We start from the raw sequence: 51,927 nt of genomic DNA, 5'->3' as shown, positions 1-51,927 counted from the left end.
TTTAATATTGAGCGCAAATTTTATATGATGGTCTATAGGGTTCACGGTTTTCTCATATCCTTTTAAATGATACTGTTGTGGGTGGATTTTTTGGATGGGGGCTGTGGGCTCTTTTTTGCACAAAAAATCCTGTTAATAGCTTACCACTTTGTAAACGATCAACAGGAAAAAGTATAGAGCCATAATTATAGGTCTGCTGTGCTGAAGTACTAAAATTTGGTTCTACTGCCATTTATTAGTACTTTTTTTATTCACCAATAATAAACCAAATTTTACTTACGAAAACTATTTTTTTCTGCTAGAGTAATCTATTGTGTTTAGAAATCAGACTTGATTTACGGCATAATTTATGTAGAAGGGACGATTTTTCAGTATGAAAAATCTCACGGAGACTAAACGATTGCCGATCATGGCGGGCTTACTTATTGGTGGCTTTATCGGTATGTTTAGTGAAACAGCACTTAATATTGCTTTAGCACCATTGACCACTAAGTTAGGTGTCTCTACTGGTACCATTCAGTGGTTGGTTATTGGCTACTTATTGATGGTCGGTATTTTATTACCTTTATCAGGGTTATTGACCCGTTGGTTTACAACACGGCAATTATTGATTTTTGCTTTATGTGATTTCATTGTCGGGGCCTTGGTCGCTGCACTCTCGTCATCATTTCCGTTTTTGCTTATTGGGCGATTGATCCAAGGAATTGGCACCGGGATCTTGTTGCCCTTGATCTTTTTGGTGGCGTTGGCGATCTACCCGCTGGAAAAACGGGGCGCAGCAATGGGGCTGATCGGTCTAGTTATCATGTTTGCTCCGGCGATCGGACCGACTGTTGCAGGTTTGATTTTAGGGGCTTTAGCCTGGCAGTATATTTTTTGGGCAATGATTCCTTTTCTAGTGATCGCTTTGATCGCTGCGATCATCTTTTCGAAAAATGTGATGCCGATCACGCGGCCACACGTTGATGGGTTATCAATTTGTTTATCTACCATCGGCTTTGGTGGGATTGTTTTGGGTATCAGTTTAGCCAGTGATAAAGGTTGGACTTCGGTCATTGTTTTAGGGGCACTATTTATTGGGATCGGCGCGTTATTTTTCTACGTTCGGCGGCAGCTAAAATTGCCAGAACCAATTTTAAATGTCCGTGCTTTTAGTCACGGCGGCTTTTCATTGGGAACTAGTCTGGTGATGATCGATTTTATGATCATCATGACTTCAATGTACTTACTACCAATTTATTGGCAAAAAGGTTTATTGGTTCCCGTGGCTTTAACTGGGATCTTGATGTTGCCTGGTGGGGTGATCAACGCGGTAGTTTCATCAATTTCTGGCCGCTTATACGATAACTTAGGGGCACGGACTCCGGCAATGCTCGGTTTTTTAGTTTCGATCATAGGTGCCTTGATGTTATTCTTCGGCCAGGCTGATTCTAGTTATTTGTATGTTGTCTGTGCGCATGTGATCTTAATGATCGGCGCGCCATTAGCGATGTCGCCCGCCCAAACTCATGGGTTAAACGCGTTACCGCAACAATTATCCGCTGATGGTAGCAGTATCATGAATACATTACAGCAGATCTGTGGGGCAATTGCTACGGCTCTAGCAACTAGCTTATTAGGTGTTGGTGAGGCAACTAGTAACGCTAGCGGTGCGGTTAAAGTTGCCAATGGCACTCGTTTTGGCTTTGCTTTGACTGTTGGTTTAGCAGTGCTCGGCCTTATTCTGACCTTTGCGTTACCACGGAAACAAAAAGCTTGATTCAGCAGAATTCATAAAGTTGCCTGAATATTGTAAAAAGTGTGTGTGCAAAAATAGTTTTATAGAACTGCTTTTGACTATATTGTCTAAAAATGTGAAAAAGGGTAGTGCCATAAATTTACTTATGGCACTACCCTTTTTTATTTAGGCTCACTTCATTTGGCTTGCTGTCGTGCTAAAATATCGTCGGTGATCGCCTGCAACGTGATTTCCTTCATCCGTTGAAAAGCAGTTGCTTCAATATCTGCGTAATACATGTTTAATGTATCCTGAATATTGCCGCCAACGATACAGCGCGGATTGGTTTTAGGATCAATGTGTAACAAATTATGATCCATATTGATCGCCTGATAAACATCTAAGATCGTGATTTGATCGGGCTCGACACTAAGTGTGGTGCTAGCGATCCCCGGCTGGGTTTTGATCAGGCCTGCTCTGCGCAGATCAGACATGAGATTACGAACGACACTGGCATTGGCCTCGATGCTGGCAGCGATGGCTTTGCTAGAGAGATCATCATTTTTGTAAATAATTAGATACGCCAGAATATGGATCGCGTCACTTAACTTGTGGGAGTACTTCATTCATCACACCTAGTTTCGACTAAGAATTTCGTGGATCGCATCGGGAAGGGCAGTCAAATCATGACCGAGTACCGTTTGCAGGTCAGTGGTCTGTTCGTTTAACGAACCATCATTGATCGGCGCCTGGAAAGAAGTAAACAACGCCGCTGTGTTTGTATCCAGACCAGCGGCCTCCAAGCCGGCTTGGTATTCGGCGGCAGTAACTTGTTTGACGGTAAAATCATTACCGGTAGCCTGCTTTAAGGCAGCACCTAAGTCAGCATAAGTGTGAGCTGGACCGGCAAATTCATAGACTTCCTGCGGATCACTTAATGTTAACACTTTAGCGGCCGCTGCGGCAAATTCACGTTCCAGCGCCCAGCCGGCATTGCCACTGGCCCAGTAGGCGGCAACTTGATCAGCGGCACCATTTTGCAAAAAGCCAATTTCATTTTCCAAATACCAGTTGTTGCGTAAGAACGCGTGTGCTACGCCCGTATTTTTAATAGCGTTTTCTGTGATCTTGTGATCGCCAGCTAAAGCGCTAGTTGCGTTTTGAGCATTAGGAAAACTGGTGTAGGCGACAAACTTAACGTTGGCTGCCGCTAAGGCTTTAACGACATTTTGGTGCTGAACATCCCGGGCAACGGCGCCGCCTGGTTGGGATGAAATGAAAAGTAGGCGTTCAACACCTTGCAGTGCGGTTGTCATTGCGGTTGCGTCCGCATAATCAGCTTGGCGAATTTCAATTCCTTGCGGTAATAATTCCTTAGCCTTAGCCACATTGCGTGCGATCGCGATCACATTGTGCCGATCAGTTAGTTTTAAAAGTTCATTAACGGCGGTTTGACCAAAATGACCAGTTGCAGCAGTAATTGCGTATTTCATAAGTAGAAATTTCCTTTCAAGTTTGATGTTGTTTTATTAACAACAACTATATAATAGCACATGTTGATTTAAAGTCAACATGCAGTGTTCTTTTTTATTAATGCAGTAAGCATTTTAATAGCGCCCTCCCTTTGGGGAAATCAACTTGTTCCCAATGGTCCATTAAAAGTGCGGCGTGTTAGTTTGATAATAAAGACATCAAGTTATTTGAACTAAGACATAAAAGTAAAGCGAGGGCAAAATAATGGTACAAGCAGCATTAAAAGTAAAACATCTAACTAAAGATTTTGGCCATGGTCGCGGTATTTTTGACGTTAATTTTACAATTGAACCAGGTGAGGTCTTCGGTTTTTTAGGGCCAAATGGGGCAGGTAAAACGACGACAATCCGGCATATTATGGGGTTCACTAAGCCAGGCAAAGGTTCAGCCAGTGTATTAGGTCTGGACTGCACCACGCAGTACGATCAAGTAATGCAGCACGTTGGTTATTTACCTGGGGAGATTGCGTTACCTGAAGGTGTTAGTGGCTGGGAATTCATTCGAACAATGCAAAAAATGCGCCATGTAACGGATGATCGTTACTTGAATGAATTACTTGATTTTTTCGAGCTTGATCCCAGCGGCAGCACTAAACGGATGAGTTTAGGTACAAAGCGAAAATTAGCTGTTGTCACAGCCTTTTTAGCTGATCCCGAAATTTTGATCCTTGATGAACCGACAAGTGGGCTTGATCCAGCAATGCAAGATAAATTTATTCAATTTATGGTCAAGGAGAAGCGGCGGCATAAAACGATCCTACTTTCCAGCCATATTTTTCCTGAAGTAGAGGCCACTTGTGACCGTATTGCCATTATTAAAGATGGTCGAATTGTCTCCAGTGTTGATGCCAACAAGTTACAAAATAAAGGGGAAAAGACTTTTGAATTATTTTTTGCCAGTCAGGCCGACTTAAAGCAGGCCAAACACGATCTTACTGGTAAATGTGGGTCCAACAGTTTAACGGTCAAAATTAAATTAGCCGATTTAAACACTTTTTTTCGGCAGCAATTACAGGATCGCCATGTGACCAAATTAGTTGAACATAAATTCGATTTGGAACAATACTTCTTAGCTTTTTATCAAACGGATAAGGTTTTTAAAACTATTTAGCTGAATAGGAGGAAAAAATATGCAAGCAATGATCGAAATGACTAAGTTAACTAAAGCATATAAACAAGAGCGCGGTGTTTTCGGCATGAAGTTACAAATCAGGCCTGGCGAAATCGTTGGTATCGTTGGTCAAAATGGAGCCGGCAAAACGACCACGATGCGGATGTTAATGGGATTTATCAAACCGACTAGCGGGCATAGCGAGATCAGTGGTTTGGATACTTGGCAAAGTGCGGCTAAAACCAAAGCATTGATCGGTTATGTGCCTGGGGAGATTGCCTTTCCGGATACCAAATCTGGTGCAACCTTTCTAAAAATGCAACTGGAGTTATTACGTAGGTCGCAAGATGTCTACGTTAACGAATTAATTCAACGATTCAAAATTGATTTAACTGCTGACATTAAACGGATGAGTAAAGGCATGAAGCAAAAAACGGCGTTAGTGTGCGCCTTCATGACACAAGCACCACTATTATTGTTGGATGAACCGACAACCGGACTTGATCCAGTCATGCGGGAAACCTTTATTGACCTGCTTTTACAGGTCAAGACCAAGGGAACAACGGTATTTTTAAGTAGTCATATGTTTAATGAGTTGGAGCGAACCTGTGACCGTATTTTATTTCTAAAAAACGGTCAGGTCATTGATCAGTTGGATCAGAAAAAGGTGACCGCCTTGCATCAATATCAACGGGTTATGATTCAAGGTACCGATGAACAGGATTACAATCGATTGATGCAAACAAATTTTGAATTGGTCGACTCTGAACCAGAACGTTATACAGTCACTTTACTCGTTAACGAAAAACAAACGGCACCTTTATTGGACTTATTACAAACGATTGAGTTACAAAACATTAGTTTTAGTATTCAAAACTTGGATAATTACTTTGAAAAAGAACTTGCCACTCACTAATCAGGTGTGCGGCAAAAGTAAGTCATGTTTTACAGCTTACGTTAAAACAAAGCAGACATAGAAAGTAGGTAAATTAAAATGAGTTTTCCACTATTAAAACAAACCTTCAAAGCAAATTTTGCTGTTTGGAGCCTAGTCACACTGGTTATGAACGCTATCTTGGCCCAATTGATCTTAATGAAGCAAACGGCAACAATGGTTGGACCGATGTATTACGGCATGTTGGCTTCAACGATTATTGCGCTATTTGTCGTTATTTGTGGTGATAAAGTTTTGGTTGGTCAAGTTGATCAAGGTTCAATGGCGTATATTCTAACGGCGCCGATCAAACGGACTACTGTGGCCTTGACCCAGATGGGCTACCTGATCGGTTCATTGATCGTTACCTTTGGCCTGATGGTTGGAACCAGTTTATTGGCCAATAATATTGCTGACGCTGGGTTCAAAAGCCAAGTGTTGATCGATTTAAATTTAGGTGCCTTTATGGTTGCGCTAGCTTTTGCCGGTATTGTGTTTGCGGCGTCAGGTATTTTTAATTTATCAAAGTTTGCGCTGGGAACCGGTGGTTTATTGGTTATTTTATTCATCTTATTAGCGATTATCGGTTCATTTGCTGACTATGGCGTGAAAGCTTTAGATACCGTACAGGATCTTACTATTGTTTCGCTGTTTGACTACAAGAATATTATGATCGAAGGATCCCAGTGGTTACCTAAACTAGCGGTGCTTGGTGGGATCGCAGTGGCCACTTTTGGTGTCGGCACCGCCTTCTTTGCCAAAAAAGATCTACCGCTTTAATTTTTAAGCATTTACGCCGGTATGTGTAGGCAAAACCTGGTTGCTAAGTCTCATTGCTTGAGTCAAATGCTGTGTTAGCTATTGCGATCTTACTTGTCAGGCGGATCGGAGAAGGATTATGATACAAACAAAGCTAGTAGTGCAATCAACGTTTAACAAAGTACGCTTAATCTGCTTTTTTAAAACGAAAGGGTGAAAGTTGTGGATGCGGAAATAAAAGGTAAGATTCGCCGGCAATTTTTTAAGCATAGTCGGTATGCGATTCTACTGTGGCTGGTGATCGTCTATATGTTTTCGCTCTATCTTGCTGGGCCCAATATGAAAAAAATTGCACTTTCCAGTTTTATGGCCGGCTTTTTTATGTTCGGCCAGCTCTTCTTGTTGGTATTTGCTAACTGGTTGGTACGCATTAAGCAAGGAACCTTATTCTTTTCCCTACAGATACTGACTACGATCGTGATGGCGTTAATGATCACTGATCACACAGCAAGGTCTTCTTGGTTAGTTGGGTTTGTGCCCGTTTTGATCATTGAAGAAATGGCGTTAAGTGGTCAAATTGAACGCCATTTCTCGCCTTTATTTTTAATGTACACCACAGTGATACTGATTCTAGGAATCACTGACCATAGTCTCGGTCATCTGTTTTTATTACTGGAAGCAATCGTGGCGATCTGGTTTATTGCGCGTTATTATTACACCACAACGTACATGCGGATCTTTCAATCAATTCAGTTGAAGCAAGTCAACAATGAGTTGAATGAGGCTTATCATGAGGTGGCCCGGCTAACTGCTGAAGCGATTAGGCAAAAAATGGCGCGTGAACTTCACGATACGATCACACAAGATCTAGTGGGTATTAATTTACAACTTACTGCAGTGAAAATGTATCTCGACAGTAACCAATTGGCTCAGGCAACAACTAAGCTTGACCTAGTGCAAAAAATGACGCAAACGGCGATCACTGAATCACGGGAAACAATCACTAAATATCGGCAACTCCCGGATCAGCAAATGACGACAAGTCTTAAATATAAACTACTTGAGAAAACTCAGTTATTGCAGGCTAAATACAATTTACAAACGACATTAGTTGTACCTGAAGAAATCAAATTAGGTGGTGAACTTTTGATCGACGTTATTCGCATGGTGAATGAGGCCTTAATGAACGTAATCAAACATGCTGACACGGATCAGGCTAAGGTCAGTGCCCACATTGTTAATGATCGGTTGGTCATTGCGGTGTATAATAACGGTAAGGTTTTTGTTAATGCACCAAGTTATCGTCGTGGTCATTATGGTCTGATTGGGATGCGCGAGCGGGCCCAACAACATGGCGGTGACTTGAAAATATTGAGCACACCAGATGAAGGGACGACAGTGATGATCGAAGTTAAGATTTGTGGGCATGAAAATGATTGATGTCATGATCGTTGATGATCACCCGATCGTACGCGAGGGCTTAGAAATGGTGATCAATATTCAGCCGGAGTTGGCCGTCGTTGCTACAGCCGCCAATGGTGTTGAAGCGTTGGCCGCGCTAGAAAAATCACCACAGGCCCCTGATGTGATCTTGGTGGATATTCGAATGCCAAAAATGGATGGCACTGAGCTGATTAAACGACTTAAAGTGCCAGCAAAGATCATTATTCTTTCCACTGAACTGGATGTTACTGTTGCCGCTAATATGCTAGCGTTAGGCGTTCAAGGTTATATTTTAAAGGACGAACCGCCGACTAAGATCATTCAGTTTATCGAAAAAGTTGCCACCAATGATGATTATTTGGCGATGAGTGATGCGGTCGTGGCCCAAGTCATGCGGGCTAAAAGCGCGGGACAGGCAACGCAACGGCTAAGCGCTAAACAGATCGCCTTATTAAAAAAAGTTGCCCAAGGACTGACTAACAAGGAAATTGCGGCCGAAATTTTTGTAACGGATCGAACTGTCAAGGCCTATTTAACCGAGATCTATGAGATTCTGCAAGTTTCAAATCGGGCGCAGGCCATTGCGGTGGCCGCTAAACAACGGCTTATTTAAGGCTCGCTTTGAGGTAGATGCTAAATAGGTATAAAGCGCTGATTAGGTTCGTTTCAAGAATGATTTTAGCGTTGATCGGCATAATTTTATGCTGTTCAACGCTTTTTTTATGATTAAACATCATTTTTGTTGATTTTCTGCTATCATTAAGATTAAATCGGGTGAAAGAGGTTACCAGTTAATGGATAAGCGTAAGGCACTGAAGATATTACAAGATCTATTAAAAATTAAATCGGTGAACAACCACGAAGCCCAAGTGGCCGATTATATCAAGCTATTATTTGATGACTATCCTGCTGCTCAAGTGACCGTTGTTAATTATGCGCCGGGGCGGTCTAATTTGGTGATCACGATCCACGGTGACCAGTCAGGGAAAACGTTAGGCTTAGCCGGTCACTTAGATGTGGTGTCACCAGGTGATGTTAGTGCGTGGCGGCATCCACCGTTTGCAGGAGAAATGGATGCTGATAATGTTTATGGTCGGGGCGCCAGCGATATGAAGGGCGGTTTGGCAGCATTGATCTATGTGCTGCTGGATTTGTTGGCTGAAAAGCGTGTCTTTACTGGTTCGATTCGGTTATTTGCCACGATTGGTGAAGAAACCGGCAATTATGGGGCGGCTCAGTTGACCCGTCAAGGTTTTGCGGACGAATTGGATGCTTTGATCGTCGGTGAGCCCAGTCAACTACAAGTGGAATATACGCACCGTGGGGTGATCGATTATGAATTAGCTGCTGAAGGTAAGGCGGCTCATAGCGCCAATCCCGAGGCCGGCAATAACGCCATCGATCAATTATTCCGGTTTTATACGGCAATAACGCAATTGATGGCATCTAAAACTAAGATTGATCCAGTGTTGGGGAGTTTATTACATAATGTGACGCAAATTGTTGGGGGCGAGCAGATCAACTCAATTCCGGCACGAGCGCGGCTATACGGTAATATTCGGACAACGCCGTTATACCCCAACCAACCATTGATGGCGGAGGTGACTGACTTAGTTGCACAACTCAATCAGCAGCCAGAAAATAATTTAACTTTGACCTATCATTATCCGGAAAGTCCCCTACCTGGTAACGCGCAGGCACCATTTGTTCAGCTTTTCCGGCGGGTAGCTAGCCATACTTTAGGCCAGCAAGTTGCGGTAGTTGGCGATAGTGGCGCTACGGATGCTTCTGAATTTATTCGGGCAGCCCAGAAGTTCCCAGTAGTTATTTTTGGCCCGGGGAACAACAGCAGCCATCAAGTTGATGAATATGTGGCGATCAAAGATTATCTGGCGGCGATCACGATCTATCAACAAGTGATTTTACAATTTTTACGTTAAAAAAAGCAATTCCGTATTAACACGGAATTGCTTTTTTTAGTGTTCTTGTGGTGTTGGCCGTAATAGAATTTCGTTAATATTAACATTGGCTGGTTGATCGATCGCGTAAACTACGGCGTTAGCAACATCATTAGCTTTTAAACCCCAGGTACGCTGATTATGGTAAGTACTATCGCGGGTCTGCTGATCGGTGATCGTCGAATATAATTCAGTTTCGACAACGCCAGGAGAGACGATCATGGCGCGAATATTGTGCTTGCTTTCCTCTTGGCGTAAGCCCTCCATGATAGTGCGTACCGCAAATTTGGTTCCGGCGTATACTGCGGTGTTGGCGTGCACCACGTGGCCGGCGACAGAATCAGTGGTGATGATCTGGCCGCCACCTTGTTGGTGCATGATCGGTAGCGCGGCCGCAATACCGTACAAAACGCCTTTAATATTGACGTCGATCATTGTATCCCATTCGTTGACTTTTAATAAATGTAGTTCTGAAATCGGCATGACGCCAGCATTGTTATATAAAACATCTAGGCGACCAAAATGACTGACCGCCAAATCGACTAGCGCCTGAACTTGTTCCCGTTTAGTCACATCAGTGGGTAACGCGATCGCTTGCCCACCAGCCTGCTTAATTTCAGTCACAAGTTGATCTAAACGATCGCCACGCCGGGCACCGAGCACAACTTGGGCACCTTTTGCAGCTAATGCTTTGGCACTGGCCGCGCCAATTCCACTTGAAGCACCTGTAATTACAACTACCTTGTCTTTGATCATCATACCGCTTCCTTCAAGATTAATTACCACAATTAACCAGCCTTAATTTAAGCCGTTAAATAAATTTGGCGTAATTCCTTTAGATCATGGTCGCTAAGTTTCAGGCCTTCATGTAGATAATTATTTAAATCACCGGCTTCAGCCTTGATCTGTTGCAATGCCGTAGCCAAATATTCGGCGTGGACGCTGAGTAGCGAGCGAATGTTGGCGATCGTATTGGCCGAGGCCTGATTAGCTTTCAGCTCAGCTAAACGAGCATTAATATGGGGTGCGGCAATTGTATTGGTCAGTAAATAGTCGGTTTTGATCGTTTGTTGATCAATGCCTAATGCCGTCATGAAGAAAACGGCGGCCATTCCTGTGCGATCCTTACCAGCAGCACAATGAAACAAAGTTGCTTCGCCATCATTGGTGTTGGCCAGTAAAATCTCAAAGAACTGGTGATAGATCTGTTTTGCGTGTTGATCGGCGATCAGATTGTGATAAACCTTAAGCATGCGCTGATGACCACGTTGGGGATCGCCTTGGTATTCAGCTTCTAGCTGGTGAAGTGTTTCTGAGTTTTGGGTTTGATCGTAGTCAAATACCGGTAAATACTTATAAACAGTGTTAGTCGGTAATTTATCTGGCGATTTTTGCACTTCATCGGCGGAACGCAGATCCACATCGATCCGCATGCCGTACTGATCTAAATAAGTTAGGTCCGCCTGATTTAATGTGGCCAGCATACCAGAACGCAAGACCTTGTGATATTTAATGTGTTGGCCGGCCTTGTTTTGGTAACCGCCTAATTCGCGAAAGTTGCTGCCACTGGTGATCGGTAGTGCCTGTAAACTAGCTGTTTCTGTCGTCATCCAATTCCAATCCTTTCATTAAAGCCTTATGCTGATAGCTTATCACAAACCGACATTAAAAGCTGTATTGGCTGCTGACGAGCAGGCTAATCGTCAAGTACTTCGATGCCTAATACTGTTAAATGACCATTAGCAATCAATTGGATCACTAACTTAGCCATGTGTTCTGGAGAAAAGTCGCTATCGGAATGAACCCACCAATTAACGGTGCCAATAAAAATTGATGTCATATAGGAAATAATAAAATCAGTGGGGATCTTTTTTTTGTTGTGGGTGATCAATAAATTTCTGAAGATCTCTGCGTAGCGTTGGGTCAACAGATCGTGTAATAAATCGGATAAACGATTTGCGTTGGCACCATCCAAAGCCAATGCGTAAAATTGGCGGTTAGTTTTGATTTCAGTAAAAAGTTCAGTCAATAAATGGGTGACCGTTTTAAGCTTGATTTGGTTGCCGCTAATTTTGTCAGTATCGAGAATCTTTAAAAAGGGAACCATACTGGCAGTAAAAATTTGTTCATAGAGATCCTGCTTGTCCTTAAAATGTGCGTAAAAAGTAGTACGGTTGATCATAGCGGCGTCGGCGATCTCCTGAATAGTGACGGCATCAAAGCCTTCTTTCTCAACCAATTGCATAAAGGCGGTAAAAACCATTTTTTTAGTGCGTAATACCCGCAAATCGACTTTTTTAGCCATCTTTAAATTCCTCATTTCATCGAGCTAATTGATTATCATTCTCAATTGTGAAAAATATCGTTAGTTTAGTTTTGTAATCGGTCTATTTTTTTAAAAATTAGGCGACACTTTATTTTAATCCGTTGTTTAACACACAAAAACGCGAAAATTGCTGATTGAAATATTTTTGTGAAGTCGTAAACTAAACACGAATAGTATAACAGACAATCTGTTGGATATTCAACACGTGTTCGCTTTTTAAAGTGGACTGTATTGGGTTAATATAGATGGTTTTAGGCTGATTGAGCGTAAACGTGTTTGAAAAAGCAGATTTCTGTACCTAACTATGTAAGGCAAACGCATTATTGCGTGCTGCTTATTGTCTTACTGCTTCTTGCGACGCGAACTTTGCCACGAGAATGACCACGTCTGTAGTGTTAAAGCTTATTAGCTTTTTTTGCTCATAACCCGCTACTTTCGAGGAATAGTTAGGCTGGTGCTCAAAATCTGGGCGCTTTGTTCCAAATACGCTGAACGTAAACGTGTTAAAAAAGATAGCTTATTCCACATAACTACGCTTAACAAATGAGCCACTATGTGTCTTATTGCCAAGCTAGATTATGTTTCATGATCTAAGTGTCTTTTTTAGCATTCTGATTTTAAAGGGGGATTCGCGATGACGGAAAAACTTTATGGTGGCATCGATGTCGGTTCGACAACCGTCAAATTAGTCATTATGGATGCGGCGCGGCAGACAATCTTTGCCCGTTATGAGCGGCATTATTCGGATGTTAAGGCAGCGAGTAAGCGGATATTAGAGGAAGCGATCCAAGAGGTCGCGCCGACCACACCGATTGCTTTCACGATCACTGGTTCTGGCGGGATGGGCCTAGCTAACTTGTTGCAATTGGAATTTGTTCAGGAAGTTATTGCGTGTACGAAAACAGTGGAAACATTGATTCCGCAAACAGATGTCAGTATTGAACTCGGCGGTGAAGACGCGAAGATCACCTTCTTCGGGGCATCCTTGGAGCAACGAATGAACGGTAGTTGCGCTGGCGGAACCGGCGCTTTCATCGACCAAATGGCGACGTTGTTAAAAACCGATGCCAATGGTTTGAATAAAATGGCGAAGGATTACGAGACGATTTATCCGATCGCTTCGCGGTGCGGGGTTTTCGCTAAAACCGATGTGCAACCGCTGATCAATGACGGGGCTCGTAAGGCCGATATTGCGGCCAGTATTTTTCAAGCGGTGGTCAATCAGACGATCGCTGGTTTGGCGTCTGGTCATAAAATTAAAGGGAAAGTTGCCTTTTTAGGTGGGCCGCTGTACTTTATGGATCAGCTACGAGCGCGCTTTATTGATACCTTAAACTTAGCACCGGCAGATGTGGTTTTCCCTAGTGATCCGCAATTATTCGTGGCTAAAGGAGCGGCCTTGTACGCGGAAAAACAAACGCCGACTAATTTAGTGACTTTATTGGATCGTTTGGAAAACGGTGACGATAAAGTAATGCGGCCATCGCGCTCGTTAACACCGCTGTTCAAAGATGACGATGAATTACAAGAATTCCGGAAACGACACGCTGAGGCTAAGGTCGATACCCGTGATTTAGCTAGCTATCATGGCGTGGCTTTTCTCGGTATTGATGCTGGGTCAACAACGACTAAAGTCGCTTTGATGAGCACCGACCATAAGCTGTTATATACCTATTACGATAATAATGATGGGGCACCTCTAGAGAAAACCGAGGCCATTCTAACGGATCTATACGCTAAATTACCAGCAGATGTCACCATTGGTAAGGCCTGCGTTACTGGCTATGGTGAGCATTTGATCAAAAATGCGTTGAAAGTTGATCTAGGTGAAGTTGAGACGGTGGCGCATTATCGCGCCGCACATTTCTTCCAGCCTGATGTCGATTTTATTTTGGACATCGGTGGCCAGGATATGAAGGCCATGACGGTTAAAAATAATGCGTTGACCACCATTAAATTAAACGAAGCTTGTTCATCTGGTTGTGGTTCGTTTATTGAAACCTTTGCCACTTCATTAAAATATAGCGTTAAAGATTTTGCCCAAGCGGCCTTATTAGCGCAACATCCTGCTGATCTAGGCTCTCGTTGTACCGTCTTCATGAACTCAAAGGTGAAGCAGGTGCAAAAGGAAGGCGCCACGATCGGTGATATTTCAGCTGGTCTATCGATGTCCGTGATCAAAAACGCCTTGTTTAAAGTCATTAAATTGCGCCGCGCTGAAGATCTTGGTAAACACATTGTCTGCCAAGGTGGTACTTTCTATAATGAAGCCGTTTTGCGAGCATTTGAACAAATCTCTGGTCGCGAAGTGATCCGCCCGAATATTGCCGGCTTAATGGGTGCCTATGGTGCGGCTTTGATTGCCGAAACTGCTTACGCTACTGGTGATGAAACGACTTTGCTTGATACGCAAGCAATGCAAGATCTAACCTTCAAAAAAGAATTTATGCATTGTGGGTTGTGCGAGAATAACTGTGCCTTAACGGTCACAATCTGCAGTGATGGCCGCCGTTTTGTCACTGGTAATCGTTGTGAACGTGGTGAAGCACGTGGAATGAAGCAACGGGTGCCGAAGGACAACGGCAAAGTTAATTTAGTTCAAGAAAAATATAAGTTATTGTTCGGTTATCGGCCATTACGCAAAAAGGAAGCCCGCGGTGTGATCGGTATTCCCCGGGTACTGAATATGTACGAAGACTACCCATTATGGCAGACTTTTTTCACAAAATTAGGGATTCGTGCTGTGTTATCACCGCGCGGAAGTAAAAAACAATTTGAATCTGGGATCGAAACGATTCCTAGTGATACTGTTTGTTATCCGGCCAAACAGGTCCACGGCCACATTCAAGCATTGATCAACAAAGGCGTTAAAACCATTTTCTATCCGGGGATCGTTTATGAACGTGTAGAAAACAAAGATGCGCAAAATCATTTTAACTGTCCGATCGTGCAATCTTATCCTGATGTAATTCGCAACAATGTGGATGAGATCCGCGCCGGTCAAGTTGATTATCGTAATCCATTCTTAAACCTAGGTGACCGTGAATCCACTGCCCGTAATCTGTACGCGACTTTTAAAGATTTCGGTGTAACCGAGACTGAAGTGAAGGTTGCTTTGGATGCTGGGTACGCTGAGTTAGCTCATTTCAAACAAGAAATCCAAAATCGTGGTGAAGACACTTTACGGATGTTGAAACAAACTGGTGAACGGGGAATCGTCTTAGCCGGACGGCCCTATCACTTAGATCCTGAGATCAATCACGGGATCGCGCAGATCATCACTGCTGAAGGTTTTCATGTGCTGACTGAAGATTCGATCGCGCATTTAGGTGATGTTAAAGGCTTACGCGTGGTTAATCAATGGGTTTATCATTCCCGGCTGTACGCAGCTGCCCGGGTGGCCGCCCGGGATCCACAATTGGAATTTGTTCAACTGAATTCCTTTGGTTGCGGCCTAGATGCCATTGATACTGATCAGGTTGAGGAGATCATGACGCAATATAACCGACTGTACACATGCCTGAAGATTGATGAAGGCACGAATATGGGAGCAGTCCGGATCCGGCTACGGTCGCTAAAAGCAGCGGTGGCTGAACGCCGTCGGCGGGCGATCATGCCAGAAAAGCTACACGAAGATGACAAACCAGTGCAATTTACCAAAGATATGCGCAAAGATAAGTTCACGCTGTTGATGCCGATGATGTCGCCGATCCATCAGCAAGGTTTAGTTGATGTTGCCTTGCAGGCCTCCGGTTACAACGTTGTTAATTTACCTGTTGACGACCGGCACGCCATTGACGAAGGTCAAAAATTTGTTAATAATGATGCGTGTTTCCCGGCCATTATCTCCATTGGTCAAATGCTAGAAGCATTACAAAGTGGGCAGTATGATCTTGACCATACTGCCGTAATGATGACCCAAACCGGTGGTGGTTGTCGGGCAACTAACTATATTCCGTTGATCCGTAAGGCGTTGAAAGATGCCGGCTTTGCTCAGGTACCCGTTGTTTCTATGTCGCTGGGCAATCAAGGGGTCGAAGAAACACCAGGCTTTAAGCTCACGTTACCACTGGTTAAACGGGTCGCCTTAGCTTTCTTGTATGGAGATTTATTTGAACGTGTGGTTTACCGCACCCGGCCGTACGAAAAAACACCTGGTGAAATTGATAAAATGCATGCACAATGGTTGAAATTAGTCAAACCTAGTGTGATCAAAGGCAGTTTCCGCGACTTTAAACGTAACGTTCAACAGATCGTGCAAGATTTTGACACGGTACCGTTGCGGCAGATCAATAAGCCTAAGGTTGGAATCGTTGGCGAAATTTTAGTTAAATACTCACCGATCGCCAACAACAATATCGTGCGTTTACTGGAACAAGAAGGCGCTGAGGCCGTTGTACCTGATATTGTTGGCTTTATGAATTATTCATTATACAACCAAATTTATCGTTACCAGCAATTTGGTTTTGCTAAGAAATCTGAAGTTTTGGCCGAAATGGCCTTGAAGTTGATCAAATGGTGTGAAAAGCCATTGCAAAAAGCATTGACCGCTTCAGCCCGTTTTGAAGGTATCGCTGCTATTGAAAGCTTAGCGCACGATGCCAGCAAGGTGTTATCGTTAGGTAATCAAACGGGTGAAGGCTGGTTCTTGACTGGTGAAATGATCGAGCTACTTAAGAGTGGCGTGGATAACATTATCTGTATGCAACCATTTGGCTGCCTGCCTAATCACGTTGTTGGTAAAGGGGTCGTCAAGGAATTACGCCATGAGTATCCGCAAGCTAATATTGCGCCAATTGATTATGATCCAGGTGTTTCGATCGTTAATCAGTTGAACCGGATTCGTTTAATGTTAGCGACAGCCAATAAGAACTTGGCGACGCAGCAAACCGTTGTGACTACGGTCAATAGTGATCAAAACTTAACTGCGGTTAGTCCACAGGCTTGATTGTGTGATTTAGTGACGCTGCTGAGAAGTAAGTTATGTTTTGCAAATAAGGATCAGTGAGCAGTACTTCATAAAGTCGTTGTTAAGAACGAATAATAGGGTTATAGCAAACGTATTCTAGTTGTATTGTTCAGAAAAACGTAAGGGGCCGTGCCATCATACTAGTGATGGCACGGCCTTTTTGGGTGCAGTCAAGTTAAGGAGAATAACAATTGACAAATTAAAATTCGCGGTTATAATCATAATTGTAAGTAAGTAATCACTCACTTAATGGTTAATTATTTTATGGAGGTGTACTGATGGCAAGCGCAAGTATTACGTTAACTCATTTGGTTAAAAAATTTGGACCGCAAACGGTTCTGAAAGATATTAATTTAACTGTGCAACCAGGCGAAATCGTGGGTTTGATCGGCCCTTCAGGTTCTGGAAAGTCGACGGTGATCAAAACCGCTTTAGGTATGGAGCTAGCGGACGGTGGTCAGGCCACAGTTTTTGGACAACAAATGCCGCAGCGTCAGCTTTTAGCCCGGATTGGCTATATGGCCCAAACAGATGCTTTATATGAAGCGTTATCTGGCAAAGAAAATTTGGTGTTCTTTGCTAAAATGAAAGGCTTAACTAAAACAACGATTACTGCAGCGATCACGCATGTGGCCACAGTAGTGGATCTAACGGCAGATTTAAATAAACGGGTCAGTGGCTATTCTGGTGGGATGAAACGACGTCTGTCATTGGCGATCGCGTTATTAGGTAAGCCGGAATTACTGATATTAGATGAACCAACAGTGGGGATTGATCCGGCGTTACGGCGTCAAGTGTGGCGTGAATTGGATAAAGTTCGCGATGCTGGTAGCAGTATTTTAATTACCACGCACGTGATGGATGAAGCGGAGTTGACTGACCGTGTGGCGTTATTACTAGGTGGCGAGGTGATTGCCTTCGCCACGCCGGCACAGTTGAAGCAACAATATCAAGTTGCGACGATCGAAGACGTCTTTTTGAAGGCAGAAGGGGTAACATTATGAGAACATTTGCCATTATGACCCGGGTACTAAAAGAATTAGTTCGGGATAAGCGCACACTGACGTTAATGTTTTTAGCGCCGATCTTTATTTTGATCTTGTTGAATTTTGTTTTCTCAGTCAGTCAATCAACCAATGTTACCGTGGGGACGGTGACGGTCACGCAGTCACTGAATCGTGAACTTGGCCAGACTAAACACGTCACGGTTAAAACTTATGCCAATAAAACCGCCGCGAAAAAGGCGTTAAAAAATGATCACATAGATGCGATCATTCAACAAAAAAAGCAAAATTATAGTTTAACCTACGCTAATACAGACGCTAGTAAGACTACCGCAACTAAGTTGGCCTTTAAAAACGCTTTATCAGCCAACTCCTTAGCCCAAATGAAAGGGCGGCTGACCCTAGCAACAACAGCGTTAGCTAAATTGCGTCAACAGTTGCCGAATGCACCGGCCACGCAGCAGCAAACTAATCTGGCCGCGCCTAAGTTGACCAACCATTACGTTTATGGGGATGCAAATACTGGCTTTTTTGATAAGATCTTGCCAATTCTCATGGGTTTCTTCGTGTTCTTCTTTGTTTTTTTGATCTCAGGAATGGCCTTATTGGGGGAGCGAACCAGTGGAACCTTGGATCGACTGCTGGCTACACCGGTCAAACGTTACGAAATCGTGTTTGGCTATATGTTGAGTTACGGTATTTTAGCGATTTTCCAAACTATTTTGATCGTAATGGTCACGATTTTATTGCTTGGAGTTGAAGTCGTCGGTAGTATTGTTAACGTTGTGCTGATCAATTTACTATTGGCGCTGGTGGCATTGGCGTTTGGTATTTTGTTATCGACTTTCGCCAATTCAGAATTTCAAATGATGCAGTTTATTCCGATTCTAGTAATTCCCCAGATTTTCTTTTCTGGGATCATTCCGCTGGATTCAATGGCAAATTGGGTCAAAGCAATTTCATATGTGATCCCGATCAAGTATTCTGGCGATGCTGCTACCCAGATTATTACCCGAGGTGTTCCTTTAAGCAGCCTAGGTTTAGACATCGGAGTTTTGCTGATCTTCTTAGTCGGTTTAACTTGCTTAAATATCCTTGGCTTACGCCGTTACCGTAAAGTTTGATTGCTTATTTTTCTTAAAAATAATAGGCTTAACTAAGAAAAGTTCAACCACGAAAGAGGATTGATATGCAGACTAATATTTTTAATAATTATCGCCAGTGGGTACAGGAACAAAAAATGCCTAAAGGTAAGCGCGCCGTTTTATTAGCTGGTTTGGATCTATTTGCACAGCAAGGTTATAATGGGACTTCAACTGCGCAGATCGCCCAGCAAGCAGCAGTTAGTCAGGCCACGATTTTTAAATATTTTAAAACTAAGCAGGATCTATTGTTAGCGATCATTCAGCCCATTATCGAAAACTTATTTCCACTGTACCGCGATGATTTTTTACCGCAATTAGATCGATTTACGACAGTTACGGAAATGGTGCATTTTATTGTGATTAATCGCTATCAATTTATTAAGGAAAATGCCGATGCTTTTGTGATTGTATTGACCGAATTATTGACTAATGATACAGTGCGGCAATTGTTTTTCAAAGCGGTTCAGGCTTCGCAGCCGATGATCCTGCAACACTTTTCGATGGCGTGGGCGAAAGTCGGAATTCGCCCCGAACTGGATTTAATGACGGTGGCACGCACGCTGATCGGGCAGCTGCTGACTTATTTCTTCCAACAACAGTTGGTGCCGCAACTGCCGGTTGACGAAACCCGTGATCTACAATTGATCGAACAACAAATTATTCGTGCAATTCAAAAATAACGCCTTTACGAGGCGTTATTTTGTTGCGCTAAATATTCTTTTAAAACGACGGCCTGATTATGCTGCTCATCCTTAGCACCAAACAATAAAATAACTTGGGGGTGACTAGCCACTAACTTTACAAAGGCCGCAGCGGCTGGGTTAGCGTCTAATTCGGCTAAATAACGTTGCCGAAATTCTGGATATTTGGCGGGTTCGTGACCAAACCATTTACGCAGCTCGTTGGAGGGCGCAATTTCTTTGATCCATTCATCCAGCGCTGCATTTACTTTGCTGATTCCCCGCGGCCATAAGCGGTCAACAAGAATTCGGTAACCAGAGTGGTCAACAGGTTTTGTATAAATTCGTTCTAATTTAATCGTCAAAATAAAACATCCTTTCAAAAAATCGAACATATGTTCTTGATGCTATGGTATAATCAAATTATCAATTAAGTGAGGTGACAAGCAATGGCAAAATATGAATGGCGTAAACAAGAAAAGGCAATTTACCCTAATCGTAAACAACCAACGATCGTTACACTAGGGCCCCAGAATTTCATCACGTTAACCGGTCATGGTGATCCGAATCAACCGGAATTTTCCCGCCGCGTTGCTGCCTTATATGCAATCAGTTACACCATCAAAATGGCGCCTAAAAAAGGAGTCAAATTCAATGCCGCTTATGACTATACGGTTTTCCCGCTGGAAGCTTTTTGGACTTTACCGGCAGACTTTAGTGGGGATATACAAACACAAAAGCATTTATTGGTGTATAAAATTATGCTGAAGCAACCTAATTTTGTGACCCCAGAAGTTTTTGCCCAAGCACAGGCAATGGCGGCAGCCAAGCTTCCTGCCGACCTATTAACGGAGCTAAAGTTAGAAACTTTAACGGAAGGGCAAGTTGCCATGCAGCTTCATGTTGGGCCATTTGCCACAGAAGCAGAAAGTTTTGCTAAATTGGCCAGTTACTTAGCAAATGCGGGTTATCGCCGAACAAGCCAAGCACATAAAGAAATCTATTTGTCTGATTTTCGCCGTACGGCTCCAGAAAAACTGAAGACTATTTTACGAGTTGCAGTCGCTAGAATTTAATGGTCTAGCTGCGCAACTACTTGTGGCAAAGCTTGGGGCGCCACCACAAAGGCATTCGGCGCCGCGGCGGCTAATTCTGCTTGCGAACCGAAGCCATAAGTGACGGCAATGCTATGGAGACCATGGTCATGAGCACCATTAATATCGTTTTCCCGATCACCGACCATCAGTAGCTGCTCGCCTCTGGTCAAACCAGTATTAGCTTGAGCATAAGCAATGATCTCACTTTTTCCGGCGCGGGTCTCGTCCATACTAGCACCATAAATAGCGGTAAAGTATTGACTTAACGCGAAATGGTCACTGATCTGTTGCGCGTATTTTTCTGGCTTAGATGTGGTGATAAAGAGCCGATAATTTTGTTGTAGCTGCGCTAAGGCTGCCGGAATACCAGCATAAACCTGGTTTTCAAAAATACCGCGCTGCGTATAATAGTCACGATAAGCAAGTAATGCTTGTTGTGCAGCTACGGCGCTAAGCCCGCAATATTTTTGATAAGATGCCAGTAACGGTGGGCCAATAAATAATTTCAATGTGGCTTCATCTAAGGCCGGTAATTGTAGTTGTTGGAGTGAATGTTTGATTGAATTAACGATCCCGACTTGGGAATCAGTTAAGGTGCCATCGAGATCGAAGAAAAGTGCTTGTAACATGAAAGTCCCCCCCTAAAATAGTTCGTTTAGTCTTATTATACGAGTTTTTTCTGAAATTAGTGATAACGTGGTAAACTAGTAGCATAATGATGGTAAGGGGTGCGTTGGTCGAACCAAGACTGAAAATTAACCAGCTTGTGCCGCATGTTTGTGGCGGCAAGATGATTAGTACCTTGTATTGACGACCTATTATTTCACGAAGTAGCGGTTAACCGTTTTAACCCCATTAGTTAAGTAAATTTAGTAAGGAGTAGCATGCATGAGTTTACCAAGTAGAAATCAAGGACGACAGCAAAATGTAATTATTAATTCAACTAAGCGGCACGGTCCGCTGGCCGTTTTGTTGAGCATTATTGCTTGTTTAAGTATTTTATTGGCCGTGGGAACCGGCGTGATCCAGCACCGAGTTTTCAACGCTGATTATTTAGTCACTGAGTTGGATAAGACCGATGCGGCTAAGCAATTGGCGGATGTTGCTAACGCAGAATTGACCAACGTCGTTACTGATCGTGGTTTGACCAGTTCAGGTGTGACTGAGATCGTAACCACTAAAGCAGCACAGCAAGATCTTGACCAAACAGTTCGTAATTTATTAGCCGGGCAAAGTCAGCCGATCTCGGTTAACTATATTGTGGCTCACGCCAAGGCTCAACTCACCAGCAAATTAGGTCAGTCCAGTAGTATTGTTAATATTTTGACTGATACGTTAAAAACACGCTTAACTGCTGAACTTAATGTGAGTCAAGTCACGCAGGCCACTAAAGAAGTTAAAACCGTTAAGCAGTTGGTTACCGGTGTTTTCTGGGGCACGACCGTGTTAGCCTTAATTTGTTTGATCGCCTTGTTATGGTTGGATCATCAAGTATTTCGTTTTGCCAAACAATTTGGCTGGATCACTTTGATCAGCGGATTAATTATTTTTATCGGTTACTTTGGTGTATCGGCGGCAGGAATCGTCGAATTGGCCGCAGTTAGTGCTAAGTCCTTTGGTACTGCGGCGGCGGCCATAGGTAACGCAGTGTTAAACAGTTATGCGCTGCCAAGTTATATTTTAATGATCGTTGGGGTCATCAGCTTGATCTTGAGTTTGTTGGGTCGGCGACGGAAAAATTAAATAGTTTAGACGGTTGGAGCAGATGCTTTCAAGACAGTCCCTTCTAGGGTGAGGAGGGGTGACTTGGCATCTGCTTTTTTTATTGAGTAAGCAGTTGTTGTTTTTTTAGAAATGAGGCGGAGTTTAGATGGCGTTTTTAGGGATTTTGTGTTTGATCTTAGTGACAACACTTTTAGCAGGACATTTTAGTCGAAAGATTGGTGTGCCGGCGGTGATCGGCCAATTATTAGTTGGGATCATTTTAGGGCCGGCATTGTTAAACTGGATTCAACCCAGTTCTTTTATGCATGACTTTTCGGAAGTTGGTGTGATCCTGTTGATGTTTATGGCTGGTCTAGAAAGTGACATCAGTTTATTAAAACGCTACTTACGGCCAGGAATTTTAGTAGCCTTGGTCGGCGTTATCTTTCCGCTAGGACTAGTGACCTTAGTGAGTTTATGGTTTCATTTTTCTTTATTATTGGCCGTCTTTATGGGCGTCATTTTTACAGCAACATCGGTTTCGATCTCGGTGGAAGTGCTGCGTGAATTAAAGTTACTGGATAGTAAGGAAGGCACCACAATTCTGGCCGCCGCGGTGGTCGATGATGTATTAAGTGTGATCATCTTAAGTGTTTTCGTCAGTCTTAGCGGTGAAAATACTGGTGGCCATACCCCTAGCTTAATGATCGGTTTTATTGAACAGATCGGCTATTTTATCGGTATTTATTTTGTGGTCAAATGGATCGCCCCATTTTTAATGCGGGTATCTGAACGCTTCTTGATCGGGGCTTCTGTGACGATCATGTCCTTAGTGATCTGCTTGAGCATGGCTTATTTAGCCGATCTAGTCGGCTTATCTGCAGTGGTAGGCTCCTTCTTTGCGGGGATCGCAGTTGGACAAACACCGTATAAGGCCACTATTGACCACAATGTTGAGCCAATCGGGTATGCGGTTTTTATTCCGGTTTTCTTTGTGAGCATCGGTTTGGAGATGAGTTTTAAAGGAATGGGGGCTGCCTTGTGGTTTATCATTGTGCTGACGATCATGGCAGTGCTGACAAAACTAATTGGTGGCAGCTTAGGCGCACGAATTGCTGGGTTTAGTTGGGCCAGTGGCTATACGGTAGGTGCCGGGATGGTGTCACGTGGGGAAATGGCGTTGATCATCGCCCAGATCGGCTATCAGGCTAAACTGATCGATCCAGAATATTATTCGGCCACGATCATTGCCATCGTTTTAACCACGCTGGCGGCGCCGTTTTTACTGAAACATGCGGCGGCGCGGCAAATGCGTGCATAAAATTAAAAAGGCCTGTGACCAATTATTGGTCACAGGCCTTTATCCAATTATACTCAGCTATCAGCGAATAATAATTGGATCTCTTGTTTTGGTAAATCAAAATTGATCGTCAGGTGCCGGTTTAGATCCTGTACTAAGTTATAAGCAAACGTAGCCTGAGTGTCAGGCTGGGTCAGGTGACGGGTAAAGGCATGTGCACTAAAATCAAAATTTTCTAGAATAAAAATATGATCAGTCACGTATTTTAAATTATTATCTTTGTGGCTAGCACCAGGCTTGAGGACACTGTTGATATAGTGATACAGTGTTGGTAGATCATGATATAGCGGCTTGGTGGTGTCAAGTGTTGTGTGGAAGGTGGACACTTGCCCGGCTAATTTATTATTCAAGGTCACTTGAGTCAAAGCTTGATAAAGTTTCATCGCATGGTACACCTACTTTCAACAATTTTGTTCTCGCTTTCATTATAAGCAAAGTTAGAGCTGAGGTAAAATTAAAGCCTTGTAAATGTAGGTTATACTAAAAGTGGAAAACATGTTAAAATGATTAAGACGTTCAGCAGACTATTTTAATAGTTCTAGTATTGGGGATGGATCAGCATGACGATGTTCGTGCTTGTCAGTGTATTGATCGTTGCCGCACTGATTTATCTGGCGGCAGCGCAACTATTTGCTGGCTTTGTTTCAATCATTATTTTCTTAGGTGAGCTTATTATCACCGGTAGCGGCACAATACTAACGTTTGTGCTACAGTTTTGTATTCGGATCAAACGGTTGGTCGTTCGTGCCAAACAGTTTGTACAAAGTGAATCATGAAGAAATGAGTTGCCGCAAAATTAATTTTGTCGCGGCTCTATTTTTGTTGTGAGTAGCGAACTAGGCAGAATGAATGGGTGTGAAATAATGCAAAGTAATTATCGGGTCGCCGAATTGATCGTGCAGTTTATGAATGGCGCGACGTTAACACAAGCAGATATTCAAAAGAGATATCAGATTGGCTTGCGAACCTGCCAACGGGATCTTTCCTACATCAGAAAAGCACTAGCCGAGTATGATACTGGTCAATTGATTGAGCAGCAGGGAACGTATCATCTCACCCATAAAAGTGAGCAGCTGAATTATGAGATCGTCCTAGCTGCCAGTAATATTTTGCTTGGGACAAGGGCGCTGACACCAACCGAATTGAATGCCACGCTAGATTTTTTAAGCGTAAATTTATCACCGACAATGCAAGCAGCGTTGCATAAACAACTTACGGTTCCCCGCGGTAGCTATGTACCATTATCTAAACCGAAGGCACTACTCAGCCGATTACACGAAATGGCCATTTGTATTGCCAATAACCAACGATTGACGTTTACATATCTGAGTAGTCAGCCGACAGAACCAAGGCCATTAGTTCATCATGCACAGCCTGTTGCCCTGTTTTTTGAGGTGCATTATTTTTATGTGGCAATGCTTAGCCAGGAGCGCGGCGGTTATTGGATGTACCGTTTGGATCGGATCGACACTATTTTAACTAAAACAGCCGGTGAAAAATTAGATTATGCGCAACGCTTTTCATTGCAGGATCACCGCCACCATACTTATTTAGTTGATGACGGAGAATTAATGCAGATTCGTTTTATTTATCGTTTCTATCCACAGACAGCGCTGGACGCTTTTCCTGGTTCGCGCGTGATCAAGGAAAATGCTGATGGCAGTGTTGTTATCGAGGCTTACGTTAAGATCGGTGGTGCCATTCGCTGGTTATTAAGTCAAGGGTCGGGCTTAAAAGTGATCGCACCCACATCTTTGGTTAAACAGATGCGTCAAGAATTGATCGCCGCACAGGCGCAATATTTAGAATAGATTGGTTTCCCAACACGCTTTTGAAAAAAAGCGTGTTTTTTTTAACTTTTTTTGCGTCAAAGCGGTGCAATGACAAAATATGACAGTGACTTTTTATATGCTGTAGACAGCGCTTAATCGTTTTTGTGACTATGTTTTGGCTAAGTTAGCGCTACATTAATTTTCGGTCCATTTTGACGCAATGCCAAAATGAGTCGCGGCCGTTTGGGATAATGCCAATAAGGAGGGGAAAGTAAATGGCAACTAAGCAAAAAGCAACAAGTGAGGAAACAGAGCAGTCGAAAAAGTCCGATAAGCGTGCGAGTGTTAAACGTGTGATCGAACTGACCATGCGCTTATTAAACGGCGAAAAAATCACCTATAATCGGTGGTTGGTGATTGCTGGGAAGACGACTAAGCAAGCGAACGGGAAAGACCGTACGTTTTGGCGGGATATCGCAGATATTGCTGCGCAGCTTAGTGAGACAGGCTACGCTAAACAATTACTGCGGCCTGACCGTGATCCTAATGTGCCCGCTAACGAAAAAATCTATCAGCTAGTCAGTACACCGGATGCGGCTAAATTGACGCAGGTGATCGCGTTAGCCCACATTGTGTTGGCTAGTCGGGCACTTAATAAGACAGAAATGGCGCAACTAGTACACGTTTTGCAGGATACGTTGGCGTTAAACGAACAGGAACAATTTAAATTAGCCATCGCTGGTGATCAAGGTAGTTATGTTACTTCGCCGCGGCGACCACCGCTGCTGGATTATTTGCGCCAAATCACAGAAGCGATTGCGCGGCAGCAACGCTTGGTTTTTGCGTATCGTAACGCTGAAGGAACGCCGAAAAAACATGAGGCCCAGCCGGAGACCTTTTTTTTTGATAATTATTATTTTTATGTGGTCATGCGGTTGACGCCGGACGCGGACGTACTGATGTTTCGGTTAGATCGGATCACGGCCATCGATCAGGTTAAGCCAGGCATGGCGCCGCAGCAGCAGTTCCGTTTGCGCGAGTACCGGCAGCAGACTTATTTGTTAGCGGTGGGTGAGCCGATCGTATTTCGCTTTAAATGTTGGATCGCGGCGCAAACGGCCTTGGAGCGTTTCCCCGGGTCAACAGCAAGAGTCGATCCGAAAACTGGTGTTGTCGTGATCACGGCCCAAGCACGGGAAAAAGGGGCACTGATGTGGTTGTTAAGTCAAGGTGCAGATGTCCAAGTAATCGCCCCGCCATCATTGATCAAAAAAATTAAAGCGCATCATCTGGCGGCCGTTGAACGTTATAACTAGCGATGAAAATATTTTGTTGTGCGACTAACGAAATTGTCAATATGTGACGCGCCCCTTTGCTAAGCTTGTGTTATCAAGGATAGTAAGTGACACGATTTTTATTAAAGGAGTGTGCGCAGAATGAGTAAAGCGAAAAAACACCAGAAAGATTCAAAGAAGCGGCAGAAAAAGGAAACGGAATTTGTTCGTGCAGCGGTGACAGTTGAAGAACCTGATTTGACAGTAACTGATACTGCTGATGCGCCTAGCGAAGAAACGCCGGAGGAAAGTGAATTTATTTCTGCCGAATATGCCTACGTTGATATCATTCGTGATTTTCCGGAAATGGCCGATTATTTAGGTCATTTGGCTTTGTCGACTAAAGTAACTTGTATTGATTTATTAGGCTTAGCGCAATCGCTGCAAGTGCGCATTGACTATAGTAGCAAGCTGGAAGTTGGCTTCTCACTTTATCCGCAAAAAGAGGTGCTGGGGCATGGCCGGCGTGCTGTAGCGGCTACCTTAGTCGTGACTGACCAGCAAGTGACTTTCCCCGAACAGGCGTGGTTGATTGGTAAGGGACTAGCAACTTATATTTTAAACGTTGCCGAATATGTGCCTGACTTTAGTGAAAATGAAGCCGCAATGACCAAATGGAACGTTGATAAGTTGGCCAGTGAGTTGCTATTGCCGGAAGATTTGGTCGTACGAGCTACTGAATTAGCCGAAAAATTGAATGCGGCGTTGCTGGATACCGTTGACGCGCATAACCGTCATTTAAGTTTTAATACACCGCATTTAAGTATTGTTGATAAAACCGCAGCCCGCTTGGCTAACGTACCAGAATGGTTGATGCGTCAACGTATCAATGATGTTTACAATTTTTAATCAAAAAAAGCGCTGTAATCAGTTGTATAGAACAGCAAACAAAGTAAGTGAGGAGAAAAAATGAATAATAATCAAATTAGTGACGCAACTTATACCGCTTTACAGGCGAAATACGGAAAATACGGTAGCTGGGCACTTTGGCAGCAGTCGGCAGCCGGACAGAAACTACGCACAGTCGATTGTGGGATTGATTCATTTGCACCACAACTGGCCGATGCCACTTTTCGGCAAACGTATTTAACTAGTGTCGGCGTTGCGCTGGCGTTAAATTGGTCAGACCGTGGGCCGTGCAGTGATGACGATTGGGCCAATTTCCATGATATAACGCCGAATAGTCAAGATTATAAGGCGGCTAAAATGTTGTTGGACACACCATTTGCGGGTAGCTATATGACTGATGCCATCAAGAACTTTCCAGAAACCAATGCCCCAACTGCACTGAAAGAAATCACTGAACCTGAAAATGCTGATAAATTTGCTGCAAGTGCTGCTATGTTACAGGAAGAACTTGATTTGGTTCAACCACAATATTTGATTATTTTTGGTCGTGCAGCCGAGAAATTAGTCAAAATTATGGTGCAACGAGGTGTCTTGAATTTAGGCACCATTAAATGTGAAGAAATCGACCATTATGCCAGCATGTTGTCGTATGAAAAAATGGCCGCGATCGCAGAACGGTTACGGCAATTACCATTAGACTAATCGTTTAAACAAAGGAGTACAGGCAGAATGAGTAAAGATAAAAAGCATAAGAAAAATTCAAAAAAGAAACAGAAAAAAATAACGGAGTTCGTTCGCGCGGCCGCAACCGTAACAGAACCTGATTTAGCAACGGCTGCCACTGACGATGATAAAAAAGCGCCAGTAGAAGAAAACTATGCTTCTGGTGAATATATCTATGGTGATATCGTGCGCGATTTTCCGGAAATGTTGAATTATTTCGGTCATTTACGCGCGTCTAATCAAGCGACTTGTGTTGATCTATTGGGTTTAGCTCAAGCATTACAAGTCCGGATCAATTATAGTCGCGAGTTAAAAGTCGGATTTTCGCTATACCCACAAAAAGAAGTACTTGGCCAGGGTCAGCGTGCAGTGGCGGCAACGCTGATCGTAGCTGATCAAAAAGTCACCTTCCCCGAACAAGCGTGGTTGGTAGGTCAAGGGCTGGCCACTTATATCTTAAACATTGCCGAATATGTGCCTGACTTTAGTCAAAATGAAGCCGCAATGTCGAAGTGGACGGTCGATAAGTTGGCGGCTAATTTGTTGTTGCCGGCAGATTTAGTTGACCGCGTCACACAAATAGCGGAAGAACAAGATGCAGCGCTACTTGATGTTGTTGATGCCCACAATAATAAAAATATGATTTTCAATACACCGCGGTTGAGCATTCTTGATAGAACTGCGGCACGCTTGGCCAATGTGCCTGAATGGTTGATGCGCCAACGAATGAATGATTTCTACAATCTTTAATCCAAACAACTTGCTTGTTAAAGCTTGCAATGTAACTTCAGGTGAGGAAGTAATAAGTGTTATCAGTTCGAAAGCTAATGACGCTAAAGGTAGAAAATTTGGGGGAGCAGCTATTATGAAAAAAATGTTTACCGTTGGGATTACTTTATTAACGACGCTGTCACTTGCGGCATGTGGCAATACGACTAAAAATTCAAGTACAACCAAAAAGGATACGAGTAGTGTTGTCCAAAAGAAAAAGGCCGCTAAAAAAGCAAGTAAAGCATCTAGCAAAGTGTCCAGTTCAACTGCTTCGACTTCAAGTTCGGTAACCAGTTCCACTGCAGAAACGGTTTCAAGTAGTTCTGATTCAGCAGGCTCCAGCTCAGTTACTGCAAATAGTACTGGCGCTACTGCTACTAGTTCATCTGCCGTCAATGCTGCTTCGAGCAGTTCAGAATCAATCAGGCCGATAACTTTTGACGAAGCTTCTGCACTGATTCAAAAGGGAGGCTTTACTGACTTTAATGCTGATTCAGCAAAGCAATCTTCACGTGGCAGTCATCAAACTGCCGGTGGGGGCTTTGAAATGGATACTTATCCAGGTGCTAGAGGCAGAGATATCTTTACTTTAACACCACATTCAGATGGATCAGTATTCATCACTGCACAATACGGAAGTCTTCAAGGTGGATTTACGTTACTTGAAGATCAATCATTTTATGGGCCATCTTCTGCAACGGTTCAAAGATAAGCATTCTCACTGGCAAGTAATTTCAATTTGCTGGCATACCTAATTTACAACAACTCATGCCTCCGTCGCGTTGCAGGCCAAATAAAATATCAAGTGTGACCGCATCATTACTTTTGCGAAGGGGATAGTGTGCTGAATTCCAACATGTACCCGTCTGCTGTAGCGGTCAATTTGTAATAGCTTATTTGGAGAGGAACAGTGTAATTAGATTACTTTGGAGGGAGTGACAACAACACATCCAGAGAAACAAAAAAGTGAAAGAAACTAAGTAAGCTGATTTGGGGTTTAAGTAATTTTTTGGAAATGATTAGGTGAATAAATATGGATAATAAAAACAAAAAACGGTTTTGTCCCAATTGCGGACAGCCTGTTACTGCCGGAGAACAATTTTGTGGCAATTGTGGTTATGCTTTTAAACAACAACCAGTAAATACTAAAACGGCAACTAGAGCGACTCAAGCAACTGCTGTAACAGCAGTTAAGCGTCCACCGATGAAGACCGCTAATAAATGGCTATTAGGAGTTGTTGCTGTAGTAGCCGTGCTATTAATTGGGGGCTACATGTTTGGTAGTAACTATTATTCAAAAGAGAAACAACTGGATCGAGCAATCACTGCAATTCGAAAGAATAGTAAGGATGATGCGGACTATTTTACTACTAGTGACGTTAACTTGAAATTAAATCATGCCAAGTTACAGCCTATGGTGACTTATATGCAGCAAAACAAGGAGGCGTTGGCGGATCTTAAAACGCAGTTAGGATCAGTTTCGGCGACTACATATGATGGTGATTTTACTTTTAAGCAGAGCGGTAAGGCTTGGTTGGTTTTTGATCGCTACAAAATTGCAATTAAAGCTGTTTATCCTAAAGTGACGACCAATCGTGATCATACGGCCATCTATTTAAATGGCAAAAAAGCATATACCGCTAATGCTACGACGGCCAAGAGTCTAGGGCCACTGGTGCCTGGTACGTATAAGCTGAAGGCCACTGCAATTGTTAATAAACAGCAGTTAAGTAATGCTGGAACTTATCATATTACTTCGAATAATCGGAATTTTGCGTTGCCGATCAAAACAATTTCTTTTGAAGCTTTAGGCTATCCTGATGCTACAGTACAGATCAATGGTAAGAATGAAGGCGTAATTGGTAGTGCTGGTGAACTAAGCTTGGTTGACCTTCCTTGGTCTAGTAATATGCGGCTAACTGAAACTTATAAATCGACTGCGGGAACTTTAACATCTAAGGTACGCCACATTACTGAAGCTGATGCTGATAGTAGTGTTAAGGTCGCCTATCCTGGTGTGATCAGTCATGTGAATGCCGACAGTATGATTCAATCAATTTTTTATGGTGTGGACACGATCTCTAGTACCGGTGAGCTACCAGGGGATTATGGGGCAGATGATCAATCATTATCCAGTTATTTTGTCGGCGGTGCTGCAAATACGGAATATAACGCCTTAGTGGCAATGGCTAAAGGTTACTATAAGGATGATACTATCACTGGTGTCAGTTATGATACCGACGTGAAACACGTCTATCCGTATAAACGTAATCAGGCGACTGTCGTCTACCGTGTCACGTTTACTTTTGATAATCAGTCCAACGATGATGATAGTGATGCAGGTCAGCATGTTCAGGTATTTGAGTATAAGGCCATTGTTGAAAAGTCAGGAACCGGCTATAAAATTACGTCGATCGCACCAAGTACTAAGATATCTGACGAGCATATCGGTGGCACCAGTGATAGTGATACCGATAGTAGCGACGATTAACTAGCAAAATTTATTTAAAACACTTTCAGTGCCATTTTATGACAGTTGCCTTTTGTATGCTGTAGTCAGCTGCACATAGCAACAACGAGAAAGTAAAAAAAGGGAGAGATTTTATTCATGCAAACTTGTCCAAAATGCGGTGCAACTAATGACGCCGCTGCAAAATTCTGTACGACTTGTGGAACACCACTTAAAGGTCAAACTGGTAATCGTTCACAAACAACCGAATCCGCACAGACGGAGGCACAGTCACAAAGTAATCAACAAGAGCAAGCTGATCCAGCGATTCAGGCGGAAGTAGAACGACAGCGGCAGGTTCAAGCACAGTTACGAGCTGAACAAGTGGCGCAATTCAAGCAATCCAGTCGTGGTTATTGGAATTATTTAGTTGATTCGTGGAAAAAGCCATCTCAAGTAGTTGTGGGTCAATTCAATCGGTGGTTTGGTATCATTTCCATGGCAGCATGGGCACTGATAGGAAGTATCGCAGTTGGTAGAACTGCTCAAGCCGGTGTTAATACAGTTGAGAATGCATCTAGTTCCATCTTAGGTATATTTGGTGGCAGTAGTACAGCTGATTCGGTTAATAATACGGTTCAGAGTAATGCCATAACCGTGTATTTTAAATTCTTTTTATTGTTAATTGTTGGCATGCTGGCTTTAGGTTTGGTTGGATTTATATTTCGTAAATGGGCTCAAAAAGAATCACTTAGCTATTTTGATTACACTACTGACCTGATGCATCGTTGTAATTTGAATATAATTTTGGTGATCTGCGTGATGCTTTTCAGTCTAATGGGTGGCTTCGTACAATTATTATCTGTATTGGTAATTAGCCTGGGGGCAAGTATTTTCGTGATCGGTTTTATGCAATCAATCGCGATTCCACAGCCGCGTACTGGATTCGATAGTGTTTATCTGATTGTGGTTGCAATGATTGTCCTTGAAATCGTATTATTCATCCTGTTTTCTATTTTTGGTCAGAGTTTAGTTAGTCAATTTTCTTCAATGTTTTAATTGGTATCTAGCGCCGTGACTGGATGGTAAATAGACAATCAAGTAGTGACAGTAGCGGTGTATAAGCATGAAGAAGACGATTATCTATCTGTATATTCTTCGTAATGGGAAACCAGATGTTTTAGTTTCACAAGATAATCATCGTGTTTACAACTTTATTAGTTCAGCAAATCAAACCTTACAGACTGGTTTTGACAAAATTGCTGATTCAAATACAGACGATTAGTTGGGCTACAATTCATTTGGATATTATAACGTTAGTGTGTCAAAAAATAGTATTTATAATTTTTAGTAAAAATAATCGCTATCATATAGGAGTGATTGGATCGTGGGAGTATGGGCAGACTGGATACAAGCGATTGGTGTCGTTGTTTCACTGGCAATTGCGGGCATTAGATATTATCAAATAAAACGGAGTACAGCATTAGAAGCAATTGAACAAATGTTGAATTTAGCAGATGAATTCCATTTGTTATTGGATGATGAATTTAGATACAAGGTTGTACAAAGTCAGAATGAAATTGATGAGAGTAAAAGATTACGGATTGATTATAACTATATGCAACAAGAAATAACTGGTTTTGAGCAAGAGTTTCGTGGTGACTTGAAGGATCTGTGGAGTAAACTCGCGTTAGCGTCACCCATATTGTTTCGACATAAATATGAAGCTAATGTAAGAAATACCTTAAATAATGCAACCAACATACGACGAAAATTAAAAACGCTGATCAATTATTTACAGCAGGAAAATCGGGATCAAATTCAGCAACACAAAAATGAAGTCGTTAAGTTATTGATTGCATTTGCTGAAAACTTAAGTCAGCTAGCAGTTGCTGAAAAGCTAATTCGAGATAAAACTGCCTTAACAGAATTATTTTCTTCATTAACTGATTACCATGATATTAATAAAAGAATCGTTGCTGAAGTTGGTGCATATGTGGCTGATATGGAAACACCAGCAACATTTCTGTATCGCTTTTGGAAGAATGAAAACGAACTTAGTTGGATCAACTCCGCAGATGGTGTGGTTATTAATCCAAGAGAAAGAGAATTACATGCAAAACTTTATCCAAATGATAAAGAATTAGCAATTCGTAAGGAAATAATTCGGGATGCGCTTAAAAGCTACTCTTTACTGGAGCAAAGCGAATCTACTAAGTTTACCTTTAGTAAGGACAAAGATAATGGCTTCTTTGTATTAACAAAGAAAGTCACACCAGCAACCGCACAGTAATTGCTGGTGTGGCTGCAACGACAATTAATTTTGATTTGGCTAAAACCGCACGTAGTCAACAACTTGTCGGGCAAGCCTTGCCGCAAACGAATGATGCCAAGCAAAGTTATTTAACGGTGATCGGGCTGTTATTGTTAAGCACACTGGGTTTAGGCGCTTATAGCAAGAAACGCCGCGTTTAAGCGAATTTGCTTAAAACTGTTAGGGCCAAAAATTTAAGCGTGCGCACTTGGGAAACGCCACGCGCTAGATATTAAAACGAGCAGTAAGTCACCATTTTGACGTGGTGACTTACTGCTCGTTTTATTTATTATTGGGCCGCTTTAATGATCTTGGTCATTTGTGTTTGTAAATGCGACAATGCTTTTTCAGGACTGACTTGCTCGGTGGTCATGGCGTCGATCGTTTTTAACAGCGCCAACCGCGATTGATAGTAACCGGGGAAGGTGGCGTCTTGGAAACCAAAGTCCAGCGAGCCAACGGCGGCTTTAGCCGTAGGATTCTTGGCTAGGTATTGGTGGTAGCCTTTATTTTTTTGCGCTGATTTGACCAAGGGAACGTAGCCAGTTTTTTCGGCCCAGTAGATGGTCTGCTTTTTACGCATAAGGAATTTCACGAAGGCGGCACCGCCTTTGCGTTGAGCGGTTGAGGCTGATTTGAATAGCGCGATGTCATTGCAGGAAATTGCCGTGGCTTGTTTGCCGTGATAGCTAGGTAGTGGCGCCGTGGCCCAGTGCATGCCTTTGGGTGTGCTAGCTTGCATGACGGAAATACCGGCTGATGAACCGCTGTAGAATAGCGTTTTTCCTGCGAAGAACTTGGTGCTGCCATAGCCGTCATTGCCGGCGGTGGTTGCGGTTTTGTTTTGCAGCATGTCCCAGATAACGTGGGTGGCGGCTACGGTTTGCTTATGGTCAAGGGTGACCTTACCGTTAAGCGGATATAAGTGGCCACCACTTTGGGCGACTAAACCGTCCAGTTCAGCGTCATAGCTTTGATCAAATACCATGGTGGTCAGACCTTTAGCCTTCAATGCTGGGCCCATTTTTTGAATGTCACCCCAAGTTTGCGGTAAGCTCAAGCCTTCCTGTTTAAGTAAGTCTTGGTTATAAAACAGCACCCGGGCTGATTTTGAGAAGGGTAAGGTGTAGTACTTGCCGTGATATTTATTGGCTTGCAGAAACGCCGGGTAAATATCGCTAAGCGTCGACTGGCTAAGGTAGGGATCAAATGAAGTGACGAAGCCGCCGGCCACGTAGTCCGGCACATTGGTGTAAGTGGTTTGCGCGATCGTCGGCAACGTTTTCGACTTAGCGGCTGCGGTGATCTTTTGTTGCAGATTACTGAAGTTGCCTTGCGAGCGGCCGACAACTTTGTACTTAGTTTGCGACTGATTAAAGTCGTGGATCAGTTTGTTTAGTGTGGTTTTATTGGCGCCGGTCATGCCGTGCCAGAAGGTGACCGTGACCCGCGGGTTGGCGCTACTTTTTTGGTGGTTCACGCAGGCACTAAGTAAGGTGGCGGTGGTCAGTAGGCAAAGTCCCAGTAGCAGCAGTTGACGTAATCGTTTCATATGATGTTCTCCCTTTTAATGGTGCTGGTCGTTGGCGTTTGTCTGCCAGCACCAGCACTTAATTTAGCTTTGGTGATCCCAGTAATGATATATTTTTGTAGCAAAAGGTACACGAGTAGTAGTGGCAGAATGACCAGCACGGTGGCCGCCATTAATAGTGGGTAGTTGGTGCCGGCGTCGCTGGTAAAGGCGGTCAGTCCCACCGGCAAGGTCCACAACAGTTCTGAATTAGTGACGATTAGCGGCCACATAAAGGCGTTCCAAGCGCCAATCGTTTGTAAGATCGCCACGGCGGCGATCGTCGTCCGATTAGCCGGCACCAAGATCTGCCACAAATACTGCCAATTGCTCGCGCCATCGATGCAGGCGGCGTAGTATCTTGTGCGCGGTTGTGCGGCAAAAGCTTGGCGCAACGCAAACATCGCGAAAACGCTAGTCAACCACGGGATGATCAGCGCGGCGTAAGTATCGAGCCAATGTAAATGCGCTAACGTGACGAAGTTAGGTATGAGCAGTAACTCACCGGGCACCATCATTGTGCTGATCAAAAGCGCAAACAAGATGCGGCGACCGTAAAACTGCAGGTGGGTAAAAGCAAAGGCCGCGAGAATACTAGTCACTAACTGGCCAATCGTGGTCGTGCCGGTGACCAGCACTGAGTTAAGCAGATAGCGGGTAAAGGGTGCAGCGTGCCATGCTTGAATATAGTTAGTCCATTGTAATGAGCGCGGCAACCACACGGGTGGCACCGCCAGTGCCGCTGCTGGCGTCTGCACGCTAGTGACCAACATCCAGATAAAGGGCAATATTAGCATCAATGCCCCTAGTGTCAGCAGTAAGTAGCTGATTCCATTTTTAACGAATTGTTTCATCAGCGGCCACCCCCTAAACGCAAGCTGCGCCGGTGGAAATACCAGAATGATAGGGCGGTCAGGCTAACGATCAGGCCGAATAAAATCACGCCACTGGCGGCGGCCACTGGATATTGATGCTCAATGTAAAACTTCTGGTAAAGGTAATACATCATCGTCAGATCGGCGTTGGCTGGGCCGGCGCTACCATGAAACAGCGCGTAGACTTGATCGAAAACTTTGAAATTAGCAATGATCGCGTTGATCGTGATCAAAACGGTGGTCGGCGTCAACAGCGGCAGGGTGATCTGGCGCAATATCTGACCGGAGCTGGCGCCATCAATACTGGCTGCTTGATAGTAACGCTGGTCAATGTTATTTAGGCCAGCCAGAAACAAGATCACGCTGAAACCAAGGCCGCGCCAAATACAGACGATGATCAATGCCAGCAAGGAATAGCGCGGATCGTTCAGCCAATCGATTGGGGCAATACCCAGCCAACTTAAAAGCAAATTAAGCAGGCCGTTATCGCGGTGAAAGATCCAATTCCAGACCAAAGCCAGCGCCACCGTTGACGTGACAAACGGCAGAAAGTAAAGCGCCTGAAAAAAGCCGGCTAACCAGTTGATCCGATTAAGCAGTAGCGCGGCCCCTAAAGCTAACAGTACCGTCAGCGGCACCACGCCACCGACTAAGATCAACGTGTTGCGCACCGCTAAGTGAAAGTCAGGGTCGTGCCACAGATAAACAAAGTCAGCGCCGCCAAGCGCCCCAACGTGATCAGTGAAGTAATTGTATTTTGTGTAGCAACTCATCAGAAATGAATTGATCACTGGCCAGATAGTGAAGGTGGCGGTGATAAGCAACAGCGGCGCTAAATAAAGTAGCGCGTGCAAGGTTGACCTCAGCGTCGGTTTTGCGTTGATCATGCGTCACCACCTGCCCAAATACAAGTGCCGTCGCTGGCAAATAAGTAGCAACCTTTTGCCGTTATGTAAAGTGGTGCGCTTTGCGGTAGGGGTGTAAGCACTGGAATTGCAGTGCTGATCAGATCATATTTTTGGTAGCGACTGTATGTTTGTACTTCACGACCCAGTTGTTCCTGCTTGGTCACCGTCACTGGCAATTTGGTCAATACGATTTTGTCGGTTGGTGTAAGTGAAATAGCTTCACTACGGATACCGACCATAGCAGTTTGTGCCAATATAGTAGTAGGAACTGCCGTAGTGATGTAAGGTAGTAGCGCGGCAATTGGTAATGTATTGATCTGCGGTGTGCCGATAAATTGCGCAACGAAAAGATTCCGCGGCCGGCGATATAAGTCAGTACCGGTACCACTTTGTTGCAATTGGCCATTGGCTAAAACAATGATCTTATCCGCGATCCGCAATGCATCCGCTTGGTCATGGGTGACGAATAGCGTGGTGATCCCAATGGCCTGCTGAATGCGGCGAATCTCATCCCGTAATTCGTTCCGTAACGCTGCGTCCAAGTTGGACAAGGGTTCGTCCAACAATAAAATCGCCGGATTCTTCGCCAACGCCCGTGCGATCGCCACCCGTTGTTGCTGCCCACCAGACAACATACTAGGGAATTTGTCCACTAGCTCAGTAACGTGAACTAACTGTGCTAGTTCACGGACCCGCTGTTGCCGGCGGGCCTTTTTGACGTGGGCCATTTTAAGCGGAAAGGCGATGTTGTCCAGTACGTTAAAATGTGGGTACAAGGCGTAGTCCTGAAAGACCATGCCGATATTACGCGTCCGCACATTCTGCTTAGTCACATCGGTGTTGGCAAATAACACTTGCCCAGCAGTTGGCGTCAATAGACCAGCGATCAAGTTTAGGATCGTGGTTTTGCCACTACCACTAGGCCCGAGTAGCGCCACCAGTTCACCATCAGGTACGGTGCAATTGAAGTGAGTAAAAATAGGTGGTTGTCGTTCATAAGCTAAAGTAATATCCTGCAACGTCAATTGCACGGGCCATTTCCCCCTTTAGAAAAACTTAATTCGCCATAAGTATACCAGTATAAGGGTAGTTAAGGCTATCCACTAAAGCTAAGGGAAAAGATTATTTTTTTGATCGATGTGTAATGGCGGAAATAAAAACCAGCTATCCAAAGCGGTAACTGGCTAGAAAATTATTCAATTCATTTAGGTTTAAATTGTCTGAATGTTTTAAAAATGCGATTGTTGTGGTCCGACATCAATAATTCGATATTGAACTACCACTAAGTTCTCCTTGAAATGAAAAGCACGGCGACTTTTTATTTGATGACCCCTAAACTTTGTGGGCAGCGGCTACCAGCCAGTAAGAGATAGATTGCCTCAACGAAGCGCTTTTGTGCGCTGGCCAATTTTATGTGGATTAGTGTTTTTCCATAGTGACATTATTCCTTTCACAATTAAATTATACTGTAATGTCCATGCTTTCTCAGCTATATTGCATTGCTCTGGAATGCAATGTCTGTTTCGCCGTAAAAATTCATAATAAAGTAATTGAGTAGATGTCGGTAGCATAGCTAAATGAGAATTATTTTCATTTAGTCACTTTTTACGTTTTTAGGCGCAATACTGGTTATCTTTGAGTTGTAAAGATATAACGGTTAACGTAAATCAAGTTTTTTTCTGAAAAAGCTTGATTAATATAAAAATGACTACTAAAATGAGATAAAAATTAAAATATTCTAATCTTAGTCAAACCCGAGGTGGGATTTCATGATAAATCGTGAGCAGACCCTCTATGAACCGCGTTATGAACACGCAGCTTGTGGGATGGGCTTTATAACCCAGGTAACTGGTGAACATAGCCATCAATTAGTTGAACAGGCGCTAACTATGTTGGCGCGAATGAATCATCGCGGCGGAACTGGTGCTGAACCGGATACTGGCGATGGTGCCGGTATTCTAATGGCACTACCGGACACCTTTTTCCGTAAATATGCTGAAGAGCAGGCCCTCAGTCTGCCGGCAGCAGGCGATTATGCAGTTGGGATGTTCTTTTTGCCACAACAGCCGGCCGATAAAGCAGCTGAATTAGCGGCCGTGACTACGGAGATTGGTCACGCTGGTTTTAATGTGCTGGGCACACGTGCAGTTCCTTATGTTTATGAAAATTGTGGTCCTACGGCGCAACGTGTAATGCCAGGCTTTGCCCAGGTACTTGTGACGCGGCCCCATGATATTCCTGCTGGTCGGCCTTTTGAAGACGCACTGTATCAGTTACGGCGCCGGCTTGAAAAAATATTTGCGGCGGATGAATTTGCTATTGTCAGTTTATCCAGCCAAACGCTTTGCTATAAGGGGATGTTACACGCCTATCAGGTGGGCCTCTTCTACCCTGATTTACATGACCCTGCAATGCAAACCAATATTGCCTTGATCCACTCCCGTTTTTCTACCAACACGTTTCCTAGTTGGGAACGTGCCCAGCCGTTCCGTTTTCTCGCCCATAACGGTGAGATCAACACCTTAAAGGGTGCTGAAAACTGGATGGCCAGTCATGGTGTTGAAGTTTATAACGAAGAAGATTCTGATTCAGCCAAGCTGGAGAACTGTCTTGAATATCTTTACCGCAATGGCCGTGATATTCCCCAAGCGTTGATGATGATGGTGCCTGAAGCGTGGGGCGATGCAGTACAATTGCCGGCTGATCAACGGGCCTTTGATGAATATAATGCCAGCTTTGTGGCGCCATGGGATGGCCCTGCTGCTCTTTGTTTTACCGACGGCATTCAGGTGGGCGCTGCTTTAGACCGCAATGGTTTACGACCGTCCCGTTATTTGTTGACTAAGGATAATTTGCTAGTGGTTGCTTCCGAGGCCGGTACAGTTGATGTTGCTCCTGAAGCAATTGCAGAAAAGGGGATCCTTGGTCCTGCCGATATGATCTTAGTCGACACGGCTGCCGGTCGTTTCTACCACACTGCCGAATTGAAGGCACATTATGCGCAGCAGCATCCTTATAAACAATGGTTGCAAGACAATCAATTGACTTTAGATAGCTTACCTCAAGCGGATGTGACCGAAAATTTGGCGCCAACAGCACTGCGAACTTTGTGGCGGCGGCACGGCTACACTGATGATATTATTCGGGAAGCAATCCTGCCCATGGCCAAAAATGGCGAAGAGCCGATTATTTCCATGGGTTTTGATTCACCGTTAGCGATTTTGTCGGAGCGCCCCCAGTCACTGTTTACTTATTTCAAGCAACAATTTGCTCAGGTCACCAATCCCCCGATCGACGCGATCCGTGAAAAATTAGTGATCGGAACCGAATTATTCATCGGGCGTGATGCGGAAGTAACTGCAGATGTTGCGGCAAATGCTAAAAAAATTAAATTGGCGACACCGATGCTAAGCTCCAGTGATTTTGAACGATTGCGGCATTTGGACATGCCTGATTTTAAAGCAACTGAAATTTCTTTGTGCTACGACAAAAAAGAACGCCCAAACCGTTTGGAGCAAGCGTTGGAAAGCTTTTTCCAGACAGCGGAAACGGCTGTCGATACCGGCACAACGCTATTGATTCTAACTGATCGTGGGGCAACCGAGGATAAGCTGATCATTCCAGTGTTGTTAGCAGTGGCTGGTTTGAATAACTATCTAGTTGCTAAGGGCAAACGTGGGCAGGCCTCGATCATTGTCGATACTGGTGAGGCTTGTGAAGTACACCATTTTGCGGCTTTGATCGGTTACGGTGCCTCAGCGATCCATCCTTATGGGGCGTACGCAACTCTAGGTGCTTATGGTCTGGCTGATCATGTAGAAACTTTCCGGCAGGCCTGTGAAAAGGGTATTATCAAAATCATGAGCCGAATGGGGATCTCAACGATTGCTGGTTATCAAGGTGCGCAATTATTTGAAGCGGTTGGCTTATCACAAGCGGTGGTTGAACGTTACTTTACCGGGACTGCTAGTCGGATCGGTGGTCTATCTCTTGAACAGATCGAGCAGGAATATTTAGCGCGTTACCAGCGAGCGTACGGTCCTAAAGCGCATGATCCATTACCCTCTGGTGGGAGCTTCAAGTTCCGAGCAGAAGGTGAGCACCATTTGTATAACCCGATGACCTTATACAAATTCCAGCAAGCCGTTCGTGGCGGCAATTACGAGTTATACAAAGAATACGCTAAGGAAATGCGGGAAGAAGAATTGGCAACGCCAACCACGTTACGTTCATTGTGGACGATCAATTCAACTAAACCGGCGGTACCCCTTAGTGAAGTTGAGCCGGTCAGCGCCATTGTTAAACGCTTTAAGTCCGGGGCAATGAGTTATGGGTCACTTTCCGAAGAAGCTCACGAGACGATTGCGACGGCAATGAATGCCCTTGGTGCCAAAAGTAATTCTGGCGAAGGCGGTGAGCAACGTGATCGTTTCAAGCCGCAAGCTGATGGTCGCAATTTAAATAGCAAGATCAAACAAGTAGCGTCCGCCCGTTTTGGTGTCAACACGGAATATTTAATGAGCGCTGAAGAGATTCAGATCAAAATGGCGCAAGGGGCAAAACCAGGCGAAGGTGGCCAGTTACCGGGACTGAAAAATTATCCGTGGGTCGCGGCGATCCGTGGGTCAGTGCCTGGTGTGCGCTTGATCTCACCGCCACCGCATCATGATATTTATTCGATCGAAGACCTGAAACAATTGATCTTTGATTTGAAGCAGGTCAACCCGCACGCTAAAGTGACGGTAAAATTAGTGGCCAGTACTGGAGTCGGTACGATCGCCACAGGCGTTGTCAAGGCCGGCGCTGATAAAGTGGTTATTTCTGGTTATGATGGCGGCACAGGCGCAGCTCCCCGAAATTCTGTGCGTGATGCAGGATTACCATGGGAAATGGGACTATCTGAAGCGCACCAAACATTGGCGTTGAATCGCTTACGCCAGCGGGCAACGTTGGAAACTGATGGAAAATTAATGACGGGCCGCGATATTGCGGTGGCCATTATGCTGGGTGCGGAAGAGTTCAGTTTTGCTCAGCTGACCCTAGCCTCGATCGGCTGTATTATGATGCGGGTCTGCAGTTTAAATACTTGTCCGACGGGGATCGCCACGCAGAATCCAGCTTTGCGTAAATTCTTTGCCGGCAAGCCAGAACACGTGATGAACTGTATGCGCTATTTGGCACAGGATCTGCGGGAACAAATGGCGGCGTTAGGTTATCGGACGGTTGACGAAATGGTCGGCCATACCGAAAACTTGCAGCCTAAGTTTGTGGCAAAAGGGAAGGCCAAGTCCCTCGACTTTAGCCGTATTTTAAGTACCTCGATCGGCATTGAGCGTAAAGCTAATGACCCGTTTGCAGTACAAGATCAGCAGCCTGAATTGGATGCTTTTGCAGCTCAAGCCTTGCAAGACGTTAAACCGACGACGATCAGCGCACCAATCAATAATGTGATGCGGACAGTTGGTGGCAGTATCGGTGGTTGGATCGCAGCGCGCTTTGGTAATCAAACTTTGCCAGCAGGACGTTTATCCTATCAATACACCGGCGTTGCGGGTCAAAGCTTCGGGGCCTTCATTACCCAAGGTTTGGAATTGAAATTAACTGGTGAAGCCAACGATTATGTTGGTAAAGGATTAAGCGGCGGTCGTTTGATCGTCCAGGCACCAGCCAAAGCGCAACGGCTTTATAGTCAAACGCCGATCGTTGGTAATGTGGCTTGCTTTGGTGCCACTGCTGGTGAGGCTTTCTTTAATGGTCGCGCTGGTGAACGTTTCTGTGTTCGTAATTCTGGTGCAGAGGTGGTCGTTGAAGGTATCGGCGATCATGGTTGTGAGTACATGACAGCTGGCACTGTTGTCGTTTTAGGCAGTACAGGCCGCAACTTTGGTGCCGGGATGTCCGGTGGGGTCGCCTATGTTTATGACCCAACGGATCAGTTTGCTGCTAATTGTAACCAAGAAATGGTGGAACTCTTCCATCTTGGCGAAACTGGCGACGATAGTATTTTAAAACAATTATTGGAGAAGCATGTTTATTATACTGAATCACCTAAGGCCAAAGCTATTCTAGCTGATTGGTCTAATCAGCAACAGCATTTTATTAAGGTTTATCCCCAAGATTTCCGGCATATGAACGAGATCATGGCGGACTTAGCCGCGAAGGGCACGCCACAAACCGAGTTGGCGGAAAAGGCTTTTGCCATTGCGACTGGCGAAAATGTATAGCGACTTTTAGTTGACTAAAAGCAAGTTAATTTTAACAGTGGCGGCTGGTTGTTGAAATTAGACCACAAAGTAAGCTTTTAGGTTCTAAAAGCAACTGAAATTTTGAAGGAGGAAATTCAATGGCTGATCCATTTGGTTTTATGAAATATCCCCGGCGCGATGACGTTTACCGACCAATTTATGAGCGGATCCATGATTTTGCGGCGTTGGAAGAAAAGTTACCGGAAGATGAACGGCGGCGGCAGGCCGCGCGGTGTATGAACTGTGGGGTACCTCATTGTCATTCCGGCTTTTTCTACGGTGGCGGTCGTGCAGTTGGCGGTTGCCCCAACGATAATTTAATTCCGGAATGGAATGATTTAATTTACCGTTCGGAGGATAAGAAGGCCTTTGAACGCTTGACTTTAACTAATTCACTACCTGATTTCACAGGTAATGTTTGTCCGGCACCGTGTGAGGTTTCCTGTAACGAAGCGTTAAATGGTCAGGGGATCACAATTCGGAATAATGAACGTTTTATTATTGAACAAGCTTTTAAATATGGCTGGGTCAAGGAAAGTGGCTTACCGGTGCGGCGCAATGGTATTGCAATCGCGGTGGTTGGCAGCGGACCATCCGGCTTAGCGGCAGCTTGGCGGCTTAACCAATTAGGGTATAGCGTCACCGTTTTTGAACGGAATGATCGGCCAGGCGGCTTAGCGATGTACGGTATTCCTAACATGAAGTTGCCTAAAGAAATCGTGGCGCGGCGGATCAATTTGATGAAGGAGGTAGGCATTAAGTTCGTGATCAATACCACTGTTGGACAGGATATTAGTGCCACCGAATTACGCCAGAAGTTTACCCGCGTTATTTTAGCAATCGGCGCTGGCATTGCGCGTGATCTTAAGGCACCTGGTCGCGACTTAGCGGGTGTGCAATTTGCCGTTGATTTTTTGACCACAGCGACTAAAGCTGTGGTTGCCAACGGTACTGCTGCTACCCAGCGTTTGGCTGGTAAAAAAGTAATTGTGATCGGTGGCGGCGATACTGGTAATGATTGTATCGCGACCGCTGTTCGGCAAGGTGCTGCTGATGTTAAACAGTTGGAGATCACCGCGGCTGCTCCGACTGAACGTAGCGCCGACAACCCATGGCCAGAATGGCCGCACGTTACTAAATACGGTTATGGTCAGGCTGAGGCACAAGAACTGTTTGGTGATGTGATCACGCAATATGAAACCACCGCCACCGCTTTTAATGCCACTGCGGGTAAGTTGACTAGTATCACCACCAGCAAAGTGAAGAAATTCCAACCCATTGCGGGAACGGAACAGGAAATGCCGGCCGATCTAGTTTTGTTGGCTTTAGGGTTCACAGGTGCGGCCACTGATGTTTTTGATCAGTTTGGTGTTCATGAGATTTATGATAGTTATAATACTAATGAGGATCAAGTCTATGTTGCCGGCGATGCCCGTCGTGGTCCCAGTCTGGTGATCTGGGGGATCCGCGAAGGCCGTTTATGTGCTGAAGCCGTTGCACAGTCGATCACTGCAGTGGCTGCGGCACAAGCTTAGGGTATAGTCATAAAGAGTTCTACTGTTTAGCGGTAGAACTCTTTTTTGTCAGTTTTAAAAGAAGGCAATATTGCGACTTAGATAATACGGGCTGCTGACTAAAGCAGTTGCGCAGGTTAATTTGGTTGGAGCTTTTCGATGTTTGTGCCCCTAAATTTAGCTTACCAAGCAAATCGCGCCAGCAAGAGTAGCTTGTCCACTACTTTCGCTGACGCGATGGTGTTATTGTAGGTTAATTGTGGTCAAATGTTAGCATGGTTGGCCTGTGATGGTCTGCTTACGAGCCATCCCTTACTTAGCTGCCTGCCAGTCTGTGACTGCTTTAGCTGCCAAGGCTAAACTTAAAACAGCATCTTTAGCTAGTGTTTTTTGAACTTGTTCATGATCTAAATTGTCAGTTGCCCCGATCACTTCTAGGCCATAGGTCAAAATGTGTAAATCAGTTTGCACATCATAGCCAGCACTATAAGCATCCTCGTGAGCATAATTGTAACGTAGATCACCAGCACTTAATTCACCGTCAGTATGGGTCACGATGATACGGTCTTTAAGTTCACTAAGCGGCCGTTGACCGCCTTGCAAGGTCAATAAATGATCAGATTCTTGCTCATAGTAGGTATCTTCGCTAACTGTAAAGTAATCTTGAACCGGTTTAGCTAAGATAGCAAGTTGGTCCAGTGCGGTGTAAATTGGTTGGGGATCGAATGCTTCTTCGCCGATTTTGATTTTATCGTTATGTTCTTCTAAATAATCTGCTAATTGGCTTAATGTTTGAGTTGCCATTGGATAACCTCATTTTCTAATAAATATAACGTAAGTTTACCTGATTTTAGGGCAATTGTTAAATTAAAATAAAAAAAATAGCTTTGGCGGCATTAAATTAGCGGCCAAAGCGACAAAATTAATCAGCAACGACGACGTAAGTAACGTCTAAGGGACCGTGAACACCGGTGACTAATTGCATTTCGATATCACCAGAATTAGATGGTCCAGTAATAAAGTGAATTGCGGAACTAGTTAATCGGTCGGCGGCTTGTTCCTGTTGATACCAAGCAATTGCCTGTGTCGAACGGGCAACAATGCGGGAACGAGGGACGATACTTAAATAATGGGTCGGTAAAAAGTGCAGGGCGCGGCCTTGACCAGGATGACTGCTCACAGTAATGGTACCTGATTCGGCCAATAGAAAGTCGGCAAAACTGATACTAATGTTGGCAATTTCGGCCGCTTTTAAATTAGTGGCCCGGTCAGCATCTGGCCGCCAGTAATTGACTTGCTGTTTTGCCGCGATTGCGGTTTGCCAAGCGGTCAACTGATAATTTACGAACTGTTCAGTTGTTGGTAATAATAGCGGGCCGCCACCTTGATAAGCGACGTAATCGGTCAGTAGTTGTGGTAATGCCGCCAGACTCACTTCGTGAAAGGTTACCGGCAGGGCCTCACTATTTTTGCGTGCAATAGTCAGTAATTCAGCTGGTGTTTTGGTGCTTAAGGTTTGCTGCGGTAGATCATTTAATTGTTGGTAAGGATGTTCACTTAATTGATGGCGTGGCTGACCTAAACGCTGCGCTAGTCGATCTAAAAATGGTTCGCGATTCTGAATTGTCATTTAGTATCACCTCGTTGCTGTTTGTGTTGTTTAAACCAAACGCGAAAATCATCCTGATGTTTTGGTGGGGCAGGTAAATCGCGGACATCCGTCCAACCACTGACCATACCAGGACCGTTAGTGATCATAGCACCGCCATAGGCAAAGAAATTTGTAACGGACATTGGCCGTTGATGTGTCCAGGGGGCCAGGCCTAAGTGTTTGAAACGTAGAATAGTGTTAAACATAAACGGTGATGCGGTTCCTTTGCCGACCATTTTCATTTGTAGATCAGTGAAACCATGCATCATTTTTAGGCGGTCGGTTTCGACTTCGCGATGTTTGATCAATAAATTGTGTAAAGGAATCAAAACAGGGCAGGTTTCGGTGCAGGCGGCGCATAAACTCGAAGCAAAGGGAAGTTCGCCAAATTGTTCATAACCGCCAAGGATCGGCGAAAGAACGGCGCCAACTGGTCCGGGATAAAGTGAGCCATAGCCATGACCACCAATTTGCCGATAAACTGGACAAACATTGAGGCAGGCCCCACAGCGAATACATTGAAGAATTTCTTGAAATTCAGTGCCTAAAGCCTGCGAACGCTGATTATCTAGGATCACCACGTAAAAATTCGCTGGACCGTCACTTTCACCGACACTTTGTTGCCCTTCGAAGGTCACATAGGTGGTTAATTTCTGGCCAACTGCCGAACGGGCCAGCAAATTATCCATGATCTCGGCTTCTTTCATACTAGGTACCAACCGTTCCATCCCCATAACAACGATTTGGGTCGCGGGAATTGAATCGGCTAGATCGGCGTTACCTTCGTTGGTATCCAAATTGATAATCCCAGAATCGGCGATGGCAAAGTTACAACCGGTGATGCCGATATCTGCTTCTAAAAAACGTTCGCGTAAATATTGACGTGCAAAGCGAGCCATGTGTTTAGGATCATTGTCACCGGTGTAACCTAACTTCTGGAAGATGGTATGAACTTGGTTACGATCTTTATGGATAGCCGGGAAAACAATGTGCGACGGTTCATCCCAGTCGTCTTCTTGGAGAATAAATTCAGCCAGATCGGTTTCAAGAACTGATACATCAGGCAAAGCTTGTAATTTTTTATCCAGATCCAATTCAGCAGTGACCATTGATTTTGACTTGACCACGTGGTGGCCGTTTTGTTGCTTGATCACATCTAAAATAAAATGATTAGCCTCTTCAGTTGTCTGAGCAAAGAAAACATGACCACCACGTTTTTCTACGTTATCGCTGAATTCTTCAAGATAATCAGGTAGGTATTGCAGAACGTGTTGCCGAATGGACTGCCCTAGTTTGCGCCAATCTTGCCAATGACCAAGCTCGGCACGCGCTTTCTCACGTTTATCGTACTGGGTGTCTTGGGCCTTGGCAATAGAAGCGTGGGCAAATTGATCTTGAGCAGCAGCGGCGATACGTTCATTGAAAGGTAAGGTGCTAGTTTTTAACCCCATAGTTTTAACCTCCTACTTCATGAAAAGATACGGTCAGGTCAGGCTATTAACTTGCTTGTTTTGGCGGTTGCCGGTTTGATTTACTCAGGGAAATGGTGCCGGCGCTGGTGTTGGGACTTCACTTACTTTTCTGATCCGCCTTTCATCTACATTTTGATTAAGCACTTCGGCTAAATGCATGATTTTGATCGGTTTGCCCAGTCGATTGAAGCGTCCGCCAATATTCATTAAACAACCAGGGTCGCAAGAAATTAAAACTGCGGCGCCAGTGGCCTCAGCATGGCTGACTTTAGCAGTAACCATTAACTCGGAAATAGCTGACTCCTTAACGGAAAAAGTTCCGCCAAAACCGCAGCAGTATTGGATGCCTGCTAATTGACGTACTTCTAAACCCTTAACGTTTTCCAACAGCCAAAATGGCGTTTCGCGTTCGCCGAGCAAGCGGGTCATATGGCAAGAACGGTGGTAAGTCGCCACGGTAGTTAGTTCCGCACCACAGTCAGCGATGCCCAGTACGCGCCAAATAAATTGCGAGAATTCATACATTTTAGCGGCTAGAATTTTGGCTTGGGCCATATATTGGCCATTGGGATCGGTGGGATCATCTGCTAACAGGGTGGGATATTCCTTCATAATTGCGGTACATGAGCCGGCCGAACAAACAATGTAGTCACAATCAATGGCAGCCAAAGCGTCAATTTGATTGTGCATTACTGGCCAACTTGCTTCAACGTAACCGGAGTTAAATGTAGGCTGGCCACAACAAATTTGTTTTTCGGGGACATCAACTGTGCAGCCTAGGCGTTCAAGTACTTCAACCATATCTTTACCAACTTGGGGAGATATTAGATCCATCATGCAAGTTGTAAATATGCTGACCTTCATTAGAAAAGCCTCCTTTACAGCATCGAAATGTGCGCGTCAATTAGGAACTGATAAACATTCATCTCTAAATGATAATAGTTATCATTTGATAATATTATCAAGATCGTAATATTAGTATAATTCATTTTGACTCTGATTGAAAAGGCTTTCGCTCATGAGAAATAATACACGAAAGGTTAATTTTAACGTCCGGCATTGCTATGATAAAATTCGCCTAATAAAAAAGGTAAAAAGCATGGCTTTTTACCTTGAGCTAATCAGGGATTACCCTAATTATTGTGAAAAATTAAACTTCCTCTGGAGCCACCACATTAGTGACTTCAGGTGTGGGGACTGCAAAATTCATATTTTTCGTTAAATTAGAAATATAGCGCAAACCACGTTGGCGGATGTTCGTTGCGGCGGCTTGGTCGTCATTACTTTCAAAGCCACAATTTAGACACTTGAAGGTGTGCACTTCTTTTTGGCGATTGCCAGCACTTGTAAAGCCGCAAACTGGACAAATAATTGAGGTTTCGTTATTCGGTACTTGGATGATCGCCGAATTTTGACCTACCAATTCAAAAAGAATTGTAAATAAAGCCTTATAGAAGTAGTCAGGACTTAAAATAATGTTAGGTGTTTTGTTAACGTCTAAGCTAGGATGTAATTCAGTAACATAGATCACATCACTGCCATAGTGGGCGATCAATTGGTTAACGATTTTCCGACAAGATTTAAGCACGTAACGTTTTAACATGTAAGAAAGTCGGGTCAATTCAACATCATCATCTAAGGTCTGTGTCTGGCGTTGTAGCTGGCGAATTTCATGTTGGTAATCTAAAATATGCTTGGAAATGATCGAGCCAGGGATCTGCAAGGAATTATCCATGCCATCGGTAGCCGTGATCATATTGATTTTACCGTAATCCAAGCCGACTACCCGGTAGCGGTGGCCAGACTCGACCAAGGCCTTGATCAAATCGTCGGCTTCGCGTGGACCAGGTAACGGCTTAGTTGCGGCTGCCGAACTAACCATGTGATTGGTTGCACTGTAGGCTGGCATTGAAACCTGACTTGGCGCGGCACTGTCAGCTGCGTGACTGGTAGCTGTTACTGTTGACTTCACAGTTGCTTGATTACTGCTGACGTGATTGCCGGCACTATTAGCAGCCGGTTTTTTTACTTTAGGGCTAGCCTTGGAACTTACTTTGGGGCTACGTTTGGCGTGGCTAACTGGTGCTGTGTTACCAGTGCTTTGTGCTGCAGCACTAGCCGCGGATTTGTTATTACTGTGTGGGGCATGGCTAGCCGTTGGTGCCTTTGAATTAGCCGCACTATTGGTACTACTGGAATTATTGCTGGTGGTTGTAGTTGCTTCATTCTCACTAGCCTCAGGTAGAACTAGTTGAATACCTTGATTCGGGTTCTGTCCAGGTAACATTAGGATCCAACCATCATCGCGCAAAGTCATCAGCCAACCCCGTTTTGGTGTATTGAAAATTTTTTCACTGGACTGTTTCGGCGCTAAAAATAAGGTATAAGAGTCGAGTTTGTTCAGTTGTAACAATAATTCTTGTGGTTCGCCGTCGTGTACGTTTAAGGTGGTCCGTGCGAAGACGACGAAACTATTATCGGGGATGGAAGTGATGCGCTCGTTTCGGAAGATATCCATCATAACATTAATAGTAGCTTGCGACATTTGCCGCTTAATACCGACACGTTGATTCAATTTCTGGTACAGATTACCTTTATCTGTGCCGCGATTGATCATAGCAACGGCACGCTTTTGAATCAAATTTTGTCGATTGATCAGGCGCCGAATTTCGTTGCTATTTTGAAATTTTTTAAATGCCAAATAATTTGGCTCCTTTCGTTGTTCGATTTTACATGCGAAGATACGAACCAACACTATCATACCGCATTTCCACTAACTTGAATAGCCACAGCCTATCTAACCGCAATGTGCTAAAATAGGCTTAATCATCAAGTTTGGAAAGCAGGCGCAAAATGAAATTTACAACAAAGGATCAAGTCACTTTAGATTACACGGATCAAGGTAGTGGCCAACCAGTTGTGATCCTAACTGGTTTAGGTGGCGTTAAGGAGTTATGGCGGCAACAGATCAGTGCGTTACTGACTGCTGGTTATCGGGTCGTTAATTTCGATTGCCGTAATCAAGGTCAGTCAGAGCACACGGCCAAAGGCTTGCGGATTTCACGGCATGCACAAGATTTAGCTGAATTGCTTGCTGCTTTGCAATTAGAAAACGTGATCTTGCTAGGCAATTCTATGGGGGCGGCCACGATTTTTGCGTACGCTTCGTTATATGGCAGTCAACACATTGCTAAGATCATCGACGTTGATCAACCGCCGCAAATGATCAATACTGCAGATTGGCCTTATGGTTTTAAACAGTTAACCTGGGATAATTTCTATCCGTATGTGCAGCAGCCTTTAGGTCGTTCGACTTTTAAGCATATTGACGATGAAACCTACCAATTAATGCGGCCGATCAAACAACAGTATCCCTACGATGCTAAATTAAACGTTCCTTTTTTGATCGATCACGCTACCCAAAACTGGCGGGATGTTGTTGCTGATCTACAATGTCCTATTTTGTTTGTCGCAGGGGCTAAAAGCCCGTATTTTGATCCATTATTTGCTTCGGCTGCCGCTGCATTAGCACCATTAGGACAGGCCCAAGTGATCGCCGCTGCTGGCCATATTGTGATGGCTGAGCAGCCGGCTGCTTTTAATCAGGTACTGTTAACATTTTTAGCACAATGAAAAAAGTGTGGCTCTCTGTCAAATCCTGTTGATAGTCAATTTTACAGTGTTAGAAGTTACTTAACTTCTAATGCTGTTTTTTTACTTGGTTTGGTCCGCATTTGTTGC

General features: G+C 44.2%; 47 protein-coding genes. 29 read left to right on the top strand and 18 right to left on the bottom strand.

Translation table 11 applies throughout. The annotated features are described in order from the left end of the window. Positions 1–52: 52 nt before the first annotated feature. A complete protein-coding gene (locus FFM78_RS13875; RefSeq protein ID WP_171001876.1) occupies positions 53–232 on the bottom strand; it encodes a hypothetical protein in 180 nt (59 codons plus the stop codon). Between the two features lie 141 nt (positions 233–373). On the opposite strand from FFM78_RS13875, the gene FFM78_RS10190 reads away from it, so the two are divergent. Further along, entirely contained in the window at positions 374–1,759 is a 1,386-nt protein-coding gene (locus tag FFM78_RS10190; protein ID WP_137638335.1) for a DHA2 family efflux MFS transporter permease subunit, read from the top strand. 155 nt (positions 1,760–1,914) lie between these two features. Here the strand turns inward: FFM78_RS10190 and FFM78_RS10185 are convergent, their stop codons facing one another. Beyond that, entirely contained in the window at positions 1,915–2,343 is a 429-nt protein-coding gene (locus tag FFM78_RS10185; protein ID WP_137638334.1) for an Rrf2 family transcriptional regulator, read from the bottom strand. Between the two features lie 9 nt (positions 2,344–2,352). After that, entirely contained in the window at positions 2,353–3,210 is an 858-nt protein-coding gene (locus tag FFM78_RS10180) for an NAD(P)H-binding protein (protein WP_137638333.1), read from the bottom strand. Positions 3,211–3,454: 244 nt separating this feature from the next. Here FFM78_RS10180 and FFM78_RS10175 point away from each other — a divergent pair, with 244 nt between their 5' ends. From FFM78_RS10175 to FFM78_RS10150, 6 genes are all read left to right on the top strand, one after another. Further along, entirely contained in the window at positions 3,455–4,360 is a 906-nt protein-coding gene (locus FFM78_RS10175) for an ABC transporter ATP-binding protein (RefSeq protein WP_137638332.1), read from the top strand. Between the two features lie 19 nt (positions 4,361–4,379). Beyond that, complete coding sequence (locus FFM78_RS10170) at positions 4,380–5,276, top strand: ABC transporter ATP-binding protein (RefSeq protein WP_137638331.1); 897 nt, start codon at positions 4,380–4,382, stop codon at positions 5,274–5,276. 78 nt (positions 5,277–5,354) lie between these two features. Then, complete coding sequence (locus tag FFM78_RS10165) at positions 5,355–6,074, top strand: hypothetical protein (protein ID WP_223877055.1); 720 nt, start codon at positions 5,355–5,357, stop codon at positions 6,072–6,074. Between the two features lie 201 nt (positions 6,075–6,275). Beyond that, complete coding sequence (locus FFM78_RS10160; protein WP_137638330.1) at positions 6,276–7,493, top strand: sensor histidine kinase; 1,218 nt, start codon at positions 6,276–6,278, stop codon at positions 7,491–7,493. After that, on the top strand, positions 7,480–8,109 hold the full coding sequence (locus FFM78_RS10155; protein ID WP_223877054.1) for a response regulator transcription factor: 630 nt from the start codon (positions 7,480–7,482) through the stop codon (positions 8,107–8,109). The genes FFM78_RS10160 and FFM78_RS10155 overlap by 14 nt, the downstream gene beginning before the upstream one ends. A gap of 181 nt (positions 8,110–8,290) precedes the next feature. Continuing rightward, positions 8,291–9,436, top strand: a complete 1,146-nt coding sequence (locus tag FFM78_RS10150) for an ArgE/DapE family deacylase (protein ID WP_137638329.1) — start codon at positions 8,291–8,293, stop codon at positions 9,434–9,436. Positions 9,437–9,472: 36 nt separating this feature from the next. Here the strand turns inward: FFM78_RS10150 and FFM78_RS10145 are convergent, their stop codons facing one another. From FFM78_RS10145 to FFM78_RS10135, 3 genes are all read right to left on the bottom strand, one after another. Further along, complete coding sequence (locus tag FFM78_RS10145) at positions 9,473–10,213, bottom strand: SDR family oxidoreductase (RefSeq protein WP_137638328.1); 741 nt, start codon at positions 10,211–10,213, stop codon at positions 9,473–9,475. 44 nt (positions 10,214–10,257) lie between these two features. After that, complete coding sequence (locus FFM78_RS10140) at positions 10,258–11,064, bottom strand: tyrosine-protein phosphatase (RefSeq protein WP_137638327.1); 807 nt, start codon at positions 11,062–11,064, stop codon at positions 10,258–10,260. 86 nt (positions 11,065–11,150) lie between these two features. Beyond that, complete coding sequence (locus FFM78_RS10135) at positions 11,151–11,759, bottom strand: TetR/AcrR family transcriptional regulator (protein WP_137638326.1); 609 nt, start codon at positions 11,757–11,759, stop codon at positions 11,151–11,153. A gap of 655 nt (positions 11,760–12,414) precedes the next feature. Between FFM78_RS10135 and FFM78_RS10130 the strand changes: the two genes are divergently transcribed. The 4 genes from FFM78_RS10130 (at position 12,415) to FFM78_RS10115 (ending at position 19,578) form a co-directional block, all read left to right on the top strand. Then, the gene (locus FFM78_RS10130; protein ID WP_137638325.1) at positions 12,415–16,728 is read left to right on the top strand and encodes a 2-hydroxyacyl-CoA dehydratase; all 4,314 of its coding nucleotides are present in this window, start codon (positions 12,415–12,417) and stop codon (positions 16,726–16,728) included. Positions 16,729–17,027: 299 nt separating this feature from the next. Next, positions 17,028–17,753 (top strand): ABC transporter ATP-binding protein, encoded by a 726-nt coding sequence (locus FFM78_RS10125; RefSeq protein WP_137638324.1) that lies wholly within the window; start codon positions 17,028–17,030, stop codon positions 17,751–17,753. Next, positions 17,750–18,877, top strand: coding sequence for an ABC transporter permease (locus tag FFM78_RS10120; RefSeq protein WP_137638323.1), 1,128 nt, complete (start codon positions 17,750–17,752; stop codon positions 18,875–18,877). Before FFM78_RS10125 ends, FFM78_RS10120 begins: the two co-directional genes overlap by 4 nt. Before the next feature lie 65 nt (positions 18,878–18,942). Then, positions 18,943–19,578, top strand: a complete 636-nt coding sequence (locus tag FFM78_RS10115; protein ID WP_137638322.1) for a TetR/AcrR family transcriptional regulator — start codon at positions 18,943–18,945, stop codon at positions 19,576–19,578. Positions 19,579–19,583: 5 nt separating this feature from the next. Here FFM78_RS10115 and FFM78_RS10110 read toward each other — a convergent pair whose 3' ends face one another. Next, complete coding sequence (locus FFM78_RS10110; protein WP_137638321.1) at positions 19,584–19,943, bottom strand: DUF488 domain-containing protein; 360 nt, start codon at positions 19,941–19,943, stop codon at positions 19,584–19,586. Positions 19,944–20,027: 84 nt separating this feature from the next. Here FFM78_RS10110 and FFM78_RS10105 point away from each other — a divergent pair, with 84 nt between their 5' ends. Next, positions 20,028–20,654 carry a GyrI-like domain-containing protein gene (locus FFM78_RS10105; protein WP_137638320.1) on the top strand — a complete coding sequence of 209 codons (627 nt, stop codon included), beginning with the start codon at positions 20,028–20,030 and terminating at the stop codon, positions 20,652–20,654. On the opposite strand, the gene FFM78_RS10100 is transcribed toward FFM78_RS10105, so the two are convergent. Further along, the gene (locus FFM78_RS10100; protein WP_137638319.1) at positions 20,651–21,304 is read right to left on the bottom strand and encodes an HAD-IA family hydrolase; all 654 of its coding nucleotides are present in this window, start codon (positions 21,302–21,304) and stop codon (positions 20,651–20,653) included. The genes FFM78_RS10105 and FFM78_RS10100 overlap by 4 nt on opposite strands. A gap of 259 nt (positions 21,305–21,563) precedes the next feature. On the opposite strand from FFM78_RS10100, the gene FFM78_RS10095 reads away from it, so the two are divergent. Then, positions 21,564–22,418 (top strand): hypothetical protein, encoded by an 855-nt coding sequence (locus tag FFM78_RS10095; protein WP_137638318.1) that lies wholly within the window; start codon positions 21,564–21,566, stop codon positions 22,416–22,418. A gap of 127 nt (positions 22,419–22,545) precedes the next feature. After that, complete coding sequence (locus FFM78_RS10090; RefSeq protein WP_137638317.1) at positions 22,546–23,700, top strand: cation:proton antiporter; 1,155 nt, start codon at positions 22,546–22,548, stop codon at positions 23,698–23,700. A 53-nt stretch (positions 23,701–23,753) separates the two neighbouring features. On the opposite strand, the gene FFM78_RS10085 is transcribed toward FFM78_RS10090, so the two are convergent. Continuing rightward, entirely contained in the window at positions 23,754–24,122 is a 369-nt protein-coding gene (locus FFM78_RS10085) for a hypothetical protein (RefSeq protein WP_137638316.1), read from the bottom strand. Between the two features lie 177 nt (positions 24,123–24,299). On the opposite strand from FFM78_RS10085, the gene FFM78_RS10080 reads away from it, so the two are divergent. From FFM78_RS10080 to FFM78_RS10025, 12 genes are all read left to right on the top strand, one after another. Then, positions 24,300–24,515, top strand: coding sequence for a hypothetical protein (locus FFM78_RS10080; protein ID WP_137638315.1), 216 nt, complete (start codon positions 24,300–24,302; stop codon positions 24,513–24,515). Between the two features lie 87 nt (positions 24,516–24,602). Continuing rightward, on the top strand, positions 24,603–25,550 hold the full coding sequence (locus FFM78_RS10075) for a helix-turn-helix transcriptional regulator (protein WP_223877053.1): 948 nt from the start codon (positions 24,603–24,605) through the stop codon (positions 25,548–25,550). Positions 25,551–25,786: 236 nt separating this feature from the next. Next, a complete protein-coding gene (locus tag FFM78_RS10070; protein ID WP_137638314.1) occupies positions 25,787–26,827 on the top strand; it encodes a helix-turn-helix transcriptional regulator in 1,041 nt (346 codons plus the stop codon). A 120-nt stretch (positions 26,828–26,947) separates the two neighbouring features. Further along, positions 26,948–27,694, top strand: a complete 747-nt coding sequence (locus tag FFM78_RS10065; protein ID WP_137638313.1) for a hypothetical protein — start codon at positions 26,948–26,950, stop codon at positions 27,692–27,694. A gap of 60 nt (positions 27,695–27,754) precedes the next feature. Then, entirely contained in the window at positions 27,755–28,396 is a 642-nt protein-coding gene (locus FFM78_RS10060) for a uracil-DNA glycosylase family protein (protein ID WP_137638312.1), read from the top strand. A 27-nt stretch (positions 28,397–28,423) separates the two neighbouring features. Then, positions 28,424–29,167 carry a hypothetical protein gene (locus FFM78_RS10055; RefSeq protein WP_137638311.1) on the top strand — a complete coding sequence of 248 codons (744 nt, stop codon included), beginning with the start codon at positions 28,424–28,426 and terminating at the stop codon, positions 29,165–29,167. Next, positions 29,148–29,900, top strand: coding sequence for a hypothetical protein (locus FFM78_RS10050; RefSeq protein WP_137638310.1), 753 nt, complete (start codon positions 29,148–29,150; stop codon positions 29,898–29,900). Before FFM78_RS10055 ends, FFM78_RS10050 begins: the two co-directional genes overlap by 20 nt. A 321-nt stretch (positions 29,901–30,221) precedes the next feature. Further along, positions 30,222–31,679 carry a zinc ribbon domain-containing protein gene (locus FFM78_RS10045; RefSeq protein WP_137638309.1) on the top strand — a complete coding sequence of 486 codons (1,458 nt, stop codon included), beginning with the start codon at positions 30,222–30,224 and terminating at the stop codon, positions 31,677–31,679. 117 nt (positions 31,680–31,796) lie between these two features. Then, positions 31,797–32,696 (top strand): zinc ribbon domain-containing protein, encoded by a 900-nt coding sequence (locus FFM78_RS10040; RefSeq protein ID WP_137638308.1) that lies wholly within the window; start codon positions 31,797–31,799, stop codon positions 32,694–32,696. A 67-nt stretch (positions 32,697–32,763) separates the two neighbouring features. After that, entirely contained in the window at positions 32,764–32,922 is a 159-nt protein-coding gene (locus tag FFM78_RS14190) for a DUF4767 domain-containing protein (RefSeq protein WP_137638307.1), read from the top strand. A 102-nt stretch (positions 32,923–33,024) separates the two neighbouring features. Then, entirely contained in the window at positions 33,025–33,930 is a 906-nt protein-coding gene (locus FFM78_RS10030; protein WP_137638306.1) for a hypothetical protein, read from the top strand. Positions 33,931–33,938: 8 nt separating this feature from the next. Then, on the top strand, positions 33,939–34,112 hold the full coding sequence (locus FFM78_RS10025) for an LPXTG cell wall anchor domain-containing protein (protein ID WP_171001875.1): 174 nt from the start codon (positions 33,939–33,941) through the stop codon (positions 34,110–34,112). Positions 34,113–34,240: 128 nt separating this feature from the next. On the opposite strand, the gene FFM78_RS10020 is transcribed toward FFM78_RS10025, so the two are convergent. Genes FFM78_RS10020 through FFM78_RS10005 form a run of 4 tightly spaced genes read right to left on the bottom strand, consistent with a single transcriptional unit; the run spans position 34,241 to position 38,335 of the window. After that, entirely contained in the window at positions 34,241–35,503 is a 1,263-nt protein-coding gene (locus tag FFM78_RS10020) for an ABC transporter substrate-binding protein (RefSeq protein WP_137638304.1), read from the bottom strand. Further along, positions 35,500–36,375 (bottom strand): carbohydrate ABC transporter permease, encoded by an 876-nt coding sequence (locus FFM78_RS10015; protein WP_137638303.1) that lies wholly within the window; start codon positions 36,373–36,375, stop codon positions 35,500–35,502. The genes FFM78_RS10020 and FFM78_RS10015 overlap by 4 nt, the downstream gene beginning before the upstream one ends. Continuing rightward, positions 36,375–37,283 (bottom strand): carbohydrate ABC transporter permease, encoded by a 909-nt coding sequence (locus FFM78_RS10010; RefSeq protein ID WP_137638302.1) that lies wholly within the window; start codon positions 37,281–37,283, stop codon positions 36,375–36,377. The genes FFM78_RS10015 and FFM78_RS10010 overlap by 1 nt, the downstream gene beginning before the upstream one ends. Then, a complete protein-coding gene (locus FFM78_RS10005; protein WP_137638301.1) occupies positions 37,280–38,335 on the bottom strand; it encodes an ABC transporter ATP-binding protein in 1,056 nt (351 codons plus the stop codon). Before FFM78_RS10005 ends, FFM78_RS10010 begins: the two co-directional genes overlap by 4 nt. Positions 38,336–39,073: 738 nt before the next feature. On the opposite strand from FFM78_RS10005, the gene gltB reads away from it, so the two are divergent. Both gltB and FFM78_RS09995 read left to right on the top strand, forming a co-directional pair. Continuing rightward, the gene (gltB, locus tag FFM78_RS10000) at positions 39,074–43,528 is read left to right on the top strand and encodes a glutamate synthase large subunit (protein WP_137638300.1); all 4,455 of its coding nucleotides are present in this window, start codon (positions 39,074–39,076) and stop codon (positions 43,526–43,528) included. Positions 43,529–43,647: 119 nt separating this feature from the next. Next, positions 43,648–45,084, top strand: coding sequence for a glutamate synthase subunit beta (locus FFM78_RS09995; RefSeq protein WP_137638299.1), 1,437 nt, complete (start codon positions 43,648–43,650; stop codon positions 45,082–45,084). Between the two features lie 291 nt (positions 45,085–45,375). On the opposite strand, the gene FFM78_RS09990 is transcribed toward FFM78_RS09995, so the two are convergent. The 5 genes from FFM78_RS09990 to FFM78_RS09970 form a co-directional block, all read right to left on the bottom strand. After that, positions 45,376–45,867, bottom strand: a complete 492-nt coding sequence (locus FFM78_RS09990; protein ID WP_137638298.1) for a hypothetical protein — start codon at positions 45,865–45,867, stop codon at positions 45,376–45,378. A 118-nt stretch (positions 45,868–45,985) separates the two neighbouring features. Further along, a complete protein-coding gene (locus FFM78_RS09985) occupies positions 45,986–46,693 on the bottom strand; it encodes a LutC/YkgG family protein (RefSeq protein WP_137638297.1) in 708 nt (235 codons plus the stop codon). After that, positions 46,690–48,165, bottom strand: coding sequence for a LutB/LldF family L-lactate oxidation iron-sulfur protein (locus FFM78_RS09980; RefSeq protein ID WP_137638296.1), 1,476 nt, complete (start codon positions 48,163–48,165; stop codon positions 46,690–46,692). Before FFM78_RS09980 ends, FFM78_RS09985 begins: the two co-directional genes overlap by 4 nt. Before the next feature lie 84 nt (positions 48,166–48,249). Beyond that, positions 48,250–49,050, bottom strand: a complete 801-nt coding sequence (locus tag FFM78_RS09975; RefSeq protein WP_137638295.1) for a (Fe-S)-binding protein — start codon at positions 49,048–49,050, stop codon at positions 48,250–48,252. Positions 49,051–49,336: 286 nt separating this feature from the next. Further along, positions 49,337–50,887: a zinc ribbon domain-containing protein gene (locus FFM78_RS09970; protein WP_137638294.1), complete on the bottom strand. Its 1,551-nt coding sequence runs from the start codon at positions 50,885–50,887 to the stop codon at positions 49,337–49,339. Between the two features lie 152 nt (positions 50,888–51,039). Here FFM78_RS09970 and FFM78_RS09965 point away from each other — a divergent pair, with 152 nt between their 5' ends. Next, positions 51,040–51,819, top strand: coding sequence for an alpha/beta fold hydrolase (locus FFM78_RS09965; RefSeq protein ID WP_137638293.1), 780 nt, complete (start codon positions 51,040–51,042; stop codon positions 51,817–51,819). The last annotated feature ends 108 nt before the right edge of the window (positions 51,820–51,927 follow it).

Origin of the sequence: Loigolactobacillus binensis, assembly GCF_005405165.1 — a bacterium.
Taxonomy (GTDB): Bacteria; Bacillota; Bacilli; order Lactobacillales; family Lactobacillaceae; genus Loigolactobacillus; species Loigolactobacillus binensis.
Note: the sequence above shows the minus strand (reverse complement) of the source record. Positions and strands in the feature narration are given on the sequence as shown.

What these genes read in the sequence shown, in the direction of transcription:
- FFM78_RS10055 (WP_137638311.1), top strand. Translation starts at nt 28,424, where the DNA reads ATGAGTAAAGATAAAAAGCATAAGAAAAATTCAAAAAAGAAACAGAAA.
- FFM78_RS10080 (WP_137638315.1), top strand. Translation starts at nt 24,300, where the DNA reads ATGACGATGTTCGTGCTTGTCAGTGTATTGATCGTTGCCGCACTGATT.
- FFM78_RS10165 (WP_223877055.1), top strand. Translation starts at nt 5,355, where the DNA reads ATGAGTTTTCCACTATTAAAACAAACCTTCAAAGCAAATTTTGCTGTT.
- FFM78_RS10190 (WP_137638335.1), top strand. Translation starts at nt 374, where the DNA reads ATGAAAAATCTCACGGAGACTAAACGATTGCCGATCATGGCGGGCTTA.
- FFM78_RS14190 (WP_137638307.1), top strand. Translation starts at nt 32,764, where the DNA reads ATGAAGAAGACGATTATCTATCTGTATATTCTTCGTAATGGGAAACCA.
- FFM78_RS09975 (WP_137638295.1), bottom strand. Translation starts at nt 49,050, where the DNA reads ATGAAGGTCAGCATATTTACAACTTGCATGATGGATCTAATATCTCCC.
- FFM78_RS09965 (WP_137638293.1), top strand. Translation starts at nt 51,040, where the DNA reads ATGAAATTTACAACAAAGGATCAAGTCACTTTAGATTACACGGATCAA.
- FFM78_RS10100 (WP_137638319.1), bottom strand. Translation starts at nt 21,304, where the DNA reads ATGTTACAAGCACTTTTCTTCGATCTCGATGGCACCTTAACTGATTCC.
- FFM78_RS10130 (WP_137638325.1), top strand. Translation starts at nt 12,415, where the DNA reads ATGACGGAAAAACTTTATGGTGGCATCGATGTCGGTTCGACAACCGTC.
- FFM78_RS10075 (WP_223877053.1), top strand. Translation starts at nt 24,603, where the DNA reads ATGCAAAGTAATTATCGGGTCGCCGAATTGATCGTGCAGTTTATGAAT.
- FFM78_RS10090 (WP_137638317.1), top strand. Translation starts at nt 22,546, where the DNA reads ATGGCGTTTTTAGGGATTTTGTGTTTGATCTTAGTGACAACACTTTTA.
- gltB (WP_137638300.1), top strand. Translation starts at nt 39,074, where the DNA reads ATGATAAATCGTGAGCAGACCCTCTATGAACCGCGTTATGAACACGCA.
- FFM78_RS10020 (WP_137638304.1), bottom strand. Translation starts at nt 35,503, where the DNA reads ATGAAACGATTACGTCAACTGCTGCTACTGGGACTTTGCCTACTGACC.
- FFM78_RS10145 (WP_137638328.1), bottom strand. Translation starts at nt 10,213, where the DNA reads ATGATGATCAAAGACAAGGTAGTTGTAATTACAGGTGCTTCAAGTGGA.
- FFM78_RS09990 (WP_137638298.1), bottom strand. Translation starts at nt 45,867, where the DNA reads ATGGCAACTCAAACATTAAGCCAATTAGCAGATTATTTAGAAGAACAT.
- FFM78_RS10175 (WP_137638332.1), top strand. Translation starts at nt 3,455, where the DNA reads ATGGTACAAGCAGCATTAAAAGTAAAACATCTAACTAAAGATTTTGGC.
- FFM78_RS09995 (WP_137638299.1), top strand. Translation starts at nt 43,648, where the DNA reads ATGGCTGATCCATTTGGTTTTATGAAATATCCCCGGCGCGATGACGTT.
- FFM78_RS10155 (WP_223877054.1), top strand. Translation starts at nt 7,480, where the DNA reads ATGAAAATGATTGATGTCATGATCGTTGATGATCACCCGATCGTACGC.
- FFM78_RS10095 (WP_137638318.1), top strand. Translation starts at nt 21,564, where the DNA reads ATGAGTTTACCAAGTAGAAATCAAGGACGACAGCAAAATGTAATTATT.
- FFM78_RS10065 (WP_137638313.1), top strand. Translation starts at nt 26,948, where the DNA reads ATGAGTAAAGCGAAAAAACACCAGAAAGATTCAAAGAAGCGGCAGAAA.
- FFM78_RS10180 (WP_137638333.1), bottom strand. Translation starts at nt 3,210, where the DNA reads ATGAAATACGCAATTACTGCTGCAACTGGTCATTTTGGTCAAACCGCC.
- FFM78_RS10115 (WP_137638322.1), top strand. Translation starts at nt 18,943, where the DNA reads ATGCAGACTAATATTTTTAATAATTATCGCCAGTGGGTACAGGAACAA.
- FFM78_RS10125 (WP_137638324.1), top strand. Translation starts at nt 17,028, where the DNA reads ATGGCAAGCGCAAGTATTACGTTAACTCATTTGGTTAAAAAATTTGGA.
- FFM78_RS10170 (WP_137638331.1), top strand. Translation starts at nt 4,380, where the DNA reads ATGCAAGCAATGATCGAAATGACTAAGTTAACTAAAGCATATAAACAA.
- FFM78_RS10070 (WP_137638314.1), top strand. Translation starts at nt 25,787, where the DNA reads ATGGCAACTAAGCAAAAAGCAACAAGTGAGGAAACAGAGCAGTCGAAA.
- FFM78_RS10050 (WP_137638310.1), top strand. Translation starts at nt 29,148, where the DNA reads ATGATTTCTACAATCTTTAATCCAAACAACTTGCTTGTTAAAGCTTGC.
- FFM78_RS10085 (WP_137638316.1), bottom strand. Translation starts at nt 24,122, where the DNA reads ATGAAACTTTATCAAGCTTTGACTCAAGTGACCTTGAATAATAAATTA.
- FFM78_RS10045 (WP_137638309.1), top strand. Translation starts at nt 30,222, where the DNA reads ATGGATAATAAAAACAAAAAACGGTTTTGTCCCAATTGCGGACAGCCT.
- FFM78_RS13875 (WP_171001876.1), bottom strand. Translation starts at nt 232, where the DNA reads ATGGCAGTAGAACCAAATTTTAGTACTTCAGCACAGCAGACCTATAAT.
- FFM78_RS10140 (WP_137638327.1), bottom strand. Translation starts at nt 11,064, where the DNA reads ATGACGACAGAAACAGCTAGTTTACAGGCACTACCGATCACCAGTGGC.
- FFM78_RS10060 (WP_137638312.1), top strand. Translation starts at nt 27,755, where the DNA reads ATGAATAATAATCAAATTAGTGACGCAACTTATACCGCTTTACAGGCG.
- FFM78_RS10015 (WP_137638303.1), bottom strand. Translation starts at nt 36,375, where the DNA reads ATGAAACAATTCGTTAAAAATGGAATCAGCTACTTACTGCTGACACTA.
- FFM78_RS10120 (WP_137638323.1), top strand. Translation starts at nt 17,750, where the DNA reads ATGAGAACATTTGCCATTATGACCCGGGTACTAAAAGAATTAGTTCGG.
- FFM78_RS10040 (WP_137638308.1), top strand. Translation starts at nt 31,797, where the DNA reads ATGCAAACTTGTCCAAAATGCGGTGCAACTAATGACGCCGCTGCAAAA.
- FFM78_RS09980 (WP_137638296.1), bottom strand. Translation starts at nt 48,165, where the DNA reads ATGGGGTTAAAAACTAGCACCTTACCTTTCAATGAACGTATCGCCGCT.
- FFM78_RS10135 (WP_137638326.1), bottom strand. Translation starts at nt 11,759, where the DNA reads ATGGCTAAAAAAGTCGATTTGCGGGTATTACGCACTAAAAAAATGGTT.
- FFM78_RS10010 (WP_137638302.1), bottom strand. Translation starts at nt 37,283, where the DNA reads ATGATCAACGCAAAACCGACGCTGAGGTCAACCTTGCACGCGCTACTT.
- FFM78_RS09985 (WP_137638297.1), bottom strand. Translation starts at nt 46,693, where the DNA reads ATGACAATTCAGAATCGCGAACCATTTTTAGATCGACTAGCGCAGCGT.
- FFM78_RS10150 (WP_137638329.1), top strand. Translation starts at nt 8,291, where the DNA reads ATGGATAAGCGTAAGGCACTGAAGATATTACAAGATCTATTAAAAATT.
- FFM78_RS10105 (WP_137638320.1), top strand. Translation starts at nt 20,028, where the DNA reads ATGGCAAAATATGAATGGCGTAAACAAGAAAAGGCAATTTACCCTAAT.
- FFM78_RS10185 (WP_137638334.1), bottom strand. Translation starts at nt 2,343, where the DNA reads ATGAAGTACTCCCACAAGTTAAGTGACGCGATCCATATTCTGGCGTAT.